45 protein-coding genes and 1 pseudogene (1 of these 46 running past the window's edge) are annotated in these 57,671 nt (G+C 60.1%); 26 read left to right on the forward strand and 20 right to left on the reverse strand.

Features of this window, described 5'->3' with window-relative positions; all coding sequences use genetic code 11:
* Positions 1–29: 29 nt before the first annotated feature.
* A pseudogene (locus NKI17_RS12245) lies at positions 30–583 on the forward strand (aldo/keto reductase).
* A 204-nt stretch (positions 584–787) separates the two neighbouring features.
* Here the strand turns inward: NKI17_RS12245 and NKI17_RS12250 are convergent.
* The 3 genes from NKI17_RS12250 to NKI17_RS12260 all read right to left on the reverse strand — a co-directional run bounded on the left by NKI17_RS12250 (position 788) and on the right by NKI17_RS12260 (position 5,343).
* Positions 788–2,653 (reverse strand): calcium-binding protein, encoded by a 1,866-nt coding sequence (locus tag NKI17_RS12250; RefSeq protein WP_352906008.1) that lies wholly within the window; start codon positions 2,651–2,653, stop codon positions 788–790.
* A 664-nt stretch (positions 2,654–3,317) separates the two neighbouring features.
* The gene (locus NKI17_RS12255; RefSeq protein ID WP_023675605.1) at positions 3,318–4,427 is read right to left on the reverse strand and encodes an acyltransferase family protein; all 1,110 of its coding nucleotides are present in this window, start codon (positions 4,425–4,427) and stop codon (positions 3,318–3,320) included.
* 94 nt (positions 4,428–4,521) lie between these two features.
* The gene (locus tag NKI17_RS12260; RefSeq protein WP_352455316.1) at positions 4,522–5,343 is read right to left on the reverse strand and encodes a class I SAM-dependent methyltransferase; all 822 of its coding nucleotides are present in this window, start codon (positions 5,341–5,343) and stop codon (positions 4,522–4,524) included.
* A 425-nt stretch (positions 5,344–5,768) separates the two neighbouring features.
* On the opposite strand from NKI17_RS12260, the gene NKI17_RS12265 reads away from it, so the two are divergent.
* From NKI17_RS12265 to NKI17_RS12300, 8 genes are all read left to right on the forward strand, one after another.
* Positions 5,769–6,479: an AAA family ATPase gene (locus tag NKI17_RS12265; protein WP_023675607.1), complete on the forward strand. Its 711-nt coding sequence runs from the start codon at positions 5,769–5,771 to the stop codon at positions 6,477–6,479.
* Between the two features lie 89 nt (positions 6,480–6,568).
* Positions 6,569–7,852 (forward strand): hypothetical protein, encoded by a 1,284-nt coding sequence (locus tag NKI17_RS12270; RefSeq protein ID WP_352906010.1) that lies wholly within the window; start codon positions 6,569–6,571, stop codon positions 7,850–7,852.
* A gap of 292 nt (positions 7,853–8,144) precedes the next feature.
* A complete protein-coding gene (locus NKI17_RS12275; RefSeq protein ID WP_023675609.1) occupies positions 8,145–8,378 on the forward strand; it encodes a Trm112 family protein in 234 nt (77 codons plus the stop codon).
* A gap of 337 nt (positions 8,379–8,715) precedes the next feature.
* Positions 8,716–9,939, forward strand: coding sequence for a glycosyltransferase family 4 protein (locus tag NKI17_RS12280; RefSeq protein WP_023675610.1), 1,224 nt, complete (start codon positions 8,716–8,718; stop codon positions 9,937–9,939).
* The gene (locus tag NKI17_RS12285; RefSeq protein ID WP_352906012.1) at positions 9,936–11,192 is read left to right on the forward strand and encodes an O-antigen ligase family protein; all 1,257 of its coding nucleotides are present in this window, start codon (positions 9,936–9,938) and stop codon (positions 11,190–11,192) included. Before NKI17_RS12280 ends, NKI17_RS12285 begins: the two co-directional genes overlap by 4 nt.
* A gap of 4 nt (positions 11,193–11,196) precedes the next feature.
* The gene (gene asnB, locus NKI17_RS12290; protein WP_352906014.1) at positions 11,197–13,194 is read left to right on the forward strand and encodes an asparagine synthase (glutamine-hydrolyzing); all 1,998 of its coding nucleotides are present in this window, start codon (positions 11,197–11,199) and stop codon (positions 13,192–13,194) included.
* 1 nt (position 13,195) lies between these two features.
* Positions 13,196–15,415 carry a GumC family protein gene (locus NKI17_RS12295; RefSeq protein WP_352647563.1) on the forward strand — a complete coding sequence of 740 codons (2,220 nt, stop codon included), beginning with the start codon at positions 13,196–13,198 and terminating at the stop codon, positions 15,413–15,415.
* Positions 15,412–16,989: a lipopolysaccharide biosynthesis protein gene (locus NKI17_RS12300; RefSeq protein ID WP_352647565.1), complete on the forward strand. Its 1,578-nt coding sequence runs from the start codon at positions 15,412–15,414 to the stop codon at positions 16,987–16,989. Before NKI17_RS12295 ends, NKI17_RS12300 begins: the two co-directional genes overlap by 4 nt.
* A 149-nt stretch (positions 16,990–17,138) precedes the next feature.
* On the opposite strand, the gene NKI17_RS12305 is transcribed toward NKI17_RS12300, so the two are convergent.
* Together NKI17_RS12305 and NKI17_RS12310 are read right to left on the reverse strand one after the other, a co-directional pair.
* The gene (locus NKI17_RS12305) at positions 17,139–18,251 is read right to left on the reverse strand and encodes an NAD-dependent epimerase (protein WP_352576395.1); all 1,113 of its coding nucleotides are present in this window, start codon (positions 18,249–18,251) and stop codon (positions 17,139–17,141) included.
* A gap of 245 nt (positions 18,252–18,496) precedes the next feature.
* Positions 18,497–19,207 carry a helix-turn-helix transcriptional regulator gene (locus NKI17_RS12310; protein WP_023675616.1) on the reverse strand — a complete coding sequence of 237 codons (711 nt, stop codon included), beginning with the start codon at positions 19,205–19,207 and terminating at the stop codon, positions 18,497–18,499.
* A 286-nt stretch (positions 19,208–19,493) separates the two neighbouring features.
* Between NKI17_RS12310 and NKI17_RS12315 the strand changes: the two genes are divergently transcribed.
* Positions 19,494–21,233 carry a PAS domain S-box protein gene (locus NKI17_RS12315; RefSeq protein ID WP_023675617.1) on the forward strand — a complete coding sequence of 580 codons (1,740 nt, stop codon included), beginning with the start codon at positions 19,494–19,496 and terminating at the stop codon, positions 21,231–21,233.
* 183 nt (positions 21,234–21,416) lie between these two features.
* Here NKI17_RS12315 and NKI17_RS12320 read toward each other — a convergent pair whose 3' ends face one another.
* Complete coding sequence (locus NKI17_RS12320) at positions 21,417–22,094, reverse strand: LuxR C-terminal-related transcriptional regulator (RefSeq protein ID WP_023675618.1); 678 nt, start codon at positions 22,092–22,094, stop codon at positions 21,417–21,419.
* A gap of 511 nt (positions 22,095–22,605) precedes the next feature.
* Here NKI17_RS12320 and NKI17_RS12325 point away from each other — a divergent pair.
* The 5 genes from NKI17_RS12325 (at position 22,606) to NKI17_RS12345 (ending at position 27,606) form a co-directional block, all read left to right on the forward strand.
* Positions 22,606–23,328, forward strand: a complete 723-nt coding sequence (locus NKI17_RS12325; RefSeq protein WP_023675619.1) for a nucleotidyltransferase family protein — start codon at positions 22,606–22,608, stop codon at positions 23,326–23,328.
* A 47-nt stretch (positions 23,329–23,375) separates the two neighbouring features.
* Complete coding sequence (locus NKI17_RS12330; RefSeq protein WP_023675620.1) at positions 23,376–24,512, forward strand: DegT/DnrJ/EryC1/StrS family aminotransferase; 1,137 nt, start codon at positions 23,376–23,378, stop codon at positions 24,510–24,512.
* Positions 24,509–25,183, forward strand: coding sequence for a sugar transferase (locus NKI17_RS12335; RefSeq protein ID WP_023675621.1), 675 nt, complete (start codon positions 24,509–24,511; stop codon positions 25,181–25,183). Before NKI17_RS12330 ends, NKI17_RS12335 begins: the two co-directional genes overlap by 4 nt.
* 74 nt (positions 25,184–25,257) lie before the next feature.
* A complete protein-coding gene (locus tag NKI17_RS12340; RefSeq protein WP_023675622.1) occupies positions 25,258–26,262 on the forward strand; it encodes an SDR family NAD(P)-dependent oxidoreductase in 1,005 nt (334 codons plus the stop codon).
* An 81-nt stretch (positions 26,263–26,343) separates the two neighbouring features.
* Positions 26,344–27,606, forward strand: a complete 1,263-nt coding sequence (locus NKI17_RS12345; protein WP_023675623.1) for a polysaccharide biosynthesis/export family protein — start codon at positions 26,344–26,346, stop codon at positions 27,604–27,606.
* 24 nt (positions 27,607–27,630) lie between these two features.
* On the opposite strand, the gene NKI17_RS12350 is transcribed toward NKI17_RS12345, so the two are convergent.
* Together NKI17_RS12350 and NKI17_RS12355 are read right to left on the reverse strand one after the other, a co-directional pair.
* Positions 27,631–28,929 carry an HlyD family type I secretion periplasmic adaptor subunit gene (locus NKI17_RS12350; RefSeq protein ID WP_352906015.1) on the reverse strand — a complete coding sequence of 433 codons (1,299 nt, stop codon included), beginning with the start codon at positions 28,927–28,929 and terminating at the stop codon, positions 27,631–27,633.
* Positions 28,930–29,171: 242 nt separating this feature from the next.
* On the reverse strand, positions 29,172–30,923 hold the full coding sequence (locus NKI17_RS12355) for a type I secretion system permease/ATPase (RefSeq protein WP_352569013.1): 1,752 nt from the start codon (positions 30,921–30,923) through the stop codon (positions 29,172–29,174).
* A 405-nt stretch (positions 30,924–31,328) separates the two neighbouring features.
* Here NKI17_RS12355 and NKI17_RS12360 point away from each other — a divergent pair, with 405 nt between their 5' ends.
* Positions 31,329–32,021, forward strand: coding sequence for a N5-glutamine methyltransferase family protein (locus NKI17_RS12360; protein ID WP_352449674.1), 693 nt, complete (start codon positions 31,329–31,331; stop codon positions 32,019–32,021).
* 120 nt (positions 32,022–32,141) lie between these two features.
* Here NKI17_RS12360 and NKI17_RS12365 read toward each other — a convergent pair whose 3' ends face one another.
* From NKI17_RS12365 to NKI17_RS12400, 8 genes are all read right to left on the reverse strand, one after another.
* Positions 32,142–32,408: an acyl carrier protein gene (locus NKI17_RS12365; protein ID WP_023675628.1), complete on the reverse strand. Its 267-nt coding sequence runs from the start codon at positions 32,406–32,408 to the stop codon at positions 32,142–32,144.
* A 56-nt stretch (positions 32,409–32,464) separates the two neighbouring features.
* A complete protein-coding gene (locus NKI17_RS12370; RefSeq protein ID WP_352569014.1) occupies positions 32,465–34,021 on the reverse strand; it encodes a class I adenylate-forming enzyme family protein in 1,557 nt (518 codons plus the stop codon).
* On the reverse strand, positions 34,018–36,039 hold the full coding sequence (asnB, locus tag NKI17_RS12375) for an asparagine synthase (glutamine-hydrolyzing) (protein WP_352569015.1): 2,022 nt from the start codon (positions 36,037–36,039) through the stop codon (positions 34,018–34,020). Before asnB (NKI17_RS12375) ends, NKI17_RS12370 begins: the two co-directional genes overlap by 4 nt.
* Positions 36,040–36,042: 3 nt before the next feature.
* On the reverse strand, positions 36,043–37,026 hold the full coding sequence (gene nadE, locus NKI17_RS12380; protein WP_352569191.1) for an NAD(+) synthase: 984 nt from the start codon (positions 37,024–37,026) through the stop codon (positions 36,043–36,045).
* Positions 37,023–39,761, reverse strand: coding sequence for a non-ribosomal peptide synthetase (locus NKI17_RS12385; protein WP_023675632.1), 2,739 nt, complete (start codon positions 39,759–39,761; stop codon positions 37,023–37,025). The genes nadE and NKI17_RS12385 overlap by 4 nt, the downstream gene beginning before the upstream one ends.
* A gap of 253 nt (positions 39,762–40,014) precedes the next feature.
* On the reverse strand, positions 40,015–40,263 hold the full coding sequence (locus NKI17_RS12390; protein ID WP_156937305.1) for a hypothetical protein: 249 nt from the start codon (positions 40,261–40,263) through the stop codon (positions 40,015–40,017).
* Between the two features lie 485 nt (positions 40,264–40,748).
* On the reverse strand, positions 40,749–41,648 hold the full coding sequence (locus NKI17_RS12395) for a proline iminopeptidase-family hydrolase (RefSeq protein ID WP_352906017.1): 900 nt from the start codon (positions 41,646–41,648) through the stop codon (positions 40,749–40,751).
* Between the two features lie 173 nt (positions 41,649–41,821).
* Positions 41,822–42,547 carry a LuxR family transcriptional regulator gene (locus NKI17_RS12400; protein ID WP_245274646.1) on the reverse strand — a complete coding sequence of 242 codons (726 nt, stop codon included), beginning with the start codon at positions 42,545–42,547 and terminating at the stop codon, positions 41,822–41,824.
* Between the two features lie 299 nt (positions 42,548–42,846).
* Here NKI17_RS12400 and NKI17_RS12405 point away from each other — a divergent pair, with 299 nt between their 5' ends.
* The 7 genes from NKI17_RS12405 to NKI17_RS12435 all read left to right on the forward strand — a co-directional run bounded on the left by NKI17_RS12405 (position 42,847) and on the right by NKI17_RS12435 (position 50,606).
* The gene (locus NKI17_RS12405; RefSeq protein ID WP_352906019.1) at positions 42,847–44,520 is read left to right on the forward strand and encodes an ABC transporter substrate-binding protein; all 1,674 of its coding nucleotides are present in this window, start codon (positions 42,847–42,849) and stop codon (positions 44,518–44,520) included.
* 107 nt (positions 44,521–44,627) lie between these two features.
* Positions 44,628–45,656 carry an ABC transporter permease gene (locus NKI17_RS12410; RefSeq protein WP_352449667.1) on the forward strand — a complete coding sequence of 343 codons (1,029 nt, stop codon included), beginning with the start codon at positions 44,628–44,630 and terminating at the stop codon, positions 45,654–45,656.
* Positions 45,656–46,630: an ABC transporter permease gene (locus tag NKI17_RS12415; protein ID WP_023675638.1), complete on the forward strand. Its 975-nt coding sequence runs from the start codon at positions 45,656–45,658 to the stop codon at positions 46,628–46,630. The genes NKI17_RS12410 and NKI17_RS12415 overlap by 1 nt, the downstream gene beginning before the upstream one ends.
* Positions 46,620–47,645: an ABC transporter ATP-binding protein gene (locus tag NKI17_RS12420; protein WP_352690760.1), complete on the forward strand. Its 1,026-nt coding sequence runs from the start codon at positions 46,620–46,622 to the stop codon at positions 47,643–47,645. Before NKI17_RS12415 ends, NKI17_RS12420 begins: the two co-directional genes overlap by 11 nt.
* Complete coding sequence (locus NKI17_RS12425; protein WP_352690761.1) at positions 47,642–48,634, forward strand: ABC transporter ATP-binding protein; 993 nt, start codon at positions 47,642–47,644, stop codon at positions 48,632–48,634. Before NKI17_RS12420 ends, NKI17_RS12425 begins: the two co-directional genes overlap by 4 nt.
* Before the next feature lie 111 nt (positions 48,635–48,745).
* The gene (locus NKI17_RS12430; protein WP_352690762.1) at positions 48,746–49,627 is read left to right on the forward strand and encodes a branched-chain amino acid ABC transporter permease; all 882 of its coding nucleotides are present in this window, start codon (positions 48,746–48,748) and stop codon (positions 49,625–49,627) included.
* 1 nt (position 49,628) lies between these two features.
* On the forward strand, positions 49,629–50,606 hold the full coding sequence (locus NKI17_RS12435; protein WP_352690764.1) for a branched-chain amino acid ABC transporter permease: 978 nt from the start codon (positions 49,629–49,631) through the stop codon (positions 50,604–50,606).
* 20 nt (positions 50,607–50,626) lie between these two features.
* Here the strand turns inward: NKI17_RS12435 and NKI17_RS12440 are convergent, their stop codons facing one another.
* The 4 genes from NKI17_RS12440 to NKI17_RS12455 are packed head-to-tail and all read right to left on the reverse strand — an operon-like array spanning position 50,627 to position 54,656.
* A complete protein-coding gene (locus NKI17_RS12440; protein ID WP_352690765.1) occupies positions 50,627–51,802 on the reverse strand; it encodes an ABC transporter ATP-binding protein in 1,176 nt (391 codons plus the stop codon).
* Positions 51,795–52,937: an extracellular solute-binding protein gene (locus NKI17_RS12445; protein WP_352683178.1), complete on the reverse strand. Its 1,143-nt coding sequence runs from the start codon at positions 52,935–52,937 to the stop codon at positions 51,795–51,797. The genes NKI17_RS12440 and NKI17_RS12445 overlap by 8 nt, the downstream gene beginning before the upstream one ends.
* Positions 52,938–52,959: 22 nt before the next feature.
* Positions 52,960–53,781, reverse strand: coding sequence for an ABC transporter permease (locus NKI17_RS12450; protein ID WP_352796909.1), 822 nt, complete (start codon positions 53,779–53,781; stop codon positions 52,960–52,962).
* Entirely contained in the window at positions 53,778–54,656 is an 879-nt protein-coding gene (locus tag NKI17_RS12455; protein WP_352796907.1) for an ABC transporter permease, read from the reverse strand. The genes NKI17_RS12450 and NKI17_RS12455 overlap by 4 nt, the downstream gene beginning before the upstream one ends.
* 249 nt (positions 54,657–54,905) lie before the next feature.
* Between NKI17_RS12455 and NKI17_RS12460 the strand changes: the two genes are divergently transcribed.
* From NKI17_RS12460 to NKI17_RS12470, 3 genes are all read left to right on the forward strand, one after another.
* Positions 54,906–55,832, forward strand: a complete 927-nt coding sequence (locus tag NKI17_RS12460; RefSeq protein ID WP_352569028.1) for an ArsR/SmtB family transcription factor — start codon at positions 54,906–54,908, stop codon at positions 55,830–55,832.
* Positions 55,833–56,016: 184 nt separating this feature from the next.
* Positions 56,017–57,528 carry an arabinosylfuranosidase ArfA gene (gene arfA / locus NKI17_RS12465; RefSeq protein WP_352569029.1) on the forward strand — a complete coding sequence of 504 codons (1,512 nt, stop codon included), beginning with the start codon at positions 56,017–56,019 and terminating at the stop codon, positions 57,526–57,528.
* 49 nt (positions 57,529–57,577) lie between these two features.
* A protein-coding gene (locus NKI17_RS12470; protein WP_352569030.1) for an ABC transporter ATP-binding protein crosses the window boundary here: on the forward strand, positions 57,578–57,671 show its 5' end (the start). 998 nt of this gene lie beyond the right edge of the window; only the first 94 of its 1,092 coding nucleotides appear in the window; it begins with the start codon at positions 57,578–57,580; its stop codon lies off the right edge, out of view.

The raw sequence follows: 57,671 nt of genomic DNA on the forward strand, positions 1-57,671 counted from the left end.
AGCGCCTGCAGCGGGATTGTATCGACGTCGTGCTGCTACATATCAACGAGTATCCGATCGAGCGCGCCGGCGAGGTGTTCGATACGCTCGGCCTGTTGCGCCAGGAGGGCAAGATCGGCGGCTTCGGCTGGAGCACCGATCACCGCGGACGGCTTGCCGCCTACGCGCCGCGCGAAGGGTTCGTCGCCGTAGAGAACGACTTCAATGTGTTTACCCCGGCGAACGAGCTGATGGCCGTTGCGGCGCGCGAGAACCTCGTGTCGTTCAGCCGGCTGCCGCTGGCAATGGGGCTGCTCACCGGCAAATACACGCCGGCCATGCGGCTGCCCACCAACGATGTGCGCGGCGGGAATGCCGAATGGATGGTGTTTTTCAGGGATGCGCCGCCAACCCGCACTATCTGTCAAGGCTCTCGGCAATCCGCGACCTGCTCACCTCGGGCGGACGCACGCTTGCGCAAGGCGCGCTCGGCTGGATACTCGCCAAGTCGGCAATCGCCTTGCCGGTTCCCGGCTTCACGCGGCCCGAGCAGGTCGCGGACAATCTCGGTGCGCTGGAAAAGGGCCGCTGCCGGCAACGGTGATGGCCGAGATCGACGCAGTGCTGAAAATTGCCGAGACTGCGTAGGGTGTGGTGAATCCGGAATTCGCATTGGCGACAATGCGACCAACTTCGATCTCTCTGATGTCTGCCGATATCGCATTTTTCTTAGTCAAGCTTCCGTGGCGCAATTGAACACGGACGGAGCGGCGGACACGCTCGAGTTGAAGGTCCGCCGCTCCGGTTTTCAGATCAAAGAGTGATGCTGCAACGGGAGATGGGTAGCGAGCTGCGCTTGAGCTGCGCCGCCGACCGCGTCGCTGTCGAGAGAGAGCGACCCGGTTGAGCTGTCAAAGATGATGTGGTGGGAACCATCATCCGTGGCCGTACCAGCAGGGGAAGTATGCAATGAAAGCCCGCCCGACTTAAGCTCGGTAAGAGCGGCTTGATCGAGGTGGAGCTTGTCCTGAAGCTTGCTGAAGTCGAAGGCATCGTTGCCTCCGTGGCCAGACATGATCTCGGCGGCGGCGCCGTTTTTTGCCTGGGCGCCGACACTTTCATCGGGCTGGACGGTTTGCGCGAACCCGTGGCGGATCAGGCTGGTTGCCGTCTTGTCGGATGGATCGTTGGTCGGGAGAAGTTCCGAGCCGGCCGAAAGAGAATGGCTCAACGAGGCCAATATGCGGTCAACGTTGCTGCCCTCGCTTACCTTGTCGCCGGCATTATCGTGGGTGGTGTCAGTCGAACTGCCATCGCTGGCGAGGAGGTGAGAAAGCGCGGTCTTGTCATGACTGCCATCGCTGGTGGTGGCACCGGAGGCGGCGGTAGCAGTCGAACTGCCGTCGCTAGCGAGGAGGTGAGAAAGCGCGGTCTTGCTATGGCTGCCATCGCTGGTGATAGCGCCGGAGGCGGCGGTATCAGTCGAACTGCCGTCGCTGGCGAGGAGGGGCGACAGCGCGGTCTTGCCATGACTGCCATCGCTGGCGGTAGCGCCGGAGGCGGCGGTAGTAATCGAACCGCCGTTGCCGGCGAGGAGATGCGAAAGCGTGGTCTTGCCATGATTGCTATCGCCGGTGGTGGCTTCGGAAGGGGCGGTGGCAGTCGAGGTGCTGCCGCCGGTGATGGTCTCGGCCGGGGCTGTGGCGGTCGAGGTGCCGCCGCTGGAGGTGGCTTCGGAAGGGGCGGTGGCGGTCGAGGTGCCGCCGCTGGAGGTGGCTTCGGAAGGGGCGGTGGCGGTCGAGGTGCTGCCGCCGGTGGTGGCTTCGGAAGGAGCGGTGACAGTCGCGGTGCTATCGCCGGTGGTGGCCTCGGAAGGGACCGTCGCCGTAGAAATGGGATCGGTGGCCGCAGCTTCGGAAGGAGCAGTCCCGGCGGTGCTGAGATTGTGTTGCCGGAAAACGGCCTGCAGTTCCGGGGAGCTCTCAAGCGCGGTATCGCCTCGCTGTGAACCCCAGGCGTACGCGTACTCGAAGGCGGGTGACGGAACCAGCTTGGCCCAGTGGTCCATCATGGTTTCCATCTGGGCGGCGGTGGGCACGACATATTTGCCACCCATGTCGGTGTTATAGTCGCCACCGCCAAACGTCTGGTAGCCTGGAATGATCTTGCTCGTCGGGATGCCCGATGCCTGAGCGGCGGCAACGAATTTATCGATCATGTTATAGTCGACCGCGCCATCCGTGCGGACAGGATAGACATCCACGCCGTAGTAATCGATACCGGTATTGGCGGGATTGTACGTGTTCGAAAAATCCGGATTCGCGGACGTCCCCAAGCTCATCATCGTGATGTAGGTCTTGGCGTCCGGCACATTGGCGTGAATCCAGTCGGATTCTGCCTTCAGATTCGCGGCGGAGGCGTAGGTGCCCCATTGGCCGGTGGGATCCGGCTCGTCGACAAGGAAGAATCCGAACAGCTTCGGATTGCCGATGAAAGGCGTGATCTTGTCGATAAAGGACGACGTCGCTCCGTCGGTTTCGTTGAGGTAGACCAAGCCCTTCATACCGTCCGGCAGCGCATTGAGTTGGTCAACAGATGAAACGTCGGCCAGATTGAATCCGGCTTGCGAAATTTCCGTGCCCGATCCACCTGACGTGTAATGCAGAGTTGTCATCCAATATTCCTTTTTCTGTTTCGACCGTGCCTACTTACAGACGGCGTATATTAGCGCCAAATCACATACCGACACCCTCTGACAGAAATATTGAGGTTTGAAGTAGGATTGAGCGTTGGAGGGGCGCTCCCTTCGAACTCGTTTCCGCAACGGTATCGACGACCAGCCAAGGATGGTTCTATTCGGGATAAGACTCGGCTAACTTGATCCGACCGTGTGGAGCTTGGCTCGAATGGCGCGGTCGAGAAGCCGTCCGACGCAGGACGGCCGGGAAATCTGAAAACCAGACCAAAAACAAAACCCGCCTAGCGGCGGGTCGTCAGTGCGAATCTGCACCGTACCCAAATTACTAGCATAGCTGCCGGCACAAAGCAAGAACAAAATGTGACGCAATCGACGAAGCTGCCGATCTAGACGGCGCTTCTCCGAAATGCGAATGCGCCTCGCAGCCGGCATTGCCGCAACAGCGGTGCCGTGCAACATCGGCGGCTTGGAAGGAACCCCGGTGCTGTCTCGCCTGATCGCCGGCCTGCTGCTCGCCTGCGGATTGACCCACAGATCATGTATTCGCTTGCGCAGGCGTCGTGGGGCTACCCAGTTGCCTTTTCCGCGAGGCGACGGTTGGACTCAAACATCTTCTGCGGCATCCGCCGAAAGCTCCTGATCATGACGTTCGCGCGGAAGAGGTTGGCCGGATTGGCCGCGAGGCTGGTGCAAGGCGATATATCCCAGACACCAGGGCGCGGACGAGCGGCTTGCGTACCGGCGTCTCGATGAAGCGCCAGACGATAAAAGAGGCAAGGAGGACCCCGGCCAACACGACGAAGAATGCGGCGTTCTTGCCGACATGAGGCGCCAGCGCGTTAAGCGAAATGTAGCCGATATACTGGTGCAAAAGATACAGCGGATAAGTCAACCCTCCGAGCATCATGATAGCCTTGGATGGAGCAATCACGGAGCGGAGCAATATCGCGCCAGCGAAGACTCCGTAGACCACTATATTGGCAGCGAGGAGGGCCGGATACGAAATGGCTGCGCCAAAGTGCTCCTGCATCCAGTTATGAGAGAACATTGCGGTCTGGCAAGACACCAGGAACGCGACGGCAAGAAACAGGAACGCAGCCGGTGAACGGCCCCTTGCAACGATGTCTTCCGCGAGGATGCCGGCGGCAAACAAAGGCGCATAGTTTGTAATGAAGAGAATGCGTATCACCGGGTTCCCAAAGAAGAACTCGTTGGTTGCCGAAATTGCGAGCCAGATGGCCGCGATGGGTATTTTCCAGCGCTGAAAGGCGCCGGCAAAGATCAGCACTGCAACCCAGCCGTAAAACAGGATCTCGAGCATGATCGACCAGTAGACGCCATCCATGGACGGCCTGCCGAAGAGGCGGGCGAACATGGAAAGATTGGCTACATAGGTTGGAACATCGGTCGGAAAACGCTGATCTTTGGCGACGACGAGAACAACAAACGTCGCGGTCATGCAGACGAGGAATCCGGGATAAAGCCGGGCGAAGCGGGCGACCGCGAATTCCTGCCAGGTTCGACCTTCGGCCGACCACGCGATGACGAAACCGCTGATCAGGAAAAACAGATTGACGCCGAGATAGCCGTAGATGGCGTAAGGTGCTGCGGCAGGATATTCCACGTCGAGATTGCCCGCGATCGCGCCGCCAAAAAGATAGTGAAAGAGCACGACCGCGAGGGCTGCAGCTAGGCGCAGCAGGTCGAGTGATGGCATGCGCGCCGGAATGGCCTTGCCTGCCGGTTCCACAGCTACCTCCCGCAGCCGTTTCAGCTTTTGACAACCATCAGCGGCCTGATCCGCAATACCAGTGCTAACGCGAAGACTGCAAACCGGCGGCAGGTCAAGCCTTTACCTTCTCAAGTACGAACAGCTGCTCGCAGGACAGGAACCGCAGGACGCTAAAAGAGCGTACCAGCTTGAGCCCCGCCGCCGCGAAATCCTGTCGTGCAACGGTGAGATTGACGGGATGAGGCGCCGACATCCTTCCGGTGATCATCTTCCGCAGCCTTAGCCGTATTCTCTGGAGGCGGGTGCCAAGGCCGTAGGATACGATCAGGCGACGGCTGGCAACGCGCGCGAGCTCAATGATAATGTCGCGCCTGAGATGTGGCGGGATAAGGTGAATGAGGCGAAGGCAGACCACCGTATCAAAGCTTTCGTCGGCGAACGGCAGCTGCGTCACGTCACATCGGATGAATCCCCGAAATCCGGATTGACCTTCATATGCTGATCTAGCCAAGGCCATCATTTCCATTGAAATGTCTGCAGCCAGCACCCGACAATTATGCTGGCCCAGCACGCCGGCCAGCTTCCCGGTTCCGCATGGGATATCGAGCACCTGAGATGGAGGCGGGCTGCACCTCTCCAGCGCCTTGGCGATGCAGCGTTGCTCCCGTCGCGCAATGACGTATGACGCAACGGTGGACAGCTTCAACCGGCCTGCATAGCCGTTCAGGTACCAGCTCGCAAAACTCGGATCTTGATATCTCTGTTTTGTCGGGAGCTCATAGGCCGCGACTGCCGCGACCTTGGCGTTGTAATTGGCAGGTATAGCCGTATTTGCCGCTGCCGTCTGATGTGGCTCGAGGTTCTCGCTCATATGCCTGCTTTCATACGATTTCTCCTGCAGATGAGATCGAAGATTTTTGTCCGACACGTTCATTGGATAGCCGACCAAGCTGCCCTATTGGCGATAGAGGGGATAAACGGCCAGTTGGCTGCGTCCATCACAGAGAAGGTTTCCAGAAGGCTGGGTGTCTCGCATCCCTCGAACGGATGAGACATGCCGAACTCATGACGGCCGCGCCCTCGCGGAAGTGTGCTGGGGAATAGGGCTACTGCACACCCCTTTCGGAGACGGAACGGTAAACGGACGGTAGGCAATCCGGAAGGATAGTCACCGAAACGCACTCCTTCCGTTCACGATTTTGGCGTCCGTCGATATCCTAACGTGACCACACCGTCATTCATACGGATGGCGCGGATTCCTGGCTCGTCGGCTAGACATCCCAGGAAGAGATGGGCGTTCGCTTCAGCAAATGGACATGACGTCACTGCCAGTAGGCTTCCCTCAGTCTGGATTGAAAGATGATCTTGGAGCTATTTGGGCCGTCCGGTGCTGGTAAGACGACGTTAGCGTCCGAGCTGGTGCACGTTTTGCGAGCTCAGGGCTACTGTGTTGTTTTGCAGACCGGTGACCGCCGACATCCGGTTAGAAGGGCCGCCTTCAAACTGGTCTCCGGCTTGCATTCAAAGTGGATCGGACAGCGTTCTCTCGGTGCAGAAGTGCTTAAGATTCTTCCACCCAAGAATGAGCTGTGGGCGGCTCGCCTGAACTGGCATCTTGAAGCTCTTCTTCAAGCTTGGCGCGCGGCAATAGCGTCCAATGACACGATCTCAATTTTTGACCAGGGTATGGTGCAATTCGTATGTTCACTGGTTTTGTTCAGCGGCGTAACGGATCGTGAAAGGGTGTCGCGCGCGCTCGAGCTTCTACCCAAACCGGATCTGCTTGTCCGATTGCAGGCGCCAAGGGAAATTCTAGAGGTCCGTCTGAAGGAACGCCGGCGTAACCTCGGTATCATTCAGAAGTTCCTCGAAGTCGATCTGCAGAGCAGTCTTGATCATATTGATCACGTTAATCTCATTGGGGAACAACTTGGATCGTTTCCCGTGCCAACAACTTGCGTCGAAAGTTTAGATTCGAACGGGCTCACAGCCGCCACAGAAATGATAGCGCGTGGAGTAATCGACAAGTTCGGCGCGGCGCGGGCGAAATTTAAAAGAGTTGAAGCTTAGAGAGATGCGGTTTTGAAGCGTCGACAAGAAGATATCCAATAATATGGAAAATCGAATTATTGAAAAGGAACCGCGCGAGTTGACATGACATGCGCTTTTCTCGCTACCAGACTGCCTTGGCGTTGACGTTAGCTGCTGTCAGCGCGATATCCATAGTTATCCACGGAGCGGTGAGTGGAGAGGACGTCGCATCGACAAAGTTCGTCGCGCCGGTAGCCATGGACCTGCCGGATTACCTGCACACCGCGAAGGATGCGGCATTTGGCACAACTTTCACCCGAATAACCAAACCCGGAATCCTCGGCGCCGGCATCGCATGCGGGAGCAAATATTGCAGCCACCGCTATTCGAGCGCCCAGGCCTGGAATGCGGATCAGAGCCTTCTTGTCATCAGCAACGGCTGCGGCGGCTTATGCTTCCTGGATGGGCGCACCTACGCCCCGCTTTTTCGCCGTGATCGATCGACCGAATGCGAATGGCATCCTCACGATCCCGACCTGATGATCTGCGTCGGGGGTCGGAAAATCTCGACCTGGGCGCCACGCACCAATCATGAGGAGGTCCTGTTTGTTTCGACTGACAGTAGCAATCTCCAGTTCGGGCCATACAAAGGTAATCCAAGCCGTGATGGCAGCCGTATTGCCGTACGCGCGGTTCGCCGGGACGGCAAAGCGGTCGTCTTTGCCTACGATCTCAAACAGCGGCGGAAATTTCCGGAAATCAATCTCGCACAGCTTGTCGGGGCCAACGGCGCCTGCTCAATCTCGCCGCTGGGCGTCAACATCTTATGCATTCAGAACCTGAAAGACGACACTGAACAGACGTTCATCTTTTCTGTTGACGGCGTTCTGCGCCAGAAATGGACTGAGCATCATCGGCCTGGCCATGGCGACATGACCGTCGATGCCGACGGCAGCGAAATCTATGTGGGGATCAGTAAGTCCGATCCAGACATATTCCAGGTGATCAAGCGAAGGCTGTCAGATGGGAAAGTCACTTCGCTCATGAGATATGGTGAAGCACAGCATGCATCGCTCAGGTCGCTGGACAGGCCCGGTTGGGTGTTCCTTACCTATTCGGGCAATCCGGACGAAGTATCGAAATATCCGGCTTGGGCGCCGTATGCGCGGGAAGTCATCGCGTTGCGCATCGACGGCAGCGGAGAGGTCCGGCGCATTGTGCAGACGAAGAACGTTCCATTCGACTACTGGAGTGAGACCCACGCCTCGCCGTCCCCGGACGGTTCACAGGTGATCTGGTCAAGCAATTGGGGAGTACCCGGCGGCCCGGTTTACGATTTCGTCGCCCGTATTGACTGGCCGGAAGGATCAGACACTGGCTCGAGAGCATTAGCCGCGAGCGGTCTTCAATAACAAAACCTTCCGGTCGCCTATGGCGATATGGCCGATCGTGCTTGCTCCATTCACGCTTTTAACGCCTCACGTTCAACTTCGCCGCCATACGGCTCCGTTCGATGTCGATTCATTCAAACGGACGACGACAGTGGCCAAGCCTGCACCTAGCGTGATTGTGCAGTTTGCAAGGCTTATGACACTTGCCGGAATCCTACGAATTACAGCGATGACGTCGGGTGACGGCTTGTATCGCCAAGGGCGCTCGCGCCGGAGCTCACTGTTGATGTCACGGCCGAGAAAGGAATAGCAGATGGATACGGATAAGCGAGCCGAAGAGAATGCCTCTTTCAACCCTGAGTTGTTAGAATGGTTGGTATGCCCAATGACCAAGGGCTCACTTGCCTGGGATTCGGATCGCGATGAACTCGTTTCGAAGAGCGCAGGACTTGCCTATCCGGTTCGCGACGGCATTCCAATCCTGCTAGCCTCGGAGGCACGGACGATCACCTCCCGCGTGGTCAAACTTCGCGCATCCAGACGATGATGGGAGCCGCGCTAAAGTAGGCGGCTTTCCGACGACAGCCAGCAATGACAGGAAAGTGTGCCGCGGAGCGCGAGCCGTTTGTCTGCGGACCACTCTGCGCTCGGCACCCGGGCAGTGCCGACCTCTTTGATGCAACGCGCGGCGACCTGAACCGGCTGGGTACGGCGGCCCGCTGCCGGGACAGGGTTTGCGTCATTTAAACAGACGAGGACAGTGGCAAGACCTGCCCCTACCGTGACCTGGGCGAGATGGGTAGCGAAACCAACACCATGAAAGCAAATTCAAGGGCCGGCCACTTCGCGCGATCGGGCTACAGCGAACGGTCAGGAGACGCAGGATGAATCCGCATCTGGTGTGTGTCGGAGGCGAGGATCATGCCCTGCGAATTCCGTTCTTGATGTCGCTGCGAGAGAAGGGATTCCGTGTTACTGCGGTGTCGAGCGGCGGTGAAGCCGCATTCCTGCGGCATGGCATTCCGCATCGCAGCTACGGTTTCGACCGATTTTCCAGCAGCAGCGGAGAATGGGCCGCCATCAGAACCATTCGAAAGCTGATGGCGGAACTCCGGCCGGACATTATCCAAAGCTTCGACACCAAGCCCAACCTGGTGACGCCACTTGCGGTGCGCGGAAGCGTTCCAGTCGTGCGCACTATCAACGGTCTGGGCTGGACGTTCTCGTCCCTGGAACCGCGCGCCCTTGCCCTGCGCCCAATCTTTTGCGGACTGCAATGGCTTTCGTCGTTATGGACGGCGGCTACGGTGTTCCAGAATCGGGACGATCAGGCATTCTTTGAACGCTACCGACTGATCGGACGCGGCAGCGGACGAGTGATCCGCAGTTCTGGAATCGACGTCGATGCGTTCGCCATGGCAAGGCATCTTGCCCCGTCGGCGATGAAAATGCGCGAAGAGCTTGGGCTCCAATCCGCCGAGATCGTAATTTTTGTCGGCCGGCTAACGCGCCAGAAAGGCATCCCGACACTCCTCAAGGCAGTCCCTCGCATCCTGTCGGAAAGGCCCAATGCCCGTTTCGTGCTTGTCGGCCCATTGGAATCCGAGGGCCCATTTGCAGTGGACAAGGCTGAGATCGATCGCCATGTGCCGCATGTCATCGCCTTGGGTCCACGACGCGACGTTCCTGCCCTTCTTGGCATGGCCGATCTGTTCGCCTTTCCAACACAATACCGAGAAGGGATTCCGCGCGTCCTGCTGGAGGCAGGGCTCGCGGGATTGCCTATCGTCGCCTCGATGATGCCTGGTTGCAATGAGGTGGTCGAGGACGGATGGAACGGCCATCTCGTCCCCCCGCACGATGCGAACGGCCTTGCCTCTCGAATTATAGAGGTCCTGTCCGACCGCCGGAAAGGACGGACCATGGGCGCTCGCTCTGTCGAGCTCGTCCGGACGCAGTTCTCGCTGCCCTGGGTGGTCGAGCAATATTGCGATCTCTACGACAATGTCCTTAGTGCCAAATCCCAGGGCGGCTTCGCTCGACCGGCATCGCCGGTGTTGCTTGAAGAGCCTGCTGCAAACCGCGGATCGGGTGGAGCGCGTCGATGATCCGGGACGCGATCCTGGCCTGCGGCGTGGCCATGTCGTATGCGGCGCAGCTCTCAGTTCCGGGCTTGCCCTTCGGCTATGGCGAATTGTTTCTCGCGCTTTGGATCATGCTGTCGATCGGGCGGGTGCTCGCCGGCGGTCACTTGGTAGTCAGGCCCGCCCTGATCCGTGTTGCGGGCTTCTGGCTGATCATCACGCTCGCTCTGGGTATTGGCACCATCGTTGGCTACCTGACCACGGTACTGTATCTGTCGGTGGTGATGCACGATATGGTAGCCTACCTGCTGCTGATCTGCGTCACCTGTCTGGCCGCCGCGGAGCCCGACGCGGATCGCCGTCTGCGCAGTGCTGCCTGGTGGGTGGTCGCTATTGCGAATGCATGCTTTATTGTTCAGCTGGCACTTGGATGGGGTTGGATCCACCAATCCGGCGTCGATCCCTGGTACTGGGATCGCTTCCGAGGCTGGTCCGAGAACCCCAACCAGCTCGCGCTCTATTGCGCACTCCTTGGTCCGCTCGCCTTGCATCTTGCGACGACTACAAGCAAGCCGTGGGCGAGGTTGGCCGGGCTCAGCAGCCTTATCCTGACCATCTACGTCGGAAGGCTGACGAAGAGTGATACCTATCTTTACACGACGGTCCTGGTCGGCCTGATATTTCTTGGGCTGCGGGTTCGGACATGGCTCGCAGCCGGTGACGGCAAGGTCAGCCTGTCCCGGCAAGTTACCCTCCTGCTGATGATTGGCTTCCTTCCGTTGGCCATGTCGATGACGCCTTACATCGTCACGGAGGTGAGCAGCGTCGAACAGTTCGCCTTGAGTCTTACCAAGGACAAGGGCGGCGAAGCGACCGCCGAAACCGCCGCGCTTCGAATCCATCTCTGGGGAGATGCATTGGGCAAGGGCCTAACGTCAGGATCCCTGGGCCTTGGTCCTGGCCCGCATCTGGAGCGCCCGCCCATTTCCTACAGCCAATTTCTGCCCCGGCCTTTCGAGGCTCACAACACGATTCTCGATCTGTACACTCAAGGTGGTTTGGTTGCGGTCCTGGCCCTGGCCTGGATTGTCGGCGCGGCGGCTTTATGCGCATGGCGTGCGAAGCTCGATGCCCTGTTCGTGCTGGTGGTGTCGATCGTCATCTTCGGAATGCCACATCTGATCATCCGCCATCCAATCGTGTGGTTTGCGCTTACCATTTGCCTTGTTGCCGGAACGCCGCGAACGATTTCGGCAACCTCTAGCGACCTGAGGTGATGGCATGTGTGGGATTACCGGAATTCTCCTTGCACCCGATGCCGCCAACATCAAGCCGCTCAGGGCAATTGGCCAGATGACGACGGCCCTTCGTCATCGTGGGCCTGATGGCGAAGGCTTCTGGATCAATCGCGAAGCCGGCATTGCCTTCGGCCACCGACGTTTGGCTATAGTCGACCTATCGGAAGCAGGACGCCAGCCGATGCATTCGGCAAGTGGCCGATATGCCATTACCTTCAACGGCGAGATCTACAATTTCCGCGATCTGCGCCGCGAGCTTGAAGACGCTGGCCATCGGTTCCGTGGCGCCAGCGATACCGAAGTGATGCTGTGCGCAATCGAGAGCTGGGGTCTCGACACCGCACTCACGCGCCTCGCTGGCATGTTCGCATTTGGATTGTGGGATCTAAAGACCAGGACCCTCCATCTCGCCCGCGACCGAATGGGCAAGAAGCCGCTCTATGTTGCTGCAACGCGCGATGCGCTCGTTTTTGCCTCCGAGTTGAAGGCAATCCATCGTTTTCCAGGTTTCTGTCAGGAGCTCGATCTCGACGCGGCCGCGACAATGCTTTCGAAGGGATGGGTACCGGGTAACTGCTGCATCTGGCGAGGCGTGTTCAAGCTACCTCCGGGCTCGGTCCTGTCTGTGACGGCGGCGGATTTTGCCGAGGCGCGCAGCGCCGCATCCCTTTCGCAACGCGCCCGACACTGGTGGTCGCTGCCTGAAGTCGCCGCGAACGGTCGACAGAATCCAATCGCCGGTACCGACGAAGAACTGACCGATGGACTCGACGACCTGCTTCGACTTGCCGTCCGGGAACGCATGATAGCCGATGTGCCGCTGGGTGCCTTTCTGTCTGGTGGCCTCGACAGCTCCACGGTTGTGGCGCTGATGCAGGCCCAATCGCCAAAACCGGTGCGCACATTCACGATCGCTTTCGGAGAAGGCGGGTTTGATGAGGCTCCCCACGCGGCGGAGGTCGCGCGGCACCTGGGCACCGATCATACTGAACTCCACCTTTCAGCAGCCGCTGCGCGTGAAGTCATTCCGGAACTGCCGCGGATCTGGGATGAGCCGTTCGCCGATGAATCGCAGATACCGACTTTGCTCGTGGCGCGGCTCGCTCGCCAGCACGTTACGGTGGCCCTATCAGGCGACGGTGGCGATGAATGCTTCGCCGGTTACGCCCGTCATTTCATGGCTGCGCGGTTGAAACGACAGCATGCGCTGCCGTCGCCGCTGCGTCACGCGCTTGCTGCAGGGGTCGGATTGCTGGCCCGTGCAGCGCGTCACGATTTCGTCGGCAAGCTGCCGCTTTCGGCGAGTGGACGGCACGCGCTGCGGAGCGACCGGCTGCATCGCCTCGCTCGGCTGCTCGCTGCGCCAGATGAGGACGAATTGCATCGACGGCTGACCGGAGCATCGACCGGGAGCCTCGCACTCCACACGCCGCCCACATCAATTCAAGGGTCCCCCCGGCTTGATGGCCTGCTGTCCCGTCTCTTGTACGACGACATGGCCGGTTACCTGCCCGACGATATATTGGTGAAGTTGGACCGCGCCAGCATGGCCAATAGCCTCGAGGGCCGGTGCCCGCTTCTCGACCATCGGGTTGTCGAATTCGCCTGGCGGCTGCCGGCACATGCGAAGGTCCGCAATGGCAAAGGCAAGTGGCTTCTTCGTCAGCTGCTTAGCCGCTATGTTCCGCAACGGCTGATCGACCGGCCGAAGCAGGGTTTCGATGTTCCCATAGCAGTCTGGCTGAGCGGCCCGTTGCGCATCTGGGCCAGCGATCTAGTCGCCGATATACGCCTCTCCGGAGATGGGATCTTCGACTTTGCGAAGGTCGAAACCTGCTGGCGCGACCATCTTGACGGAAGACAGGATCATTCTCGCGATTTGTGGCCCGCGTTGATGTTCCAGGCCTGGCGCAACGAGGCCGGGCGGTCCGCCGGGCCGGCAACGGGCATGTCCACAGCGCTCGAACTGACAGGAGTATGAGATGGAAGGTTCCATAGTCAGCCGAATTCACCTTCCGCGCGCCACTGAAATGCACGTGCCGACGCGCGAGATCAATCCGCGCATGAGGCCATTCCTGCGCGAACAGGTCGACGCGCAGACCCCCTTCCATCAACTCCTCATTACCATCGCGAGGAGAAAATGGTTCCTGCTTGCAATGGTGATTTTGGGCGGAGTGTTGGCTGGGCTTGCGGGTTTTGTGCGTCCTGTCCTGTTCGAGGCGACCGCACAGGTGATTGTCGATGCTCCTGGCAGGAACGCGGCTCCCGGAGGTGCGGATTCTGCTCAGGAGATGCTGGATGCGAGCATTGATGACCACTTAACCATGCTCTCTTCGCAGGGGCATCTGCGTCGCCTGGTGGCAGCCCTACGCGAGACAAAGATCGGCAACATTGCTGAGCAAGGTGATGATGTCGGAAATTCCCGCGCCGCCCCGGTAGGCGGCAACCTGCAGAACATACGCACCTTCGCAGCTGGTCTGCTAGAAAGGATTTGGCCGCAGGGCGGGCCGGAGGCGGCCGATGCAGCCGAACTCAAGGCATTGCGCAAGGGCATGAGGGTTGGACAGGAACTGAGATCAAGGGTGATCACCGTCGGCTTCACCGACGACGATCCGGCGCGAGCCGCCCTGGTGGCCAATACGTTCGTCCAAGTATACATCGACGATCTCGCACAGAAGCGCAGGGCGTCAGACAGGCTGGAACTCGCCTCGATCGTCGCCAGCCTGCCGGTCGTACAAAGCGACTTGGCGAAAGCGACCGACCGCCTGGAAAAGTATCGACTGAGCCATGGCGCGGTCGATCAGGGTGCGGCGGATAACGCTGCCAAGGAGACAGCCGAACTTAGTCAGCAGATATCCTTGTCGAAAGCGGATCTCTCAGCGACGGAATCTCGCCTTCAGCACATCGAGGCTTTGCGAGAGGAAGGAGCATCGGTCGCGGCGCTCGCCGAAGCGATCGGGTCTCCGGTATTGGCCGACATGGCGGCCCGCCAAGCCAACGACAATGCGGATGCGGGCCTTAGCACTGCGATCAACGGCGAGATCGAACAAGGCACTGCTCGCATTGCGGCGGAGGGGAACATCTACCGTGCCCAGATCGCTGCTCTGGAGGGCCGTAAGAATGTACTCGATGCGGTGGTGGCCGACACAGCCGGCCGGCTTTCCGGCTTGCGTGCGCTCGAGCCGCAGGTCAGCATCCTGACGCAGCGATACAACCAGCTTCTCACCCAACAACAGGATCTGGTGCAGCGCATCGCAACTCCCTTGCCCGGGGTCTCGATCCTTTCAGCGGCATGGCCGCCAACGAATCCAAAAACCCTGCCGCCCATCTTTCTTATTCCGCCCGGCATGATCGTGTTTGGCCTCATTGGCGGGGTCTTCGTCTTGGTCCGCAGCCGTCTCAATCAGACCTTGCGCGGCGGGGCCGAAGCTGAAGCCGCGCTCAGGGTTCCGTGCCTGGGGCTGATACCGGAAGCGCCCACAATACACGCGAAACGACTACAGCAGCTGGTTCTCGGCCAGCAAAACTGCAGCTACAGCCGAGCCGTCACTTCTCTCCTTGTCACCGTGGCTCTCAACAAAGCGAGAGGCCGTGCGTCGCACGTCATCCTCGTCACGTCCAGCGTCCGGCATGATGGCAAGACCGAGCTCGCATGGAGCCTCGCCTTGGCAGCTACCCGACTTGGGGGACGAGTGCTTTTTCTCGATCTTGATGGCACGGGCGCCCGCCTCACGAACGAGTTTCTGAACGAATTCGGTGCGTTCAAGCCGCATAAATCCTTTGGAGACTATATGAGCGACCGTTGTCCGCTGCACGACGCGGTCACGGGAATGCCTGAAATTGGAATCGACTTCATGGCACTCGCACCATCAGAGGATCTGCTGCCGCAACTGTCCATGATCGACGGGTCCCTGGTCACAGATGAGCTGCGCTCGATGTACAGCATCGTCATCATAAATGGACCGCTGGGACTTGGAGGACCTGAGGCCAGGCTACTGACGGGCTGGGCTGACGCAGTTCTTTTTGCTGTTCGCTGGGCCAGGACGCGTCGCAGCATCGCGCGTGGTGTTCTGCAGTTGCTGACGGAGGACGAGACGGCTCAGGTCCCCGTAGGCAGCGTTCTCACGCAGGTCAATCTTAGGAAACACGCCGGCTACCGGTTTGGGGACAGCGCGGATCTCTTGCTCGAGAGAACATCATGAATGTCACATGCGGGATTCCGCGTAACGACCGCCACGGCATTCGACCTGTCGAGCGGAAGATAATATCGACGATCTCGCAGTCCGGAGCAGGGTCCGCGGCCAAAGGCGATCAAGGCGATGAAATGCGCGACGCCGGCGCAAAAGACATCGACGATTTCAGCGATCCGAAGCTCGCCCGCTTCCCTGCGGCCTCCGTTGCTCCAACGAATATGGTTTTGCCGCACAAGGAGGACACGGGCCGGGGTCTCGGCTATGCCAGCATCTTCGCTCTTTTGGTCTATATCGGGGGTGCGGGCTTGACCAGCTTGGCGCAGTTATTGATTGCGCGCATCGTTGGCTCCACCAGCTATGGCATCTACTCCTATGTTCTGGCCTGGACCTCGGTGCTTGCCTATCTTGCAACGCTTGGTTTCCACGTATCCTTGTTGCGTTTCGTCTCCGCCTACAGTGCCAAAGGGCGGCTTGACCTGGTACACGGCGTAATCAGGTTTGCTCTGCAGAGGTCGCTGGCGGCGGCGACACTATTCGGCATCGTTGGCGCCGCCTTGATCTTTTTCTTTTCAGATCCTTCTCACAAGGAGCTTCAAATCAGCCAGCTGCTAGGCATGGCAGCAGTGCCTTTGGTCACCGCCTACGCTTTGGGCGCAACACTTGTTCGTGCTTTCGGCGGCGGTGTCTCGGCCCTCCTGCCGGAACGCATAGTGCGCGACGGCCTCTTGTTGACGTTGCTGGGAATGGCGGGCTTATCCGGATCATGGACCCCCAACGCACCCTTGGTGATGCAGGCGGTGCTGGCAAGTTCAGCCATCACGGTCGGCCTGGTGTTCGTCATGGCGACAAAATTTCAGCCGCCTGGCTTGCGGCAGGTTCAGCCAGGCGACGAGTCGCGGGAATGGTGGTCCGCGGTTCCGCCAATGATGCTCATGGCTGGGCTCGATGTTTTCATCAGCCGGGCCGGAGTCATGGTGCTGGGCTGGACGCATCACATTCGCGAAGCAGGCATTTTCGCATTGGGATTGAACGTCGCCTTGCTTGTGAGCCTTTCCCTGGTTGCCGTCTCTACGATGTTTGCGCCGACAGCGGCTGCCCTTCATGCCCGAGGCGATCGGATGGCTCTGCAGCAGCTGTTTTCACGGGCCGCCCTACTTTCCTCTGGTGGGGCTCTAACGATGGCCATCCCGATGCTTGCGATTATTGAACCTCTGTTGAGCTGGTTCGGCGGGGATTTCAGTACCGCGGCACCCGTCGCGCGGATACTCATTCTCGGATATGTCTTTGTCGCGCTGTGCGGACCCCAGATGCTCCTCTTGATGATGACCGGAAACGAATGGGCGGCAGCCGCAACCATGATCGTCGGCGCTGCGGCCAGTATCATAGGCTGTGCCACAGGAATTGCGCTCTACGGCGCGCCGGGCGCCGCAGTGGGCCTCGCGCTTGCGTTGGCGATTTGGAATGTGGCGATGTCGATCTACATCAGCAAACGGCTGAAAATTATCCCTGGGCTGATCTTTGCGCTAACATCGTTCAGAACGCACGCAGTCGAAGGCCAGCGGCGACATTGGTTCCTGCGCTGATTTGAGACCGTCGCGCCCCGATACGCGACGGCATCAGCGTTCAGGAATTTCGAGTCCAGGGTTGTGTCGGATAGAGGCTGGCGAGTGCGGCTTTGTGGCCGACGCGTTACACGCCGAGTGGCAGATCATCGCCCGACAGGGCCCGCGGCCTACACGGTGGCCTCATTCACCAACGTCTGTTGCCGTACGCTGGCCGCGGCATCCGTTCCATGAAAGTCCCGGTACCATTCGACAAAGCGTCGCACTCCGTCCTCTAGCGGTGTTGCCGGGGCGAAGCCGACGGCCTGGCGAAGATCGCTGACGTCGGCGCGCGTCTCCAGAACGTCGCCAGGCGGCAACGGCACATCCACGCGAACTGCCCGGCTGCCAAGAGCGGTCTCGATGATCGAAATCAGCCGGTTGATCTCCTCGGGCCGGTCGTTGCCGATATTGTAGACGCGATACGGCGCGGAACTTGTGGCAGGGTCGGCGGTGCAAGGGTCCCAATTCGGATCCGGCTGCGGCGGTGTAGCAAGTGCTCGAACCACGCCCTCAGCGATATCGTCGATATAGGTGAAATCTCGCCACACGCGGCCGGCATTGGCTACTTCAATTGGTTTGCTCTCGACGATCGCGCGCGTGAACAAGTAGACGGCCATGTCGGGCCTGCCCCAAGGGCCATAAACGGTGAAGAAGCGCAGTCCGGTCACGGGCAGGCCGAACAAATGGCTGTATGAATGCGCCATGAATTCATTCGAACGCTTGGTGGCGGCGTAGAAGCTGACGGGATGATCGGCGCCGTGATTTTCGGAAAACGGTATGGTTCGATTCAAGCCGTAGACGGAGCTCGAAGAGGCGTAGACGAGATGACCGACGCCATGATGCCGGCAGCCCTCAAGGACGTTGAGAAACGCCACTATATTCGATTGCACATAGGCGTGCGGGTCAACAAGTGAATGACGCACGCCGGCCTGAGCCGCGAGATGGACGAGGTGTGAGGGGCGAACGTTTGAAAACAGCAACTGAACGCGCGCGGCATCCGCCAGATCCATTCGTACCGGCGTGAACTTCGCCTCGCTACAGAGGCGTGCAAACCGCGCTTCCTTGAGCCGCAGATCGTAATAGGGCGTGAAATTGTCGACGCCCACGACTTTGACACCAAGACGCAAAAGCCGTGAGGCCACGTGAAAACCAATGAAGCCTGCGGCGCCGGTGACGACGATCGGTCCTGTCCGTGCAAGTTTCTTCACCGCGCGGTCCGAACGGGATCGAGCGATTTCCATCTTCTCCGCTGCGGCAAGGACAGAATCGCTGCATAGATCGTTGTCCACTTGTCGCCTTTCGAAATCCGTTCGACAGTACCGAATAGCCGGTCCGGGATTGCGGCTTCCGATATTTACGCTGGCGCATCGAACCTAGTGGAGTGCGCAATGCGGTGCACGACCTGCCAAGTCATGACACGCCAACTTGCGTAGTTTGAATCCCGGGCGGATGCCGACGTCCGGCGATTGGATCTAAGTGGCCGGCCTTACGGCAGGACCGAAATACGCCCAAGAAGGGCCACCAGTTCCGCCTGGCGTTTTGTTTCGGTCTTGGCGAACAGCGAGGCAAGCTGGGAACGGATCGTGGTGCGGCTGAGACGCCAGCTGCGAGCGATCTCCAAAGGTGCGTCGCCCTGGGCCAAGCGCAAGGCGAGGTGCGTTTCTGCGCTCGTCAAGCCAAACATTCTTTGCAGCGTCCGAGGATTTGGCCCCGACCTGTTGTCGCGATCCAGCAGCGCCACAATGCTCGTTCCGTCGGGAGCGATAACGCCGTTCTCGTTCAGTATCACCGGTCGGTCGCCCCTGCTGCGGATCACCACCCAAGACAACGAGCCCGGCAGGAATTGGCCCGGAACATTCGCGATCAGCCGCCTTAGGGCGGCCGTAAGTCCGCTCGCCGTGTCGGCCGCTTCGCCCTGGCGCTCAAGCGTGGTTTGGGCGGCTGCGTTCCACTCGACTACTTTTCTTTCGCGATTCAGCACGAGATAGCCACAGCCAATGCGATCAAGCACGCCGGTTATGGATTCCAGACTGCGGCCTTTTGGTTCGGCGAACCTTGCGTCCAATGGATCCGATGCGCGATCGGGAAGGTGACCAGAAGAGGGCCGCGTATTCCGCGCTTCAAAATCATACTTGGTCCTCGTAACAATGTACCGATTGCTCGAAGAAGCATCGACCTGTCTATCGATCAGATTCATTTTCTACCCCTAACCCAAAGTTTCACACGCCCGAAATAAGTATTCGGGATTCATGTAGTCTTCTATGTGTAGCTGGATTCTAGTCTTCTATGCGCTGACGGATAATACGTTCATCACCACCTTGAAAACTTAATATGATCCGACAGTTCTAAGGCAGCTCTTAGGCCCCGCTGCGTCCGATAAAATGCGCGCTATGATAGCGGTATGGCAATCCGGCAGTGGTACTAAGCTGTACGTTTTTTGCTCTAGTCTCGACGGGCTAGTCAGAAGGTTGTAGTCTGTGTCCATGAGCTCGCAGTCGCGCAGGTCGAATTCGAACCCGTCGGGCAGATTGCTAACTCATATTGCCTCTGCATCGGTGTTAGCTGCCACACTGATATTTGAAATAAAATCGTCAGCCTATATTGGGCAAGGCGCCAGTTTTCTGGAATTTATTCCGGCTATTATTATTATCGCCTATCTCGAAGACCGCGTACCGGCGCTCGCTGCGACCATTCTGATGGTGGCTGTCGGGCTGTGGGCACGAGGACACGATCAGATTTCAAGTGGAGATTGGGCACGCGCAATCCTGCTTCTGGTTTCGGGAGGCGTGATTGCCATGACCTTCCATCGTCTGCGGCAGGACTTGCGTGAGTTGCTGGAAGTCGCGGAGGCCAGGCTCGCTGCCGTCGAGGCGACCGAAAGCCGCTATCGTTGGGCCTTCGAACGTGCTGCCATGGGATTCGCGAACACCAACAAGAAAGGTGAGTTGCTGCAGTCCAACAGACGCCTTTGTGAGATGACCGGGTACAAGGAGGAGGAGCTTGCCCAACTGCAGCTCGATACGCTCGCCCATCCGAACGACCGGGATACCTTGGCGCAATTGCTGGCGAGGCTGGGCAATGACATTTCTTCGTTCGTTTCGGAGGTGCGTCTGTCACGAAAGGACGGTACGGCATTCTGGGCCAGGCTAACGCTTTCTTCGTCCGTGCCCGAGGGTGGCCTCTCGGAGAGCATCTTCGTGGTGGTCGACGATATTTCGGAACGACGCGCTGTTCACGAAGCGCTTCGGGCCCAGAAGGAATGGCTGGACCTCGCTCTGTCTGCTGGACGCTTGGCCACGTGGCGCATAGACCTTAAAGGCGGGATAGTCACGGGCTCGGACACGTTCTGGGACATTCTCGGCCTGGCCCAGGCCAATAGCCGCAGTTTGGAGGAGCTGTCAGCTGTCGTTCATCCGGCGGACTGGCCAAAGCTGGCGGCATCGAGAAAGGCCGCACCATCGGTCACGAATTACGATGTTGAGATACGCGTCCGCCGACCGGACGGACATATCCGCTGGGTTGCGCTGCGCGGAAGGGAGGAAAGACATGATGATGGTGGACAGCGGCTTGGAGTGGCTGCCGACCTGAGCGAGAGACGACAAACCACGCTGCTGCGCGCCGCGGCAAAGAAGCGGGAGCGCATCATGCTCGAACAGCGTCACAGATTCGGCAACGTTTTCGCGGTGATCACGGCGCTCGTGAAAATGGTCGATGTTCCCGGAAACAACGTCGCCAAATACAAGGAAATGCTGATCGACCGGATACGCGCGCTCGAGGCAACCCATCTGCTTCTTTCACGCAACGGCAGCGTATCGGGGGCGATAAACGATCTCGTTGCGCAAGAATTGCACCCATATATTGGAACACGTGCGATATCGGTCAGCGGTCCTTCCGTGGCGATGTCGGGAGGCGCCGCCGAGAGTTTTGCAATGATCGTTCACGAGCTTGCCACCAATTCCATGAAATATGGAGCGCTTGCCGATCCAAAAGGCCGGATCGACGTAAGCTGGACGTTCGCACCTGAAGAAACGGGCAGCGATATCGTGTTCGAGTGGGTGGAATCGGGGCGGCGTAGGACCTCAAGCGTAGTCCGTCATGGCTTCGGTTCCATGATAATCGGAGTGGATGGAGCGCCGCTTGTCGGTCACTCTCCCAGGCTGGAAATATCGGACCAAGGGTTGCGGTATTCGCTGCGGCTGTCACGCAAGGAAATCGGATTGTAGTGCAGTGCTCCAATCGGAAAGCAGATATCTAAAGGCGGGTCGCGCTGAGCGGCCTTTGAGATGCGCAGGGTTCCTTCCAAGAATGTCGTCGGCCCAAAGCTGCGCCGCGGCTTTGGGATATGCAGTAAAATGCATGAGGAGTCTTGGGACGCCGTTTGCACGTCCAAAAGGACGCGCGGCGCTCTAGCTGGCATGTCTCGAAAGCCAAGTCTTCAGCATAACGGCAGCCTCGGTCCGATTGCGTACCCCCAATTCACGCAGAACGGCAGCAGCGTGGATTTTCGTGGTCGCCTCTGCGATTTCCAGATCGCGCGCAATTTCCTTGTTTGAATAGCCTTCCGCCATCAGCTTGAGGACTTCCTTTTGCCTCGAAGTCAGCCTGCCAAGGTTGACGCCAGCGGTACGCCTCTGTGGGCCTTTGTCGTCGGAATGGGTATGCGCGTGGGTTGTTTGCGTCGCTCCCGGGCGTGACAGAAGTGCAGGAACATAGATGCGGCCGGAGAGGATTTCATTGACGGCCAAAACAACCTCTTCGTCCGTCTGCGATTTTACGATGTAGCCGTGAAGCCCGATCGACAGAGCCGTGAGTATTTCCGAGCGTGAATCGTTTCCGGAAACGATCGCAAATCGCGTGTCCGGATAGGCAGACAGGATCCCGCCGAGCACTTCTTGATTGAACAGGCCCGGCATATTCAGATCCAGGATCGCAAGATCCACGAACGACTGCTCTGCCAGCAAACTGAGCACCGCGTCGAAACAGGACGCTTCAAAGATCTCCACACCTGGAATGCCTGCGGTCAGTGCCAATCGCAAGCCGCGACGATACAAGCCGTGATCGTCGGCGATGACGATTCGATACATTGAACTACCCCAACGCCTATCTGAATGGATTGAACGGTAATGGCCTGAAAGTCGTGGCCATCATCTCGTCGATTCATCCAGCCGACGCTGCGGCACCCCCAACACCGCAAACGCCAGATTTCTAATATAATCTTAAATGACGGGAAACGCTCCTCTTTTTTTGCCCCTTGTGAGCGAAACCCGCCGAACGTCGTCGAACATACGTTCTGACCTTTTGGACAGCTGACAGACCGGCCGGTCGTTCAGCAGTGCTATAGGTCTAAAGATATAGAACAGCAAAACGGCTGAATTGTTACCATTCGAATGCACGACGACATCCACCCTGACGGCCACATACCATCCAGATGCAATGTCCGGATCAGGGGACAGTGGAGAAATCTCACCGGTCTTCTACGGGAAATCTCACCGGTTCTTCTGAGGGGACAAGAACGCGTTTCCCGGGTGCTGACCAGGGCAGGATAGCCGGCCCGTGACGATAGCGTTCAGGCCGAATGAACAAGGGAGGACCAGGATGAAAGCGGTTATTCAATGTGGAGGAATGGGAACACGCCTCCGCCCCTTCACTTCGGTCTTGCCGAAGCCGCTCATGCCGATCGGGGCACGGCCGGTTCTCGAGATGCTTCTGAAATGGTTGCGACGCAACGGCATTCAGGAAGTTTATATTACAACCGGGTATCTCGGCCACTTGATCCGCACCGTGTGTGGAGATGGCTCGCAGTGGAACCTGAAAATTCGATATACGCAGGAGATGGAGCCGCTTGGCACCATCGGGCCACTGTCTTTGATCAGGGATGAACTGACGGAGCCATTCATCGTTCTCAATGGCGATGTCCTCACGGATCTAAGCCTCAGTCGATTTGTAGCAGCGCACCGTAAGCACACCGATCCAGTGACGATCGCAACAGCCTGTCGCCTGATCAAGATGGATTTCGGCGTCATCGACGAAGTCGACAATACCGTGCAGGTCTTTCGCGAGAAGCCGACGCTTTCGCATCTGGTCAGCATGGGAATTTACTGCATGAACCCGGATGTTCTGCAGTTTATCCCATCCGGCATACCCTTTGGGTTCGACGACCTGATGCTGCAGATGATGCAGAACGGCACAACCGTGCACGTGTACAAACATGAGGGTCTCTGGCTCGATATCGGGCGCGTCGACGATTTTCAGAACGCACAGACCATTTCCTGGGAAGACCAGTCGGCCTCGATCGAGGTCACTGCGACGGCTGCATGATGAAGTCACGAGCCCGGTTCCCACAGTTATCAGTCTAGGAGGTTGTGATGCTCTTGGTCAGTGCCCCGATCTTGGGTGTGCCGGAGAAGACTGCTTTGACCAAGGTCATCGACAGCGGCTGGCTGACCATGGGGGAGCAGGTACGAGCCTTCGAACAAGCTTTTGCCGACGTTCATGATGCGGAGGATTGCGTCGCGGTCAGTTCTTGCACCGCAGCGCTTCATCTCATTTTGCACGCACTTGGCATCGGACCGGGCGACGAGGTGCTGGTGCCATCCTTGACGTTCGTGGCGACCGCAAATGCGGTCCTCTATGTCGGTGCGACGCCGGTTTTCGTCGACATCGAGTCAGCCGACGTGCCGCTGATGTCGATCGTAGAAGCCGAAGCGAAATGCACGGCCCGCACCAAGGCAATCATTCTCGTTCATTTCGCCGGCTACCTCGCCGATCGGGAACAATGGCAGAGGCTCGCCCGTGCCCGGGGGCTGCACATCGTCGAGGACGCGGCGCATGCGCCGGGCTTGAAGGAGGTGGGGACATTTGGTGCCGCAGCCGCCTTCAGCTTCTACGGCAACAAGAACATGACCACGGCGGAAGGCGGGGCTGTGATCGCCAGGGATGCCGGTCTGCTCGAGACAATCCGCCAGGCGCGTGGACATGGGATGACCACCGGGACGCGTCAAAGGCTGAACAGCCGCACCCCTCAGTATGATGTCACCATGCTCGGATTCAACTATCGCATGGATGAATTGCGGGCTGCGATCGGACTGGTCCAGCTGCAAAATCTGCAGGAGTGGAATGAGATCAGGCGTATCCTGGTCATGCTGTATCGCCGTCTCATAGCGAAGCATTGCCCGGCCGTGACCATCCCGTTCCACGAGCCGCGGACGTCGGCCTACCACATCATGCCTATCCTTTTGCCACGTTACGCCGACAGGCAAGACGTCATCGACGCACTGCGCGGGCAAGGGATACAAACCACTATCCACTACCCGCCGGTGCACCAGATGACGCTCTATCGTGAGCTCATTCCCGGTACTCACTTACCGCGCACTGAAGATTTCGCGCAGCGCGAACTGACTGTACCGCTGCATCCGCAGATCACCGCGCCATTGGTCGAATCGGTAGTCGTCGCTCTTGCCGCGGCGGTCAATAATTGCGCTCAGACAGGAACAGCCGCATGAATGCCCTGGACCTAGCCATTCACCGGTCTAACGTCTCGAGCGCCGCCCATGGGTCTGCGAGACGAGCAATCGATCTCGTCATTGCGGCAGCCGCGGCGATCGTCTTCGCCCCGCTGATGCTGCTGATTGCCGTGGCGCTGCTGCTGGAAGGCGGTCGGCCCATCTTCTTCACACAGACCCGCGTCGGGGCCGGTGCTCGCCCATTCCGCATGTACAAGTTCCGCAAGTTCAGCGTGCAATGCGACCCCGGTGGCTTGGCTCTGACCATGGCCGATGACAGCCGCATGACGCCGATAGGACGGTTCCTCGCCGTCACCAAGTTCGACGAACTGCCACAGCTTTGGAACGTCTTCAGAGGCGAGATGGCAATCATCGGGCCACGCCCGGAGAGCCTTGCCTTCGCCGATTGTTTTCGCGGGGGCTTCGAAGACGTTTTACAATACAAGCCAGGCTTGCTGGGTCCAGCCCAGGTTCTCTTCCGGCATGAAGCCCGTTTCTATCCGCGATCGGTGGACCCGCTACTGTTCTATCGCCAGGTTCTGTTTCCTGCCAAAGCCAGGCTCGACCTTTCCTATTATCCGCAGCGCACGATCGGCTCCGATGTTGTGTGGATGGTGCGCGGCTTGCTGGCGGTGCTTGGCGTGGTTTCGCCGCCGCCGATTGGACCTTGAGAGCAGGTGGGACATCCGCGCTCTCGTGGATTTGCAACGTCAGTGCCTCACGTCATAGGGGGAACGCTTGGGTCATGGCATACAAGGGCAGGAAAGTTCTGGTTACGGGTGCCGACGGGTTCATCGGTTCTCATCTCACCGAAGCACTCGTCCGCAGCGGCGCCGACGTCACCGCGCTGGCACTCTACAATTCCTTCGACAGCCACGGCTGGCTGGACGATTTGCCCGACACCATACGACGCCAGTTGAATCTCGTCCGCGGCGATGTTCGCGACAGCGCGTTCCTTAACCGGATCGTGCGTGGCCAGGCGGTCGTGTTTCATCTCGCCGCACTGATAGCTATCCCGTATTCGTATGCCGCTGCCCAGTCCTATGTGGAGACCAACATCCTGGGCACGGTCAACGTTCTCGAAGCGGCGCGCCAATGGGAGACGGAGCGTGTAGTGCACACTTCGACAAGCGAGGTCTACGGCACCGCGCTGACAATGCCTATCAGCGAATCCCACCCGTTGCAGGGACAGTCACCATATTCGGCATCCAAGATCGGCGCGGACATGATGGCGGAGTCCTACGCCAGATCGTTCGACATCCCCGTGGTCATCATGCGGCCCTTCAATACGTACGGCCCGCGCCAGAGTGAGCGGGCCATCGTACCGACCATTATACGCCAGGCTCTCGACAAAAAATGCCCGGCGATCATGGTGGGAGACACAAGCCCGATCCGCGATCTTACTTTCGTGGAAGACACCGCGGCGGCGTTTTTGACCGCAGGTTCCGCCGAGCTCGAATTTGGCCATGCCTACAATGCCGGAAGCCAGCGCGCTGTGACGATCTCGGACATATTGGATCTGGTGATCGAGTTGAGTGGCTGCAAGAAACCAATCCACCGGGACGAGCGCCGCCTGCGGCCGCAGAATTCCGAGGTGCGTGCCTTGCTGGCCGATTCTTCGCTCCTCGAAAGCAAGACTGGATGGCGTGCCCAGACCAGCCTGCGCGAAGGCTTGGAGCGGACCATCGGATGGTGGCAAGGGCGCCTCAGCGAAGGCCGGGTGCGACACGAAATGGGTTACATGACATGAGCTTTCGCCCGGGAGGATTGGCTCCGCTGTTGATTGCGGCCGCGGTATCGCCGGATTCGAGCCAGAAGGAGATTGTCGCCCATGGTCCTCGCTGATCGAATCCTTATTGTCGTGCTCGGCATGCTGGCTGCCATGGATACGGCTGCTGCAGCGGAACCGCGGGTCGCCTATCGACTTTCTGCCGGCGACACCGTCGAGATTGGAATTGCCTCCATCCCGGAGCGAACGCAACGTGCGGTGGTCCAGATGGACGGCACGATCGCGCTTCCCGAAGTCGGTATGGTTTCGGTGGGCGGCTTAACTCCGGCTGAACTGCAAACGCGCATGCAGACGATCTTGCCGACCAAGATATTCCACCAGCGTCTGCCTGATGGGCGGGAGCAAATGATCGTCATCAAGCCGACAGACGTGACCGCCGTGGTTGCGGAGTACAGGCCGATCTATGTGACCGGCGACGTGCTCACTCCCGGACAGCAGGCCTACCGCCCGCTGATGACCGTGCGGCAGGCGATTGCCGTGTCAGGCGGTTTCAGCCTTTTGCGGTCCCGGGCAAACCAGGTTGGCCCAGATCCGGTGGATCTGCGGCGCGATTACGAGTCGCTTTGGGGGGAATATACCAGAGATTATTTTCATAGCGCCCGCATCCGCGCCGAACTTCAGGACAAACCGACTTTCGACATGCAGCCACCACAAGGATCTCCCTTGCCGGCAAGTTTTGCGTCGGCGATCGCGCAGGCTGAAGCGGAAGGGCTGAAGCTCTCGTTGGACAACTTCCAGCAAGAGCAGGGCTTTCTGGATAAAAGCGGCAAGGATGCCGCCGCACAAACCGAGACCTTGCTCAAACGCGAGCAGGCCGAAGCGGATGGGGTGAAGGCGGACGAAGACGATCTGGCGCGCGTAAGGAAAGCGTTTGAGTCCGGAAATCTCACCAACAACCGGCTCGCCGACGTCCGGCGCGCTTTGGTTCTCTCTTCCAGCCGGGCACTCGAAACGTCGGTTGAGCTTATGAGAGCACGACGTCAGCAGGACGATTTTGCCAGACAGCACGAACGCAATGACAACCAAAGAAGGATGGGTCTGCTGATCGAGTTGAAGGATACCAACGTGCGCCTTGCCGACGTCAGCGCAAGGCTTCGCGCCGCCAGCCAAAAGTTGCAGCCCACGGGAGCTGCCGCACTGCCGTTGCCGGTTGCCGGCGAGAAGGTCCAGGCCGAGGTCACGATCATTCGCAAGGTCGGCGAAGAATGGCGAAAACAGCTTGCCCAAGAAGACACCGAGGTCATGCCGGGAGACACGATCGAGGTCAGATTCAGCAGCGCTCTCGAAAATGCGGCGACCCGATAGATCGGGCCGCGTTTCGCAACCGCTTTACTGCCTGAAGGCCCTGGAAAACTGGTCGGTAAGGGGCTTCATCAAGTAGGACCAGACACTGCGCTCGTCGGTTCTTATGTGGACTTCGGCGGGCATGCCCGGTTTGAGTATTTTCTCTCCTGTCAGGCACGTCGCTTCATTCTCGACGTCGATGCGCGCCGAAAAAAAGGAAAGCTGGCGTTGCTGATCCTTGATCAGATCCGCTGAGACGCGCTTGACCGAGCCTTCGCAAGCAGGTGTGGTGCCGGCGTCGAACGCTGGAAAGCGGATCGACACCTGCTGTCCGGGATGAATCTCATCGATACGCCACGGAGGAATGGAAGCGTCGACGACAAGGTTGTCGGAATCGGGCACAATCATCATGAGCACCTCTCCTGCGCCAATCACGCCTCCTACGGTATGGACCGAGGATTCTTGTACTGTGCCCGATTGCGGGGCACGAATGTCTGTCCTGCTGAGTTCGTCTTCGGCCACCACCTGGCGCTCGCTGAGCTCGGTCTGCTTGGCTTCCGTTTCGCGAAGTTCGTTGGTCACGTCGCTCCGCATTTGTTCGTCGAGCTGAAGCACCTGCAGGTCCGTTTCACTGATGTGAGCTTGTACCTCTGCTATCGCTGCGACAAGGCGTCCCGATTCGCCGCGAGCCCGGGTCTTATCCAGGCTGACATTGCTCAACCTCTCCTTGGACACCAACTTCTTTGCGTAGAGAGATTCGACATCCGCAAGGTTCTTGGTCAGCAGATCCAGAGACTCGTCCGTTGCAGACTGCTGCGATTTGAGGCCATCGATCTGACGTTCCAGCTGCTTCGCGCGGCTTTGTAATTGTGCCTTCTGGCCAGCCAGCGCCGCAGCACGGCTTTCAAACAAGGCACGCTCGCCACTGACAAGTGCCACCACTTGCGGGTCGCCCATTTGAGCGCGAAGGTCGGGCGGGATCTGCATTTCCGGCAGACCCTGGCGCTCGGCCTCCAGTCGGGCCAGACGAATGGTGGCGCGATTGAGGTCCTCGGTGATTATCTGCAGGTTTGCTCGGGTCAATGTGTTGTCCAGCCTGACCAACACATCGCCGGCCTTCACATGATCGCCGTCCTGCGCGAAGATTCCGCCGATGGTGCCGCCGGTTTGATGCTGGACTTTTTTAATGTTGCTTTCGACCACCACGGTTGCGGGCGCAATCACCGCGCCGGCAATCTTGGTCAATCCCAACCAGAGCCCTCCGCCAAAGATCAACAGCAAGCTGGTTGCCAGGCCCAAGAGCAGATTGGCCCGGATGCCATCCGGCTCTGGCTTCGTCTCCAACGAACGGCTTTCGCCACCGGCTGCGACGTATGACGACACGGCAACAGCAGAGCGATACCTCGCATATGCCCGGCTGCACCTTTGTGCGGCGGAACGACAATGTGCTGCTAGGCTCCGGACCAGAGTACCCCAGGGTGGATTGGCTCGAATCCCATCCGGCTCCGGCTTCTCCCCGGTCGGCTGGCCTTCGCCGCCAACCGCAGCATATGACGACATGGTCACGTTAGACACTAAGCAATACCTCACGCATGCCCGCTTGCACCGTGCTGCAGCGGAACGACAATGCTTGGCTTGTCCGGGCGCGGGAAGGGCCGGATCACATTTGCCAGAACGTCTTCGCGCGAGCCGAACGAATGGAGCATCCCGTTCGACAGGACGAGTACCTGATCGATGTTGACGAGAGCGGAGGGGCGATGCGCAACGACGATCACGATACCGCCGCGCTGACGCACTGCCAGGATTGCGCCGGCCAAAGCAGCATCACCGTCTGCATCCAGATTGGAATTTGGTTCGTCAAGAACGACGAGGAATGGATCGCCGTAAAGTGCCCTGGCAAGCCCGACGAGCTGCCTCTGCCCAGCCGAAAGGGCCGCGCCGCCTTCTCCGATGCGTGTTTGAAAACCCTGCGGAAGACGCATGATCATCTTGTCCACGCCCGCAGCCTTGGCAGCTGCCAGCACGCCTTTTGCGTCGCGCTTGCCGCCGAACCTCGAAATGTTATCGGCGATCGTCCCGTCGAACAGCTCAACGTCCTGCGGAAGGTAGCCAATATGAATGCCGAGCAGTTCTGAATTCCACTGATCGAGCGAGGCGCCGTCCAATCTTACCGTGCCACGAAGCGGCTTCCATGCCCCGACCAAAGCGCGCACGAGCGTGGTCTTGCCGGAGCCGCTCGGGCCGACGACCGCCAACCCTGCGCCTCTCGCCAAGCGGAAGCTTACATTGAAGATGGTGGGCTTCTGCAGGCTTGGTGGCGCGACGGTCAATTCCTCGACCGCAAGCTCAGCCTTCGGGCCGGGCAGTTCCATTGGCTCTTGCTGGCTATCAAAAGCATCCAGGGCTGCCGACAGCTCGGTATAGCTTTTGCGGGTTGCCAGAAACCCTCTCCAGTTTGCGATCGCCACATCGACCGGCGCCAGCGAGCGGCCCAGCAATATGGACGATGCAATGATCACGCCAGGCGAGGCCTCGCCGCCGATCACAAGGTAGGCACCAAGCCCTAGCACACATGATTGCAGGGCCATTCGGAGCGTCTTCGACAGTGAGCTTGCTGCGCCGACGACGTCGGAGAGCCGTTCCTGGTTCTTCAGATAAAGATGACTGACCTCGTTCCAGCGCCGGCTAAGCGGGGCGGAAAGGCCCATCGCCTGAACAACCTCTGCGTTGCGGCGGCCGGAGTCGGCCAGAAGCCGTTGCGCTACGAGTGTCTCAGATGCACGAGCCGCAGGTTTGCGGCCGATGATCTCGGCAACCACCGTCAAAAACACAACGGCACATGCGCCGAGCGTTGCCAGCACGCCAAGCGCGGGGTGCAGCAGATAGATGACCACCATATAAAATGGTATCCAAGGAGCGTCGAATAAGACTGTCGGCCCGAGCCCGGAAAGAAAGCCACGTAGCTGGTCCAGATCACGAAGCGGGTGTACCCGGTTCGCATCCGGCCCGGCGACGAGGGGCAGGGAAAGCGAGGCTGCGAACGCTTTTTGCTGCAGATTTCTATGCAGGCGGCTGCCGATGCGGACCAACAGGCGAAGCCTCACGAAATCGAGGAGCCCATAGGCCGCGTAAAGTCCCAGCATCCCGACTGTAAATCCGACAAGAGTCGGCACGCTCTGCGAAGGCAGCACGCGGTCATAGACCTGGAGCATGTAGACGGAGCCGGTCAAGGCGAGGATATTTATCAATGCCGAGAAAATGCCTACGCCGACGAGGCCGTGCACACAGCCGAACATTGCGGAGCGGAGATCGAGCGAGCGCCCTTTGGTCGACTTCATGATGTGCGCTCGTTGACGCGAAATTGCCGCGCAATCTCGTCGATTCTTTCGATGAGGGACAAACTTTAACCTTCCGGGAAGCAGCAGCCCCGCCCCGCTGCTGAACATTACGAATTGCTTACATACGTGCCTTCTTTGATTAAAATGTAGCAAAATCGTGACGCCAGGCTGAGAATTCGGCAACTGGCTCGCCAGGCTGGGGATAACCGGGTCGAGTAAGGAGATATTCCTAATCATGACACGGCGCAGAAGCTTATGGTCATCTTTGTAGCATCAAGGCTTCAAAGCGTCTGGGGAGGGATCGGTTTTGATTTTGTCGATCGAGAGTTAAACGGTTTTGAGATACACTTCATCGGTACGCAATTGTCGGTCACCAACGCCGGCTAAATCGGGGAGGCGAGTGTCGTGAGCGAAGAGATCAATGTTGCCGATGCCTACGGCAGGGGGCGCAGCACCTTCATGGGATTGCAGTTGCTGGTCTCGCCCGGTGCGCTTGTTCCTCGGCCGGAAACGGAACTGCTCGGCAAGGCCGCTCTCGATGTCCTGAGCCAACTGAACCTGCCGGTGCCTCGCGTTGTCGACATGTGCTGTGGGGCGGGCAATCTGGCGTGCGCCATCGCGCACCACGCTCCCACCGCGCGCGTGTGGGCAAGCGATCTTACCGACGGATGCGTGGAGGTCGCGCGCCGCAACGTCACCCATCTTGAAATCGAGGACCGGGTAACGGTGCTTCAGGGCGACTTGTTCAGCGCCTTCTCAGGCTTGGAGCTCGATGGCACGATCGATGTGATCGTTTGCAACCCGCCCTACATTTCGGAAAAACGGCTCGAGGGCGACCGTTCGCATCTGGTCGAGCTCGAGCCGCGTGAAGCATTCGCAGCCGGCCCCTACGGCCTGAGCATCCACATGCGGGTGCTCAAGGAGGCGCCGCGCTATTTGCGGCGCGGAGGCATCCTGCTTTTCGAGGTGGGGCTTGGCCAGGACCGGCAGGTCATGAGTTTGCTCGAGCGTTCCAAGGCCTATGAGAGTATCCGGGCAGTCACCAACCAGGCCGGTGAGGGCAGGGTGGTAGTGGGACATACGAGGGCGCAGGCGTAAGCATCGCAGCCGCGGCGGGTAGACGCGCTGTCGCGGCGGGTAGACGCGCTGTCGCGGCTAGAAACGGCCGGGAAGTTGAAACAGAGTTGCGCGAGATTTCGGCGATCAGTTTCTCTTGCGTCAGTTTCTCTTGCGCATGACGTATTGCGCAATTCCCTCGATGGAATCGAGATTCTCCGGCAGCAGCTCGCTGTCTTCGACCGTGATGCCGAAGGTCTCCTCGATGAAGCCGATAACCTCGAGCACACCCGTCGAGTCCACGATGCCCTGGTCGAGTAGCGAGGTGTCGCTCTCCAGGCTCTCGGGATCGGCTATATAGAAATTCGAAGCCAGGAAAGCGCGAATTTGTTCGCTGCAGGTATCGGTTCTATCCTTGGTAGATAACATTGATTTCGCCTCCGGTACAAAAGATGAATGCTGATCAACTTCGCCCTGGTACCGATTCATGACAGGGCCGTTTTTTTGAGCTTACCCGTGTCGGTCATCGGCAGACTGGGTACGATGACGATGGACTTCGGAACCATGAAGTTTTCCAGCCGTCTCTGGCATTCTTTCTGCAACTGCTTTTCACCGATCATGCTTCCCTGCTCCATCACGACAAATGCCTTCACTGCTTGCCCGAGCAGCTCGTCCGGAACGCCGATGACCGCGGCTTCCCGTACGCCCGCAATGTTCATCAACACGTTTTCCACCTCCTTCGGCGCTATCTTCTCTCCGCGCGATTTTATGATCTCGTCGCCGCGACCGACGAAGTAGAGGTAGCCCTCGGCGTCCATCCGGCAGTAGTCGCCGGTGTATAGGACCTGCTCACCCGGCAGCGGGCCGGGCTTGAGCTTCCTGGCTGTCGCCTCCGGCTTGCCCCAATAGCCCTTCATCACCGTCGCTCCGCGGATGACGAGCTGACCAACGATGCCGGGGCCGACCCGCCTGTCATGCTCGTCGACAATCCACATTTCCGTATTGGGGATGGCGATCCCGACGCTCGACGGCTTTCGCTCCAGATCCTCCGGCGGCAGGTAGGTGCAGCGCTTGCATTCGGTAAGGCCGTACATCGAATAGATGCGGGCGCCAGAAAACAGCTCCTGCAGTAGGAGAATGTGCTTGAGCGGCAGGGCGGCCGCAGTGTTCGTGACGTAGCGAATACTCGAAAAATCCTGATCCCTGAGAGACCTGAGCTCCCCGAGTGCGGCGAAGATGGTCGGTACGCCGGGAAAACCCGTCACCCTTTCTTGCTTGATCAGCCCAAGGATCTGCGCCGGGAAGGCGAACGAGCGCTCAAGCACCAGCCGGGCGCCCGCGCCGAATGCCATGATCATCTGGTAAAGACCGTAGTCGAAGGCGAGCGGCAGGACATTGAGGATCACCTCGTCTTCGGCAAGCGCCAGGTATGAGGAAATCGAGGCGCACGCGGCGATCATGTTTCGATGCGTCAGCATCACGCCCTTGGGCTCGCCCGTCGAGCCGGACGTATAAATGATCGCAGCGAGATCGATGTCGATGCAGCGGCGCGAGGGCGGCGTGCTGCGGGCTGCCGCGACCGCGGCGTCCCAGCGCACAGCATGCGGCAATTCTTGCAGGTCGCTGTGTTCGATCGGCCCGGAGACGATCATGCGGCGCAACGATGGGCAATTCCGCGCCGGCTCCCTGAAAATCGAGTGCAGGTGTTTGTCGGTGATCAGTGCCGTCGGGCGGCAATCGTTGAGCAGATAATCAAGCTTGTCGCTTTTGGTGAGCGGATTGACGATGCACACCACGGCGTTGGCCTTGAGCACCGCCCAGAACGCAATGACGGCCTCGACAGTGTTGTCGGCGAAGACCACCACGCGATCGCCACGCGCAATTCCGGCATCGGTCAAATGGTGCGCTATGGCGTTCGAACGCATATCGAGATCGCCATAAGTGACACGTTGATTGCCGCACACCAGGGCCACCTTCTCGCCGAGCCGGCTGGCAGAGTGGGTGAGATAGTCGTGCAGGAGCGGTACGGCGCCATGCATCATGCGAGCACCTCTTCGCGGTGTTCGCGGTCGATATCGATGCTGAGCCTGAGCGTGCGAGCCCCACTTGGACGGCTCGCGATAAATTGCCGATGAAGAAGCTGCGTCGACAGCACCCCGACCAGCGCCATATTGTCGGAGTTGGACAGGTCGCCGTCGCCGGCGCTGGCCTGGCACTTGTTCAGGAGCCGGGTAACCGACTTGGGATCGAAGACGTTCGCTTCGCGCAGCGCCGCCTCCGAAAGTGCTTCGCGAATGTAGGCCGGAGCGCCATCTGCGACAAAGCAAAGCGCGTTGGGAGCCCGGTAAGGCTGCTTCTTGCGGGTGACGATTTCCGACGGCACGATCGGTTGCGCTACGCGCTTCAGCACATGCTTTTCATCGAGCACGCGCAGCTTGTATGCGGCCGGAAGCGAATTCGCGAGTCTCACGAGTTCATGATCGAGGAACGGGAAGCGCCCCTCGACGGAATGAGCCATCAGCATTCTGTCCCCTTGTGAGGAAAGCAGGTATCCCGACATCAGCGTCTGAATCTCTATATACTGGTCCTGCGCAAGAGAGCCCCATCGCGAAAACTCCGGCGGCAGGCGGGCAAGCAGCTCGGACACGGCGTTGCGGCGCTCCGTTTGGGCGCGCATGTCTGCCGAAAACAGCCGCTTGATGGCGCTTGTGGTACGCCAGCGCGTGCCATGCGCAAAACCAGGCGCGTCACAGGCGTGGATGTCGCGCCCGAAGAACTGGCGTGCCATAGCCTGCTGCTGCACCGGCGAGCGGCTGAGATAGGGATAGAGGCGCTCCAGCAGCCGCGAGCGTCGCGTCGAGGCGGGCTGGCGTCCCCAGAAGCGGCGGACCTTGCCCTCGCGGAACAAATCGTAGCCGGCGAACATTTCGTCGGCCCCTTCGCCGGTCAGCACGACCTTGATGCCATGCTGGCGCACCAGTCTCGAGAGCAGGAACAGCGGCGCCGGCGCGGTCCTGAGGATTGGCCGCTCGGTGTGGTAGATCACCTCAGGGAAGATGCCAGCGATATCGCTGCGCGAAACAACCACCTCATGATGGTCACTGCCGGCCACGCCGGCAACCAGGCGCTGGAAATAGGTCTCATCATACTCGGCGTCGGCAAAACGCAGCGAGAAAGTCTGGAAGCGCTCGCCCGCGAAGCGTCTCCCCAGCGTGGCGACCAGCGAGCTGTCGAGCCCGCCGGACAAATAGCAGCCGACCGGCACGTCGGCGCGTACTATCCTGAGCGCCGTCGCGGCTTCCAGGGCGCTGCGCACTTCCTCCGCCGCGTCATCAAGCGAGCCGGTGAATTCATCATCGCCGGGTCCGTCAACCTCTGGATAGTCAGGCTTCCAAAAAGCCCGCTCCCGGACGACGCCGCTGTCATAAATGCGGACATGCCCCGGCGTGAGTTCGCTTACTCCTCCAAACACGCCTTGTGGCGGCGCGACAGTCCAGAGTGTGAAAGTCTGATCGATGCCGGCTGGATCGAAGGCGCGGGGTATATCCGCATCGGCCGCGAAAATGGCCTTCACCTCGCTGGCGAAGTAAAGCCGTCCGCCATGCTCGCAAAAGTGCAGCGGGCAGATGCCGAACCGATCCCGCGACAAGACGAGACGACCTGCCACGGAGTCCCAGATGGCGACTGCCCACTGCCCATTCATTCGCTCGAAGGCGGCCTCGCCCCAGGCATGATAGGCATGGACGATGACCTCGGTGTCGCTGCGTGTGCGAAAGCGATAACCGAGCGCGACCAGATCTTGTCGCAGCTCGACGTAATTGAAGATTTCGCCGTTGAAGACGATCCACATTGTGTCGCCCGCGCCGGCGAGTGGCTGCTGGCCGCTTGCGAGATCGATGACGGACAGGCGGGCATGCGCCAATCCTGCACGTCTGTCCCGGTAAAGGCCGCGCTCGTCCGGGCCGCGATGCGCCAGCGCGCCCGCCATGCGTATCAGCGCATCCCGGGAAGGGGACGCCGCTGCGGCGCTCAGCGACACAATTCCGGCGATGCCGCACATCGCCTAGCCCTCGCCCATTGAAGAGGATACCAACGGCCGCGCGTGAAGATAACGTGCGGCGCGCCGCTTGCTGTCGATATCCTTGAAAACCTTCTGGACCTGCATCACGGTGAGGCCGGTTGCCTCGGCGACGTCTTCGTCGGCGATCCCATGGTTCAAGCCGTAGAGGCACAGATCCATCAGATAATAAGGAAGCGCGAAGTAGAACTCCTCCTGACTCTGCGCCATCGAGAAGGTGTCTGTGGTGGGCGGTCTGCGCCGGACCTCTTCCTCCACCCCAAGATATTCGGCCAACTGGTAGACCTGGGTCTTGTAGAGGTGGACGATTGGCATCAGGTCGGCAATTCCGTCGCCCTGCTTGACGAAGAAGCCCTGGTCGTACTCCAGGCGGTTCGGCGTGCCCGCTACCGCGTAGTTGAGGCGGTCGGCATGGTAGTATTCGGTCATCTTGCGCAGGCGCTGCTTGTAGTTGGTTGCAGCGACGATCTGCAGATAGGCTGCCGACGGCAGGCGCACCGTGTCGGTCCTGCCCTCGGGGTCCTGAACCGTGAGGCGCGTGATGTTGAGACCGTTGCTCTCGAGAACCGAGGCGAGCACCAGCTTGCATTTCCAGCTGTCCCCATATTCGGGAACGACGGTCTGGATTGCTTCGGTCTGCCGTCTATAGGCGCCGACCGCTTCCAGGGCCGGCGTTATATCCTCCAGGATCGTTTCGATACCAAGGTGTGCGGCGACAATGCGGCCGAGCCTCAGTGAGTCGCCGGAGGAATGGCGCTCCGGCATGAATATCCCGAGGACCTTGCCTTTCCCAAAGGCGCGAACACACAACGCCGCAACGACGGAGCTGTCGATGCCGCCTGAGAGGCCGACAACCACCCCTCGACGTCGCAGCGTGCCGAAGACCTGCTGGCGCAAGATCTGGACGATGCGATCGACTTCCGCGCCAGCGTCGAGCACCAGGGCGTCTTTGCCGAATGTTGAGATCAGGTCGATGGCTTGTACTCCAGTTTGCGAGACTCGATTGGCGAATAGGTTTTCGCCACCGCTTTCTCGATAAGGGGACGATTGGTGGTAAGGTGAGGCTCTACAACCAGATCGATGTGGCTGCCGACGATCGGAATCACGTCCAGATGGGCGAAGACGCTATCCCAGCCGATTGCCAGAGGCATTCCGGGTCGAGCACAGCGGAACAGGGTGCCTGTGATCGGCAGAGCCGGCTTTGGCTCGGCCACCCACTGGAAGAAGGCTTGCGCGCGCAAAACCTCTTGCAGTTCCAGTTTGGTTCTAAAGCTCGTCGCGTTGAACTGTCCTTGAGCGAAGCGGTCGAGAAACTGGACCAGTTGTGCCTCGCGCTTCATTGCCACGGCGACTTTCGCGAGGGCGCGGCATGCCATCCGGTAAGCGGACACGCGGTTGGTTCGGATTCGATTGAATGTGCGCGTAAACGTCTCCCAGCGGGCGCTTCGCTCCCCGACGAGGCTGGTGTCGAGGATGCCGAGGAACTTTACGGTTCGCCCCGCTGCCAGCAGCCGCGCCGCAACTTCGAAGGCAACAGCGCCGCCGAGCGAATGGCCGAGAAGTCGTACATGGCCCGAGGGTTGGGCGCGGCGGATCTGGTCGACGGCGGCGTCGGCCATATCGGCGAGGCTGTCTTGTCCGCGCAGTATCATAGCCAGGGCCGGATACCTGATCGGGGCAACGCGGGTCACCTTGCCCATCGCTGCTGCAAAGGCTGCAAGGCTCGGGCCATAGCCGACGGACCCCGGGAACAGAAAAAGAATGGGAGGGTCGTGCTTCTGGGCGCGCGCGCTTTGATCGCCTGCCTGGGCGGACACGACCGCCTTGACCATTTGCTCCAGGCTCATCCCGACGGTGAAGGCCTCAAGGCCGAGTTCCTGCCCGATGGCGCTTTCGATTTCCATGACGCAGTGCAGCAGCTTCAGCGAATCTCCTCCGGCGTCATCCCAGCGTCCTGCCGCCACGCGCGTATTGAGAATGCTGGTCCATGCCCGCTGGACAACCTGCTGCGCGGTCAGCTTGCCTCGCGGCTCGAGCGGACGCGCGGTCGCCGCTGTCTCTCTGGCTGAAAGATCCATCTCTGCAAGTGTCGTGATGTCGACTTTGCCGCTCGGCAGACGCGGAATCTCGGCGATCGTGTGCAACCGCAAGGGACGCAGCGGCGGCGGCAGATTGGTCCTGACAAGCTGGCGAAGCTCGTCCGAAAAGGTCGCTTCGGCCGAGCGCCGAGGAACAGCAAAGGCGACAAGCTCATTCGCGGCCGTCACGATTGCCACGGCATCCGCGACAGAGGGTGCACAACGCAGCACCCGTTCGAGTTCGGCTGGCTCGACGCGTCGACCGTTGATTTTTACCTGGCGCCCCTTGCGACCGACGATGTGCAGTAGGCCTTGATCATCAAGTCGAACGAGGTCACCTGTCGCGAAAATCCGAAGGCCTGGATCGTGCGGGTCTGATGTTGCCGGCACAACCGCCCCGTCCTCCCAATGGCCAAGCAAGACATACGGGCTCCTGATCAGAAGCTCTCCGCTGCGGCCCGGTTGAACGCGGCGGCCCGCTTCGTCGACAATTGCGAAGGTGATTCCAGGCAGCAGCCAGCCAACTGGAACCGAATCTCCATGCTCTGGCCAGTCTCGCGGCAGGAACCATTGCGAGCCGGTGGTCTCGGTTGACGAGTAACCGATCTGGATAAGGCACGTATCGGAGACGGCCTTGCGCAGCAGGGCGATGTCGGTCCAGGGCACCTTCTCGCCACCGATCCGGGCGACTCTGAGTGAATGGAACGCTTCTGCAGGTCCGTCTGCCATAAGCGCGCGAAGCAGTGCCGGCACCAGATAGGTGATTGTCACGTCTTCGGATCGCACCAGGCGTTGAACGGCGCGCAGGCCGACCGCTTCGACTTCGACCAGATGCAAGGTGGCGCCGGTGAGAAGAGCAGCAAGAATCTCCCGGCACCCGGCGATTGTGGCGGGTCCGGTCAATGGCAGGAAAACATCATCCGAGTTGATGTGGCACGCATCGACATATTGCTGGACCCGGCACAGCAAGCTGCGCTGGCTGTTAACGATGCCTTTGGGCCGGCCCGTACTCCCTGACGTATAAAGCACGATGGCGGGCGCATCGACCGAGACGGAATAAGAACGAGGCACTTGCCCAGCCTGCGAGGCCGCACTGGTCGACACATCGATCCAACTGACCAGGTGGGGCAATCCATCGGGTCGGACATTGCCCTCGCCCAGGACAGCTGAGAGCCGCGCCCCGGCCACGATTTCAAGGATACGCGAGCTAGGATCTCGCGCGTTGAGTGGCACCGAAGGCCGCCCAGCCGTCATGCTTGCCAGCATGGCAATGGGATACCAGGCCGAGTTGGCCTGAAGAATCCCTATCGCCTGTCCGTCTGGGACGGTCGCCGCGATCTGGTGGGACAGCGTCTCGACTGACCGGAGGAGCTGGGAATAGGTCAGACGATTGGCGCCGTCGCTGATTGCAAGCTTGTCGGGGTACTGGCGGACGACATTTCTCAGGTGATCGAAGGCCGCAATGTTGGTAAAATCGACGCCCAATCTTTGAAATGGGCGCAGTACGGGACCACCCTGATCCAGTGCGTATTGTGGGACACTGGACCAATTATCGGAGGTCGTTGTCTGACAATCCACCGCTAGATCCTGATCCGCGACTTCTGATCCCAAATATGCCGAAGACATGAGTTGCCTACGCTAAGATTAGGGTCACTTATCGCCCCCCGCCCCAATCTTTTCATCGATCATTCTGATGATGCCCTGATCTTCCCTCAAGGGCGCTTGGTTAGTCACTTCGCCTGTTTCGCAAGCCGCCGGCCGAGCCAATCATGCCGGGCTCGCTGGCTGTTGTGGTGCGCATGACACGGACACATGCCAAGGCGGGCTCGAAGACCAAGGTGGGGTCGAAGATGGAATTGCCGCTATTCAGGCATATTGCCTATTCGGTGGTTCTTCCGGACGACACCGGCGATGCTTCGGTGTCGGAATAGCTGCCGGGGACGAAACAATAGGCATAGATCTGTCCCCGATTTTCGTCGGTCACGCGGATCCAATCCTTTTCCCACGTTCGGAAGGTAATACGCCCGCCCGTCATCATAGCTGCGGCTCTGAACGGACTCGGCGCGTTGACAACGCGCACCGAGATAACATCGTCGCCGTCCATACGCTCGACGAGATACGTCTGCATGAAAGCCTCCCCATGCCCCGCTAGATCACCCGCACTTTAACGCCGGCTAATGAATTCGGTTGCAACTGCTTGGCGAAACTTTGGGTCCGATACTTTCCGTACCCACCGGCAACTTGGTCCTCCGTATCCGTCAGGTTTTTCAGCGACGGGATGCCAGTTCAGGGGAGGGCAGGCTGATTGCGGCCATGCCGGCGACATGCCAATCTGCGCCGCAACGTTAGGCCCCTGCCTCCGCGGGCAATGGAAAAGGCGCTCGAATGGGCTCCTTTATGCTGTCCGTGATCTGGCATTCTGCCCGTGATTTGGCCTCATCGGACGACCCTGCAGGCCTTTGCGGGACATCCACATAGCGTGGCGTCGCCATCACCGAGGCATAGCAATGTGCGTCGGCAGAGAAATGGGACGGTTCGAGGTTTTCTGAACCTGCCTCACGCGACTGCGTCGTGTCGACGATCCGTTGGAACAGAAGACCTGGCGCTGGAACGTCAATCGTATTTGGCCAGGAAGCGCCCGACGGCGCTGAGGCAGTCGTACTTTTCCTCCACATGCGGCATGTGGCTGGAATTCGGGAAGACCAGGCCTTCAACGTACGGGATAAGATCCAGAAAGGGCTGGACGCAGGCCTCGGTCGCTTCGTCGTAGAAGCCGCGGAAAACCAGGGTCGGCGCCTCGATCCGATGCAGGCGGTCGACGATGGTCCAATTCCGCATCGTGCCGATGACGTGGAACTCATTGGGACCGTTCATGGTGTGATAGACGGTCGGATCTTCCTCGATTGCCGCAAATGTCCGGGCGACCTCTGGCGGCATCGGAACGACGCGACAGACATGACGGTCGTAGAAAGCCTTCGTCGCCGCAACATATTCGGGGTGATCGGTGGTTCCCGCCGCTTCGTGCCGGTCGAGCGTACTTTGCACATCGGCTGGCAACTCGGTGCGCAATTGCCGGGCTCCTTCCACCCACAGCGCCATCGAGGCCAGCGAATTGGCCAGGATCAATGCCTTGAGCCCCTCAGGGCGGCGCACGGCGTGCTCGGCCGAGAGTATGCCGCCCCAGGACTGGCCGAGCAGGGCATAATGGCCGGCAATGCTGAGATGGGCGAGCAACGCATCGAGTTCGCCCAGGAAGAAATCGACGGTCCAGAAGTCGCCGCCCTTGTCCGGCAGATGGGTCGATTTGCCGTTGCCGATCTGATCGTAGTGGATGACGGCTCGCCCGGTTCCGGCAAGCTCCTTGAATGAGTCCACATAGTCGTGGGTGCAGCCCGGTCCACCATGAGCGACGACCAGGGGCAGCTTGCCCGACCCGAGGTCCCCGGTCACACGGTACCAGGTGCGATAGCCCTTGTAGTCGCTAAATCCTTCGGTGATCGCATGTGCCGTCACAGTCCAAGCTCCGCATCATGGCGCGGCAGGAGCCACTTTGGTGCACCCCTCCCAAGCCTTGTTTGCGGCCGACGGTACTAAGCGGCCCAGCGCATTTACAGCTAGCACTTTTTATAGGTTCGCCGGTTATGGGTTTGCCCGAGGCAAGGCCGATCCCCCGCAGGTCGCGAGCCTCAATGCTCCGGTTCGAGCAGCCGGTAATGGGCGGCGAGCGCGATGGCATGGAAGCGGTTGCGCGCGCCAAGCTTTCGCGTCGCCGCGTTGAGGTGCAGCGTTGCGGTAGGCACCGCGCGGCCAATCTCACGCGCGACCTGCTTGGCCGTCAGTCCGGCAGCGGCCAGGCGCAGGCACTGACGTTCGCGCGACGTCAGATGGACATGTTGGCAGGTGCGGATTCCGGCGTCGAAACCGGCGTAGGCGGAGTCATGCAGCAGATGACCCAGATCTCCGATCTCGGCGATCAAGGGTCTGGCTTCGAGCTCGAACCCGGCCTCCGGATCGGCACGGATCGCGGTGAAGGTGGCGAGATCGCCGCCGGCAAGGCGAATGGGTACGGTGACGCCGCAGGTCATCCTGGTGTCAAGCAAATAGCTGACCACAGGATCGTGCTTGGACTGGAGCACGCGCTGCATGACGGTGCTCTGAACGCCGCTGTGCGACCAGAGAAACGGTCTCGATACGGTGAGCGCGGCCTCCTGCACCGGGTCAAGCTGATAATATCCGCCCTTGCACCAGAGATCCTGCATGTCGCGCGGCACGTTGCGCAGAGCCATCAACGAGGGCGTGATAAGCTCGCCCTTGTGACTGACCGGCACGGGCGTATAGTCGTAGATGAACGCGGTGAAACCGATGGGCTCCAGCACCTCCGTTGCCACCGCCATGGCAGCGTCGATGCTCATTCCGGTTTGGAACCGGCTCTCTAGATCGCCTGGAAGGCTTTGCATCGGGCAAGCTTACCCGCTGATGATTGCTTGTCAAATAGCCATGTCGGCCGGCTGCTCAACAAATAGGCGGGGGTAAGCCTGTCCGACCCTATCTATCTTAATAGCTATCCCGTCCGGCTTCGCTCGCCGTAGTCTTTTGTGATTGGGCCAAGTAGCGGACACCGTTCGCAAACCCAGACTGTTTCAGCCGCGCAATGGTCGATCGATCGGGTTCAGCGCGGCAAAAGCCGACACGCCTCCATGAGGGAATAAATATGCGACCCCAAAAAGCATTTGCAGCGTTGATACCCTGCCTGGCTCTGCTCGGCGTGACCATGACGTCGCCGGCAAGCAGTGCCTTGGCCACCGAGGGCAAGCCAGGCGGCACACTCCGACTGCTGGCCAATGCCGCGGCAGGCACCGCCGATCCGCACATCAACTACACGCTGCAGTATTTCCAGATCAATTATGTCCTCTACGATGGCCTGGTGACCTACAAGAAGGCCGGGGACAAGACCGGCTTCGAAGTCGTCGCGGACCTGGCGGAAAGCCTCCCGCAGGTCGAGAACGGCGGCAAGACCTACGTCTTCAAGCTGCGCAAGGGCATCAAATTCGCGGATGGCTCGGATGTCACCACGAAGGACGTGGTGGCTTCGTTCCAACGCATCTTCAAGATCAGCGGGCCGACGGCCGGGACCTTCTACAAAGGCATCGTCGGCGCGGATGCGTGCTTGAAGGCCCCCGCTGCATGCACCCTCGAAGGTGGCCTGTCGGTCGACGATGCGGCCGGAAGCATTACCTTCAACCTGGTCCAGCCGGATGCCGAGTTCCTGCAGAAGCTGGCCGTTCCACACGCGTCGATCCTGCCGGCGAGCGCGCCGCTGAAGGACGCCGGCACCGATCCGATCCCGGGTACCGGACCGTACATGATCGCCAGCTACGACCCCAACAAGCTAATGAAGATTGTGCGCAATCCTCACTTCAAGGAATGGAGCAAGGAAGCGCAGCCGGCCGGATATCCGGACGAGATCGACTATGAATTCGGCCTTACCGACGAGGCGGCGGTGACGGCGGTCGAGAATGGCCAGGCGGACTGGATGTTCGACCCACCGCCGTCCGACCGTCTCGCCGAACTCGGCACCAAATATGCCGCGCAGGTCACGGTTCACCCGCTGACGGCAATGTGGTATGCGCCGATGAACACCAATCTGGCGCCGTTCAACGACATCCGCGTTCGCCAAGCCGTGAACTTCGCGATCGACCGCGCCGCGATCGTCAAGCTGTTCGGCGGCAGCAATCTGGCGCAGCCGGCCTGTCAGATCCTGCCGCCGGGCTTCCCGTCATTCGCAGCCTATTGCCCGTTCACCGCCAATCCAGGTGAGAAGTGGTCGGCGCCGGATATGGACAAGGCCAAGCAATTGGTCGCGGAATCGGGAACCGCAGGTCAGGAGGTGACGATCATCACCGAGGACACCACGGTCTCCAAGGCGATCGGCGTCTACCTGCAGGATGTGCTCAACCAGCTTGGCTACAAGACGTCGGTCAAGCCGATCTCGCAGAACATACAGTTCACCTACATCCAGAACACCAATAACAAGGTGCAGATTTCGATCTCGCAATGGTTCCAGGATTACCCGGCGCCATCGAATTTCCTGCAGGTCTTGTTCAGCTGTGCCTCGTTCACGCCGGGCTCCGACGCCTCGGTCAATATTTCGGGGTTCTGCGACAAGTCGATCGACGCCTCGATGGACGAGGCAGAGGCAGCCACCATCGCCGATCCGGCCAAGGGCGCGACACTCTGGACCGCCATCGACAAGGCTGTGACGGACAAGGCTCCGGTCGCTGTCCTGTTCACGCCAAAGCGCGTCGATGTGATCTCTTCCAGGCTGAAGAACTTCACCTTCAGCCCGCAATTCTACTGGATTGTCAGCCAGTCCTGGGTGGAATAGCCGACCGGAGCCAATGCGACGGAGTGCCGCTGGCTCTCCGTCGCATTTCCTTTTCCGGCGGATCAGCGCATCTTCCAGGCCGCGATTTTTCCCAGGCAATCCTGTTCATGGTCAATGTCATTGCGGACCAGCCTGCCATCCCGGTTCGCCGGGCCACCGATGGCCCGTGGCGCACCGCTTGGCGCAAGCTGAAAGGCGATCGTTCGGCAATATCTGCCTTCGCCGTGCTCGTCGTCATCGTGATCGCCTCGCTCGCGGCGCCGCTTTATGCGCGATACGTCTCCGGCACCGATCCATTTGTGACCAATCTCAATGGCGAGATCGTCGTCGATGGGGTGACCCAGCCGGTGCTGCAGCCCTCCACCGAAGGCCTTGGCCTCGGCATGACGCCGGTCGGGCCGACCTGGCGCATCGGCCCCTATATGCTCGGTGCCGACAACCAGGGCCGTGACGTCGCGGCGCGGCTGCTTTACGGCGGACGGGATTCGCTGTTGATCTCGGGTGCTGCAGCCGTGCTGTGCCTTGTCCTCGCGACATTCCTGGGGGTCGTTTCCGGCTTCTTCGGCGGCATCGTCGACATCGGCCTGTCGCGCATTCTCGACGTGCTCTGGGCTTTTCCGATTTTCCTGTTGGCGATTTCGTTGTCGATCGTGCTGATTGCGCAGAGTATCCAGATCGGTCCGTTCGAAATCCGCTCCGGCAGCCTGTGGCTACCGGTCTTCATCATCGGCATCGTCTATGTGCCCTATGTGGCGCGGCCGATCCGCGGCCATGTCCTGACCTTAATGCATGCCGAATTCGTCACCGCTGCGATCGGCCTTGGCGCATCGCCCTGGCGCATCCTTTTGCGCGACATCATGCCCAATGTGGTGACCCGCATCATCGTTTTCGTGCCGTTGATCCTGGCGCTCAACATGATGACGGAATCCTCGCTGTCGTTCCTGTCGATCGGCGTGCAGCCGCCGGATGCCAGCTGGGGCACGATCATCCAGGACGGCCAGGGCCTGCTCTATTCGCGGCCGGTCGTGGCACTGGCGCCGGGGCTAGCCATTGTGATCACGGTGCTGGCCCTAAACATTCTGGGCGACGGCGTGCGCGACGCGCTCGATCCGAAATCCTCGCCGAGGGGCGTCTAGTGGTTGCCGCGCTCGGCTTCCGGCTTGGCCAGATGGTGCTGGTTATGTTCGGTATCAGCGTCGTCGCTTTCCTGATCTTCTTTGCGACGCCTGGCGCTGATCCATCGGCGCGCATTGCCGGCCGCAATGCTTCGCAAGAGACGCTGATCCAGGTGCGCCACGATTTCGGTCTCGACCGGCCATTGCCGGTGCAATATGGGCTGATGATGAACCGGCTTTTCGTCAGCCGCGATCTCACCTCCTTCGTCAATCGCGGGCAGCGCGTCATTCCGACCGTGATAAGCGCCATTCCCGTGACGCTGTCGCTGGTCGGCGGCGCGGCAGTGCTGTGGGTGCTCGGCGGATTGATCGTCGGTGTGATCGCAGGCGCAACGCGCGGTACATTCATTGATCGCGCGCTGATGATCCTGAGCCTGGTAGGCGTGTCGATCCCGGTCTTCTGGCTGGGCGAGGTCGCCAACCTGCTGACGCAAAGCCGCTGGCACGACAGCTGGCTGTTTTCCTGGGTTCCTCCGCTCGGCTACATCCCCCTGACCGAGAATCCCTGGGGCTGGTTCAAGGCGCTCGTCATTCCGTGGTTCACGCTGGCAACCCTTTATGTCGGCCTCTACGGCCGGGTGCTGCGGGCAAGCCTGATCGAGATGATGCAGGAGGATTTCATCCGCACCGCCCGAGCCAAGGGGATCGGCGAGCGGCGGGTGGTGCTGCATCATGGCCTCAGGACCTCGCTGGTCGCATTTGTTACCATGTTCGGCCTCGACTTCGGTGCCCTGGTCGGTGGCGGCGCGCTGCTGACCGAAGTGGTCTTCGGACTGCAGGGCGTCGGAAAACTGACCTACGAGGCGCTGCAGACGCTCGATCTGCCGATGATCCTTGCCACGGTGATCTACGCCGCCTTCTTCGTGGTGATGGCAAACTTCGTCGTCGACGTGGTCTTCGTCTTCATCGACCCGAGGGCTCGCGATGTCGGCTGATGCTCCTCTTCTGGTGGTCAAGGACCTCACCGTCTCCTTCCGCAGCGACGAGGGCCTGGTGCGCGCGGTGGGAGGTGTTTCGTTCTCCGTCGAGCAGCGCGAGATCGTCGGTGTGGTCGGCGAATCCGGTTCGGGCAAAAGCCAGACCTTGCTCGCCATTATGGGGTTGATCGACAGCCCCAACGCTATCGTCTCCGGTTCCATCCGTTTCATGGGACAGGAGCTGATCGGGCTCAAGCGGCGTGCGCTCGATGCCATTCGCGGCCGCCAGATCGCGATGATCTTCCAGGATCCGATGTCTGCGCTCACCCCGGTGCATACGATCGGCAACCAGATCGGCGAGCAGGTCCGCGCGCATGAAAAAGTGTCGGCGAAAGCGGCACGGGCGAGGGCCGTGCAATTGCTGGATGCGGTCGGCATCGCAAATCCGGATCGGGTCATCGACAGCTACCCGCACCAGCTTTCCGGCGGTATGCGCCAGCGCGCGGTGATTGCCATGGCGCTCTCGTGCAACCCGGCGCTGCTCGTCGCGGATGAACCGACTACAGCCCTCGATGTTACCGTGCAGGCGCAGATCCTCGAACTGATCGGACGATTGCGCGACCAGTTCGGTTCCGCTGTGATCGTGGTCACGCACGATCTTGGCGTCGTCGCCGAAGTCGCGGACCGGGTACTGGTGATGTATGGCGGACGCTTTGTCGAGGAGGGCGGCAAGAGCAGCGTGTTCCGGGCGCCGCTGCATCCCTACACATGGGGCTTGTTCGGCTCGATCCCGCCGATGGAGGGACCACGTCCAGCCCGGCTCGCTGCCATTCCGGGAATTCCGCCGTCGCTCTCCAACCTGCCGAAGGGCTGCGCCTTCAGCCCCCGCTGCGCCTTTCGCCACGACGCCTGTCTGGTTCAACTGCCGATCATGCAAGGCGAGAGCCATCGCGCCGCGTGCCTGTTGCCGGAGCCTACGCGCAGACAATTCGCTGCCCAGAGGCCTGGCGGCGTGGTGGAGATGCAACGATGAATGCCATGCCACGCGAACGTCCGCTGCTTCGTGCCGGCGACCTGTCGAAGCGCTATAGCGTCGGCCGCTCGATCTTCCCGGCGCAGCGCCGGACCGTGCATGCGGTTGATACGGTGTCGCTCGACATCTGGCCTGGGGAGACCCTCGGCATCGTCGGCGAGTCCGGTTGCGGCAAATCCACGCTTGGCCGGTGTCTGGTGCGTCTGACCGAAATCAGCTCGGGGTCGCTGGAATTCGAGGGCCGCGACATCAGCGACGCCTCCCAGCGCCAGCTTCGTCCGTTGCGGCGGCAGATGCAGATGGTCTTTCAGGATCCCAGCGCTTCGCTCAATCCGCGCCGGCGGGTCGGCGATCTGCTGGCCGATCCGTTCCGCATCCATGAACGCCTCTCGGCATCGGAAATGGCGGACCGCGTGGCCGAGCTCCTGCGCCGGGTCGACTTGTCGCCCCAGCACGCATCGCGCTACCCGCACGAATTCTCCGGCGGCCAGCGCCAGCGTATCGGCATCGCCCGCGCGCTGGCGCTGCGGCCACGGCTGATCGTGGCCGACGAGCCGGTCTCGGCGCTCGACGTGTCGATCCAGGCGCAGATCGTCAATCTGCTCGCCGACCTACGCGAGGAGTACAACCTGACTTATGTGTTCATCGCTCACGACCTTTCCGTGGTGCGTCAGATCTCGAGCCGTGTGGCGGTGATGTATCTGGGATCGATCGTGGAGAGCGGGCCGACCGACGAGGTCTTTGCGGCGCCCAGACATCATTACACCGCGGCGCTGCGTTCCGCCGTGCCGATACCCAGCATCGACCGGGCGCGGCGCGGCCGGCTGGTGCTCAAGGGTGACCTGCCCAGCCCGATGAGCCCACCCTCAGGGTGCCGGTTCCACACCCGTTGCCCAGCTGCCACCCCGATCTGCCGCAGCGAGCGTCCGCTTCTCCAAAGCATTGGCGAGGGCCGCCTGGTTGCTTGCCATCATCCAGCCGGCGGTTGACGACGGGAATTCTCGTTCAGCGATATCGGATCAGGACCGTTCAGCCGTAATCGTCCTTTCGGCGAGGATAGCGGCCGATCTGGACGCCGCACGATCCGACGCTATGTTGCGATGATCTTCGGAATACCCGTTCAGGCATTCCTCGGCCAATTGCTGGTCGGCCTCATCAACGGCTCGTTCTACGCAATGTTGAGCCTGGGCTTGGCTGTCATATTCGGCCTGTTGCGCGTCATCAATTTTGCCCACGGCGCGCTCTATATGCTCGGCGCCTTCGTCGGGTACCTGCTTCTCACCCGGTTTGGCATCGGCTACTGGCCGGCTCTGATCCTGTCGCCGCTGATCGTCGGCGGCTTCGGCGTCGTGGTCGAGCGCCTGGCGCTGTCGAGGCTTTACGACATCGACCCGCTCTACGGGTTGCTTTTCACCTTTGGCCTCGCGCTCGTGCTCGAAGGAGTGTTCCGTTACTACTATGGCGTATCAGGAAGCCCTTGTTCCGTGCCGCCGCTGCTCTCGGGGGGAACCAATCTCGGCTTCATGTTCCTGCCTAATTACCGCGGCTGGGTGGTGGTCGCCTCGATGATCGTCTGTTTTGGCACCTGGGCGCTGATCGAGAAGACCAGGCTGGGCTCCTATCTGCGCGCGGCAACGGAGAACCCCGGGCTGGTGCAGGCTTTCGGCGTCAACGTGCCGTTGCTGCTGACCCTCACCTACGGCCTCGGCGCCGCTCTTGCCGGGCTTGCGGGGGTTCTCGCCGCGCCGATCTATCAGGTGAGCCCGCTGATGGGATCTGACCTCATCATCGTCGTCTTCGCCGTCGTCGTGGTCGGCGGCATGGGATCGATCCTCGTGGCGATCGTCACCGGTTACATGCTTGGCCTCGCCGAAGGCCTGACCAAGGTCTTCTATCCCGAAGTCTCCAATCTGGTGGTCTTCGTCATCATGGCGATCGTGCTTCTGGTCCGGCCAGCCGGCCTGTTCGGAAGGGATGCCTGAGATGGCCGAACTGACACTTCGCGAGACGCGCGCCAAAAGTTCGGTATGGCTTGAATGGACGCTGGTGGGACTCGGCATCGTGGCGCTGCTGGTGGCGCCTTTCTTCGTCTATCCGATCTTCCTGATGAAGATGCTGTGCTTTGCGCTGTTTGCCTGCGCGTTCAACCTTCTGCTCGGCTACACCGGGCTGTTGTCCTTCGGCCATGCGACATTCTTCGGCGGGGCGGCCTATTTCACCGCATACGCGGTCAAGGTCTGGGGCTGGCCGCCGGAAGCGGGCATCCTGCTCGGTGTCCTGGGAGCTGCGCTGCTCGGCCTTGTGATGGGCTTTTTTGCCATCCGCCGGCAAGGCATCTATTTCGCCATGATCACGCTGGCGCTGTCGCAGATGTTCTTCTTCTTCTGCGTGCAGGCGCCGTTCACCGGAGGTGAGGACGGCATCCAGGGCGTGCCGCGCGGCAGGCTGCTTGGAATGCTCGACCTGAACGTCTCGATGAACATCTATTATTTTGTGCTGGCGGTCTTCCTGATCGGCGTGTTCGCCATCTGGCGCATCATCAACTCGCCTTTCGGCATGATCCTGCGTTCCATCCGGGAAAACGAGAGCCGGGCCATTTCGCTGGGCTATTCCGTCGCCAACTACAAGCTGGCGGCTTTCGTCATGTCGGCAACATTGGCCGGGCTGGCCGGCGCGCTCAAGGCGATCGTTTTTCAGTTTGCCACGCTCACCGACGTCACCTGGCAGATGTCGGGCGAGGTGATCCTGATGACGCTCCTCGGCGGCATCGGCACCATGGTCGGGCCGATCATCGGCGCCAGTCTGGTGGTCGGCCTGGAAAACACGCTCGCTACCTCGAGTTTTCCGGTGACCATCGCCACCGGCCTGACCTTCATGGTCTGCGTGCTGGTTTTCCGGCGCGGTATTGTCGGTGAGGTCTATGCGCGGTTTCTCGGGCCAAAGGGTGACGCGAAAGACTGAAACGGCTCAGTTCCGCCTCGCTAGGCGATGCGTAAGCCTTGCGCGTCGAGAAGCACGCAGCCCAGCGGGTCGAAGCAGACATCGACCGCCTCGCCTTCACGCAGCGGCTGGCCGTCGATCAACGTGTTGGCGCGCACCAGCGTGCCGGCGCCGATGTCGATCTCGTAGACCGCATTGCCGCCGAGATAGGAGGTCGAGACGATCCGTCCCGCCAGCCTGTTGGCAGCACCGGCGGTACCGACGGTAAGCTTCTGCGGGCGAACGACAACGGTGACCGCGCTGCCGGTCGCGAGCGCCTTCGGCGCGGCCGCCTTTACGACATGGCCGGTGGCCAGCGCGATCGTCGCCATCTTGCCGTCCATCACTGTCACGCTGCCGGGCAGCATGTTGGCCTTGCCCAGGAAATTGGCGACGAATGCGGTGGCCGGCTGGTCATAGACCTGCGCGGGGGAGCCGATCTGCTCGATCAGGCCGGCGTTCATCACGACGATGTGGTCGGACATCGACAAGGCTTCTTCCTGGTCGTGCGTCACGAAGATAGCGGTGATGCCCGTCTCCCTCTGGATTTTCTTGATCTCGACGCGCATGTCCTCGCGCATATTGGCGTCGAGCGCCGACAAGGGCTCGTCCAGCAGCAGCACTTCCGGCTCGAAGACGATGGCGCGGGCCAGTGCGATGCGTTGCTGCTGGCCGCCCGAGAGCTGCGACGGCAGCTTTGTCTCACTGCCGGGCAGCCGCACCATATCCAGCGCCTTCTTGACCCGGCGCACGATTTCCGGTTTCGGCACGTTTCGGTATTTCAGGCCGAATGCAACGTTGTCGAAGACGTTCTTGTGCGGAAAGAGCGCGTAGTTCTGGAACACCAGACCAATGTTGCGCTTATAGATCGGGATGTCGTCGACCCGCTTTCCGCCGATCGAGATCTGGCCACTGGAGATGTCGACCAGGCCCGCGATCGAGCGCAGGATCGTCGTTTTGCCGCACCCGGACGGCCCCAGCAAGGTGACGAAACTACCTTTGCGGATTGCCAGTGAAAAATCGCGCACAGCGGCGAACTTGCCGTAGAAAATATCGATGTCGCGAAACTCGACCGCAGGCTTTCCTATCGGCTGCCGCTCGCTCTGAGCGAGCGGGTCGCCATCAGCCCCGGCCGAAGCCGGCCGGGGCTGCTGGTCGTGGCTGTTGTCGTCATGCACCTTTCGACACCCTGTCCCATTGCTTGGTCCAGGCGTCTTCGTTCTTCGCCCAGTAGAGCGGATCGGCGAAGGTCAGCGATTTCATCGATCCAGTCGGGTCGAAGGCCGGAAGCGCCGCGATCTTGTCGGTCAGCTTCACCTTGGTGGGGTCAAGCGATGGCGGATAGTTCTGGCCCTCGGCGACGGCGATCGACGTGGCCGGATCCAGCATGAAATTGATCAGCTCCTCGCATTCGGCCATCGGCGAACCCTTGAGCACTAGCATGTCCTCCATCCACGCGTATGAGCCGGCAGGGTCGAGATAGCCGATCGGCTGGCCCTGCTGCTGCAGGGCGGCGACACGTCCTGACCAGGCGTCGGTGACGACGATCTCGTTGCGCGACAGGAGGTCCATCAGTTCCGCGCCGGAACTCCAGAATTTCTTGGCCAGGTCGCGGGTCTCGCGAACCTTGGCCCAGACGACGTCCATGTCCTGGATGTTGTTGGGGTCCTGTTTCGTCTGCAGCGCCGCATACCAGACGCGCGTCGTCATATCGGCGTAGCCGCCGATCTTGCCGGCATATTTCTTGTCGGTAAGCAGGTTGGCGCCCTTTTCCTTGGCTTCCTCCGGCGAGATGACCTTGTTGTTGTAGGCGATGCCGGTGGTGCCGTAATCATATGGCACTGCCGACAGCTTCGGCGTGATCTTGCGGAACGGCTCGATCATGGCGGTCAGCACATTCGCCATGTTCGGAATGTTCGCCTCGTTGATCTCCGAATTGAAACCGCCATTGACGTATTTGATGTAGTAGTTGACGCCGGAAGAATGGACGATCTGGAAGTCGCCTGGTTTCGACGTCTTGATCTTGGTGATGATCTCGTTCTCGTCGCCAAAGGTGCCCTGGACGACCTTGACCTTGGACTTGGCGGTGTAAGGCTGGAACGCATACTTATCGATCGCCTCCTGCACCACGCCGCCCCATCCGTCGAAGCGCACTTCCGAAACCGCGGCCAGCGCCCGTCCCATCCAGGGCATGGAAAGGCCGGTGGCGGCGGCGGCAGCGGCCGTCAGCGTCAGGAACGATCGCCGGCTGATGTCGCCATTGGCATAGCGTTCGTTGAGCCGTTCCAGTCGTTTGGTGGTTGTCAGTTTCATTTCCATTCTCCCATTTTCATCTTCACTTGCCTGCCTTGAACCAGGTGAGGCTTTGCAGGATGAGCCCGCCAGCCAAGGGAATGCCGACCGTCAAAAGGATCATGACGGTTCCGAGCGCGTTCACCTCAGGGCTGATCGAGATCTTCAGCATCGAAAGGATTTGCGTCGGCATGGTCTCGACGCCCGCCGGCCGCCAGAACAGGCTGGCCGAGGTGTTGTCGAACGAAATGGTGAAAGCGAGCAGAACACTGGCAAGCACTGCGGGAATGAGCAGCGGCAGCGTGATTTCGCGGAATGTCGACACACGCGGCGCCCCGAGCGACAGCGCCGCCTCCTCATAGGAACGTTTTATGCCGACCATGCGCGCCTGGACGATCAGCACCACGTAGGGGAGCGTGAGCAGAATGTGGCCGAGCACCAGCAGCGTCATGCTGCGCGGCTGGTCGACGGCTTTGATCATGACCAGCAGGCCGACGCCGAGTATCGTTTCGGGGACCAGCGCGGGAAGAATGACAAGCGTGTTGATCGCCTGCTTGCCACGGAACTCGAAGCGCACCAGCGCCAATGCCGCCATGATGCCGAGCAGCGTCGTCACCGTTGCCGTCACCAGGGCAATCCACATCGATGTCCGGAAGGCGTCGAGAACCGGCTCGTTGCTGAGCAGCTTCTCATACCATCGCAGGCTGAAGCCGGTGAGGGGAAAGCCGCCGAACATCGAGGCGTTGAAGGAAAGCACGACCGTGGCGAGGATCGGCGCAAACATGAAGACGTAGACGCACACCGTGATCGCGCCGGTCAGCCGCCACGCCCATCTGCCTTCGCGATCGGGATGATCCGCTCTCATGCACTGAGGCCCTTCATGATCTGCGATAGGCCCATATAGCGGCTGTAGGCGGCCGCGGCCGCGCCGAGCAGAACGAACAGGACGATGGAAAGCGTGGCGCCCATCGGCCAATTGAGCTGCCCCATGATGGTGTCGTAGATCAAGTTGCCGAACAGCGCATCGCGGCTGCCGCCGAGCAGCTGCGGCGTCACATAGGAGCCGGCCGCCAGCACGAAGCAGAGCAGCAGCCCGGCGCCCAGCCCCGGCATCGATAGCGGCAGGGTCACTTCGCGAAACGCCTGCGCGCTGGTACAGCCCATCGAGCGGGCGGCGGCGATCAGCGTGCGGTCGATGCTTTCCAGGCTGACATAGACGTTCAGGATCATATAGGGCAGCAGAACATGCAGCAGCCCCATGATGACGGCGCCCTCGGTGTAGAGCATCGGCAACGGCTCGTTGATAACCCCCAGCCTGATGAGCACGACGTTGATCAGCCCCTGTTCGCCGAGAATATGGATCCACGAGAATGTCCGGATGGTGAAGCTGATCCAGAACGGCACGATGAGCAGCAGCAACAACAGCCATTTGTGCCTGAAGGTCGTGGCCCAGATGAAATAGGCGGGGAAATAGCCAAGGATCGCGCAGATCACAGCGGTGATGGCGCCGACGCGAACGGTCTTCCAAAGAAAACCGTGATAGTAGCTGTCGATGAGGAATTCCTTCCAGTTGTCGAAGGTCAGCACCGCCGACTCCACCCCCGCGGTGACGAAGGTGAAAAACGTGTAGACCGTCATCATCGCGATCGGCAGCAGCAGAAGCAGGGTAAGCAGTAAAAGCACAGGCGCGACGAGGACCCAGGCCAGTCGCTGATCGTATAATTTCCACCCTTTGGTCACGACCCGTCCAACCACTTTATGTGAAAGCCGCCATCACCGGGCTCGGCTCCGGACTAGATTGGGCGATCGGCGTTCAGGTGTCCACTCTGCATATGGCTCCTGCACAAATTCTGTGCAGGGCCACCGCGCGACCCTCGCCCTGCCGGATTCAACAAATTGCCCGGCGTTCCGCCTGCACATTGATTAAATCAGATATCCCGATATACAGGGTAATTTCGGATATAGATTTTACATGGGCCGGGCAATTTCATGAGTCGCAATTTTCTGGTGATTGAACCTGAGGAAGGCATTGCCGTGCTCAAGGGGCTTGCCTCCTCGGCGCGGATCTCGATGCTGAAACTGCTGCATGAGAAGGGGCCGATGAATGTCAACGAAATCGCCGCCGTGCTGTCGCTTCCGCAGTCGACCGTCTCGACCAACATCCAGGTGCTGGAGGATGCGGGGCTGATCCGCACCGAGAACCTGAAAGCGAAGAAAGGCAGTCAGAAAATCTGTTATCCGACGGCGGAAGAAGTGCTCGTCGTGTTCAAGAGCGAATATCGTGCGGTCAAGAACGACGCGATCGAAGTGTCGATGCCGATCGGGCTTTATACCGGCTTCGATGTTACCGCGCCCTGCGGCCTTTGTTCGCCGGACGGCATCATCGGTCTGCTCGATGTGCCGAACACTTTCCTCGATCCGGACCGCATGAAAGCCGGTCTGCTATGGTTCACGCGCGGTTTTGTCGAATACCAGTTCCCCAACAATGCCAAGCTCGCCAATGCCGAGATCACCGGACTCGAAGTTGCGATAGAGCTGTCTTCGGAAGTGCCGGGCACCAGCGCCGATTGGCCCTCGGACATCACGCTGACGATCAATGGCGTCGATGTCGGCACCTGGACGTCGCCGGGGGATTTCGGCGACAAGCGCGGCGTCTTCACGCCCTCCTGGTGGAAGCTCAAGGGCTCGCAATACGGTAAGCTGAAGAACTGGCGAATTGCCAATGACGGCACCTATGTCGACGGCCTCAGGATTTCCGAAACCGGCCTCGCCGCACTCGATCTGAAGAGCCATCATTCAATCCGCGTCCGTATCGGCGTCAAGGACGACGCCAAGCGCCCCGGCGGGATCAATATTTTCGGCAAGGGCTTTGGAAATTACGATCAGGACATCCTGCTCAGGATCAAAACTGGTTGATATCATGAAACCGGGTTCTGAAGATAATGCAGCAATTTCAACTATCTGGCTTTCTGCTGTGCCAAAGTGTTCGTCTAATTGTCCTACATTTGGGTATTTTGGCTTGACGAAGGGCTGCCAATTCCTCTTTGATATCGGGCAAGATGATTTAAATCATCGTTTGTGATATCGATGGGAGGAATGCATGAAGGCAGCCGTTACGGCTCATCCGCATTATGTCGTCTCGGAAATCGATCCGAGGCTCTACGGATCCTTCATCGAGCATCTGGGGCGGGCAGTTTACACCGGCATCTATGAGCCCGGCCATCCGACAGCGGATGCCAACGGCATGCGTCAGGACGTCATCGACCTCGTCAGGGAACTCAATGTTCCGATCGTCCGCTACCCCGGCGGCAATTTCGTCTCGGCCTACAATTGGGAAGACGGCATTGGCCCCAAGGAACAGCGCCCAGTGCGCCTCGACCTCGCCTGGCACACATCGGAAAGCAACGAAGTCGGCCTGCATGAATTTGCCGATTGGTGCACCTCCGCCAACACCGAGATGATGCTTGCCGTCAATCTCGGCTCGCGCGGCCTCGACGAAGCCCGCAATCTGCTGGAGTACGCCAACCATCCCGGCGGCAGCAAATGGAGCGACAGGCGCATCGCCAACGGCCGCAAGGAGCCGTTCGACGTCAAGCTCTGGTGCCTCGGCAATGAAATGGATGGCCCCTGGCAGATCGGCCACAAGACCGCGGACGAGTATGGCCGGCTGGCGCATGAGACGGCCAAGGCCATGCGCGCCTTCTCCAAGTCACTCGAGCTGGTGGTCTGCGGCTCTTCGAATGCCAAGATGCCGACCTACCCTGAATGGGAAGCGACGGTTCTCGACCATACCTACAACGAGGTCGACTACATCTCGCTGCACATGTATTTCGACAACGAAGCCAACGACGCTCCGAACTATCTCGCCATGAGCGAAAAGCTCGACGACTACATTGTCTCGGTCGCCGGCGTCATCGAGTATATCAAGGCCAAGAAGCGCTCCAACAAGCAGGTCTACATCTCGTTCGACGAATGGAACGTCTGGTACCATTCCAAGGAGCAGGACAGGAAGATACTCGGCGGCAGCAACGGCTGGCCGTTCGCCCCGCCGTTGCTCGAAGACATCTATAATTTCGAGGATGTGCTGCAGGTCGGCCTGATCCTCAACACCTTCATCCGCCGTTCCGATGTCGTCAAGATCGCCTGCCTGGCACAACTGGTCAATGTCATCGCGCCGATCATGACCGTTCCGAATGGCCCGGCATGGCGGCAGACGATTTTTTATCCCTATCTGTTTGCTTCTAACTATGGTCGCGGCAATGCGCTGGATCTCAAGGTGGAAAGCCCGACCTACAAATCCAGCGTTGCGGGCGACGTCGCCTATGTCGATGTTGCCGGCGTGCACGACAGGCAAACCGGCCACGTCACCTTCTTCGCCGTCAACCGCCATTCGAGCGAGGCAATCGAAACAGTGGTCGACCTCACCGGCTTCGGCGCGGCGGAGATCGTCAATCACCAGGTGATGGCACACGCCGATCTGAAAGCCGTCAATTCGGCCGAAAACCCTGGCAATGTCGGCCCCAGGAAGGGTGAGGGCGCCTCGCTCGCCGGCGGCAAGCTGAGCCTGTCACTGCCGGCCTATTCCTACCAGGTCATACGCCTGAGGCTCTGAGTTCAGGCGGATCATCGAGAAAGCGCAAACGCTGAGGAGGAGCGTCGACGTGACGGCCGATATCGAGATCAGGAACGTAAGCAAGCAGTTCGGTGCCATGACGGTGCTGGATCATCTGTCGCTCTCCATAAGGGCACGCGAAT

This window comes from Mesorhizobium sp. M0816 (assembly GCF_040320005.1).
GTDB lineage: Bacteria > Pseudomonadota > Alphaproteobacteria > Rhizobiales > Rhizobiaceae > Mesorhizobium.

Excerpts from the sequence above, each read along its gene's own strand:
- NKI17_RS12305 (WP_352576395.1), bottom strand. The coding sequence starts at position 18,251 with ATGGAAATCGCTCGATCCCGTTCGGACCGCGCGGTGAAGAAACTTGCA.
- NKI17_RS12345 (WP_023675623.1), top strand. The coding sequence starts at position 26,344 with ATGGTCCTCGCTGATCGAATCCTTATTGTCGTGCTCGGCATGCTGGCT.
- NKI17_RS12445 (WP_352683178.1), bottom strand. The coding sequence starts at position 52,937 with ATGAAACTGACAACCACCAAACGACTGGAACGGCTCAACGAACGCTAT.
- NKI17_RS12430 (WP_352690762.1), top strand. The coding sequence starts at position 48,746 with ATGATCTTCGGAATACCCGTTCAGGCATTCCTCGGCCAATTGCTGGTC.
- NKI17_RS12450 (WP_352796909.1), bottom strand. The coding sequence starts at position 53,781 with ATGAGAGCGGATCATCCCGATCGCGAAGGCAGATGGGCGTGGCGGCTG.
- NKI17_RS12300 (WP_352647565.1), top strand. The coding sequence starts at position 15,412 with ATGAATGTCACATGCGGGATTCCGCGTAACGACCGCCACGGCATTCGA.
- NKI17_RS12295 (WP_352647563.1), top strand. The coding sequence starts at position 13,196 with ATGGAAGGTTCCATAGTCAGCCGAATTCACCTTCCGCGCGCCACTGAA.
- NKI17_RS12285 (WP_352906012.1), top strand. The coding sequence starts at position 9,936 with ATGATCCGGGACGCGATCCTGGCCTGCGGCGTGGCCATGTCGTATGCG.
- NKI17_RS12280 (WP_023675610.1), top strand. The coding sequence starts at position 8,716 with ATGAATCCGCATCTGGTGTGTGTCGGAGGCGAGGATCATGCCCTGCGA.
- NKI17_RS12315 (WP_023675617.1), top strand. The coding sequence starts at position 19,494 with ATGAGCTCGCAGTCGCGCAGGTCGAATTCGAACCCGTCGGGCAGATTG.
- NKI17_RS12400 (WP_245274646.1), bottom strand. The coding sequence starts at position 42,547 with ATGAGCATCGACGCTGCCATGGCGGTGGCAACGGAGGTGCTGGAGCCC.
- NKI17_RS12425 (WP_352690761.1), top strand. The coding sequence starts at position 47,642 with ATGAATGCCATGCCACGCGAACGTCCGCTGCTTCGTGCCGGCGACCTG.
- NKI17_RS12325 (WP_023675619.1), top strand. The coding sequence starts at position 22,606 with ATGAAAGCGGTTATTCAATGTGGAGGAATGGGAACACGCCTCCGCCCC.
- NKI17_RS12370 (WP_352569014.1), bottom strand. The coding sequence starts at position 34,021 with ATGATGCATGGCGCCGTACCGCTCCTGCACGACTATCTCACCCACTCT.
- NKI17_RS12265 (WP_023675607.1), top strand. The coding sequence starts at position 5,769 with ATGATCTTGGAGCTATTTGGGCCGTCCGGTGCTGGTAAGACGACGTTA.
- NKI17_RS12365 (WP_023675628.1), bottom strand. The coding sequence starts at position 32,408 with ATGTTATCTACCAAGGATAGAACCGATACCTGCAGCGAACAAATTCGC.
- NKI17_RS12250 (WP_352906008.1), bottom strand. The coding sequence starts at position 2,653 with ATGACAACTCTGCATTACACGTCAGGTGGATCGGGCACGGAAATTTCG.
- asnB (WP_352569015.1), bottom strand. The coding sequence starts at position 36,039 with ATGTGCGGCATCGCCGGAATTGTGTCGCTGAGCGCCGCAGCGGCGTCC.
- NKI17_RS12460 (WP_352569028.1), top strand. The coding sequence starts at position 54,906 with ATGAGTCGCAATTTTCTGGTGATTGAACCTGAGGAAGGCATTGCCGTG.
- NKI17_RS12320 (WP_023675618.1), bottom strand. The coding sequence starts at position 22,094 with ATGTATCGAATCGTCATCGCCGACGATCACGGCTTGTATCGTCGCGGC.
- NKI17_RS12390 (WP_156937305.1), bottom strand. The coding sequence starts at position 40,263 with ATGCAGACGTATCTCGTCGAGCGTATGGACGGCGACGATGTTATCTCG.
- NKI17_RS12355 (WP_352569013.1), bottom strand. The coding sequence starts at position 30,923 with ATGAAGTCGACCAAAGGGCGCTCGCTCGATCTCCGCTCCGCAATGTTC.
- NKI17_RS12270 (WP_352906010.1), top strand. The coding sequence starts at position 6,569 with ATGCGCTTTTCTCGCTACCAGACTGCCTTGGCGTTGACGTTAGCTGCT.
- asnB (WP_352906014.1), top strand. The coding sequence starts at position 11,197 with ATGTGTGGGATTACCGGAATTCTCCTTGCACCCGATGCCGCCAACATC.
- NKI17_RS12420 (WP_352690760.1), top strand. The coding sequence starts at position 46,620 with ATGTCGGCTGATGCTCCTCTTCTGGTGGTCAAGGACCTCACCGTCTCC.
- NKI17_RS12275 (WP_023675609.1), top strand. The coding sequence starts at position 8,145 with ATGGATACGGATAAGCGAGCCGAAGAGAATGCCTCTTTCAACCCTGAG.
- NKI17_RS12435 (WP_352690764.1), top strand. The coding sequence starts at position 49,629 with ATGGCCGAACTGACACTTCGCGAGACGCGCGCCAAAAGTTCGGTATGG.
- NKI17_RS12385 (WP_023675632.1), bottom strand. The coding sequence starts at position 39,761 with ATGTCTTCGGCATATTTGGGATCAGAAGTCGCGGATCAGGATCTAGCG.
- NKI17_RS12310 (WP_023675616.1), bottom strand. The coding sequence starts at position 19,207 with ATGAATCTGATCGATAGACAGGTCGATGCTTCTTCGAGCAATCGGTAC.
- NKI17_RS12335 (WP_023675621.1), top strand. The coding sequence starts at position 24,509 with ATGAATGCCCTGGACCTAGCCATTCACCGGTCTAACGTCTCGAGCGCC.
- NKI17_RS12330 (WP_023675620.1), top strand. The coding sequence starts at position 23,376 with ATGCTCTTGGTCAGTGCCCCGATCTTGGGTGTGCCGGAGAAGACTGCT.
- NKI17_RS12410 (WP_352449667.1), top strand. The coding sequence starts at position 44,628 with ATGGTCAATGTCATTGCGGACCAGCCTGCCATCCCGGTTCGCCGGGCC.
- NKI17_RS12340 (WP_023675622.1), top strand. The coding sequence starts at position 25,258 with ATGGCATACAAGGGCAGGAAAGTTCTGGTTACGGGTGCCGACGGGTTC.
- NKI17_RS12260 (WP_352455316.1), bottom strand. The coding sequence starts at position 5,343 with ATGAACGTGTCGGACAAAAATCTTCGATCTCATCTGCAGGAGAAATCG.
- arfA (WP_352569029.1), top strand. The coding sequence starts at position 56,017 with ATGAAGGCAGCCGTTACGGCTCATCCGCATTATGTCGTCTCGGAAATC.
- NKI17_RS12405 (WP_352906019.1), top strand. The coding sequence starts at position 42,847 with ATGCGACCCCAAAAAGCATTTGCAGCGTTGATACCCTGCCTGGCTCTG.